51 protein-coding genes, 2 tRNA genes and 1 pseudogene (1 of these 54 cut by a window edge) are annotated in these 57671 nt (G+C 43.1%); 48 read left to right on the forward strand and 6 right to left on the reverse strand.

Annotated features, from left to right (window positions below; genetic code table 11):
- Positions 1-70: 70 nt before the first annotated feature.
- Positions 71-769, forward strand: a complete 699-nt coding sequence (locus ACYQ5K_RS03270) for a site-2 protease family protein (protein WP_243868795.1) — start codon at positions 71-73, stop codon at positions 767-769.
- Between the two features lie 182 nt (positions 770-951).
- Here ACYQ5K_RS03270 and ACYQ5K_RS03275 read toward each other — a convergent pair whose 3' ends face one another.
- Positions 952-2166: a DUF4317 domain-containing protein gene (locus tag ACYQ5K_RS03275; protein ID WP_173688418.1), complete on the reverse strand. Its 1215-nt coding sequence runs from the start codon at positions 2164-2166 to the stop codon at positions 952-954.
- A 159-nt stretch (positions 2167-2325) separates the two neighbouring features.
- Between ACYQ5K_RS03275 and ACYQ5K_RS03280 the strand changes: the two genes are divergently transcribed.
- On the forward strand, positions 2326-2568 hold the full coding sequence (locus ACYQ5K_RS03280) for an AbrB/MazE/SpoVT family DNA-binding domain-containing protein (RefSeq protein WP_173688417.1): 243 nt from the start codon (positions 2326-2328) through the stop codon (positions 2566-2568).
- A 6-nt stretch (positions 2569-2574) separates the two neighbouring features.
- Positions 2575-2871: a type II toxin-antitoxin system PemK/MazF family toxin gene (locus ACYQ5K_RS03285; protein ID WP_173688416.1), complete on the forward strand. Its 297-nt coding sequence runs from the start codon at positions 2575-2577 to the stop codon at positions 2869-2871.
- 44 nt (positions 2872-2915) lie between these two features.
- On the opposite strand, the gene ACYQ5K_RS03290 is transcribed toward ACYQ5K_RS03285, so the two are convergent.
- The gene (locus ACYQ5K_RS03290) at positions 2916-3362 is read right to left on the reverse strand and encodes a GatB/YqeY domain-containing protein (protein ID WP_173688415.1); all 447 of its coding nucleotides are present in this window, start codon (positions 3360-3362) and stop codon (positions 2916-2918) included.
- Between the two features lie 167 nt (positions 3363-3529).
- Between ACYQ5K_RS03290 and ACYQ5K_RS03295 the strand changes: the two genes are divergently transcribed.
- Positions 3530-4423 carry a radical SAM protein gene (locus ACYQ5K_RS03295; RefSeq protein ID WP_173688414.1) on the forward strand — a complete coding sequence of 298 codons (894 nt, stop codon included), beginning with the start codon at positions 3530-3532 and terminating at the stop codon, positions 4421-4423.
- A gap of 14 nt (positions 4424-4437) precedes the next feature.
- A complete protein-coding gene (locus ACYQ5K_RS03300) occupies positions 4438-5088 on the forward strand; it encodes a YkgJ family cysteine cluster protein (RefSeq protein WP_178024675.1) in 651 nt (216 codons plus the stop codon).
- Between the two features lie 127 nt (positions 5089-5215).
- Here ACYQ5K_RS03300 and ACYQ5K_RS03305 read toward each other — a convergent pair whose 3' ends face one another.
- Positions 5216-6343 (reverse strand): glycerate kinase family protein, encoded by a 1128-nt coding sequence (locus tag ACYQ5K_RS03305; RefSeq protein ID WP_173688412.1) that lies wholly within the window; start codon positions 6341-6343, stop codon positions 5216-5218.
- 187 nt (positions 6344-6530) lie between these two features.
- Here ACYQ5K_RS03305 and ACYQ5K_RS03310 point away from each other — a divergent pair, with 187 nt between their 5' ends.
- From ACYQ5K_RS03310 to ACYQ5K_RS03425, 24 genes and pseudogenes are all read left to right on the forward strand, one after another.
- Positions 6531-7073, forward strand: a complete 543-nt coding sequence (locus ACYQ5K_RS03310) for a V4R domain-containing protein (protein ID WP_178024677.1) — start codon at positions 6531-6533, stop codon at positions 7071-7073.
- Positions 7074-7089: 16 nt separating this feature from the next.
- Positions 7090-8331 carry a sensor domain-containing diguanylate cyclase gene (locus ACYQ5K_RS03315; protein WP_178024681.1) on the forward strand — a complete coding sequence of 414 codons (1242 nt, stop codon included), beginning with the start codon at positions 7090-7092 and terminating at the stop codon, positions 8329-8331.
- A 119-nt stretch (positions 8332-8450) separates the two neighbouring features.
- Positions 8451-10430 (forward strand): sodium-translocating pyrophosphatase, encoded by a 1980-nt coding sequence (locus ACYQ5K_RS03320; RefSeq protein ID WP_173688408.1) that lies wholly within the window; start codon positions 8451-8453, stop codon positions 10428-10430.
- Between the two features lie 197 nt (positions 10431-10627).
- Positions 10628-11062 (forward strand): C-GCAxxG-C-C family protein, encoded by a 435-nt coding sequence (locus tag ACYQ5K_RS03325; protein ID WP_173688407.1) that lies wholly within the window; start codon positions 10628-10630, stop codon positions 11060-11062.
- A complete protein-coding gene (locus ACYQ5K_RS03330; protein ID WP_173688406.1) occupies positions 11063-11746 on the forward strand; it encodes a TIGR04282 family arsenosugar biosynthesis glycosyltransferase in 684 nt (227 codons plus the stop codon).
- Entirely contained in the window at positions 11739-12716 is a 978-nt protein-coding gene (locus ACYQ5K_RS03335) for a heterodisulfide reductase-related iron-sulfur binding cluster (protein ID WP_173688405.1), read from the forward strand. The genes ACYQ5K_RS03330 and ACYQ5K_RS03335 overlap by 8 nt, the downstream gene beginning before the upstream one ends.
- 18 nt (positions 12717-12734) lie before the next feature.
- Positions 12735-13616 (forward strand): LysR family transcriptional regulator, encoded by an 882-nt coding sequence (locus ACYQ5K_RS03340; protein WP_055247761.1) that lies wholly within the window; start codon positions 12735-12737, stop codon positions 13614-13616.
- Positions 13617-13721: 105 nt separating this feature from the next.
- Positions 13722-14981, forward strand: coding sequence for an ABC transporter substrate-binding protein (locus ACYQ5K_RS03345; protein WP_173688404.1), 1260 nt, complete (start codon positions 13722-13724; stop codon positions 14979-14981).
- A gap of 1 nt (position 14982) precedes the next feature.
- A complete protein-coding gene (locus ACYQ5K_RS03350) occupies positions 14983-15846 on the forward strand; it encodes an ABC transporter permease (protein ID WP_173688403.1) in 864 nt (287 codons plus the stop codon).
- 13 nt (positions 15847-15859) lie between these two features.
- Positions 15860-16669, forward strand: a complete 810-nt coding sequence (locus ACYQ5K_RS03355; protein ID WP_173688402.1) for an ABC transporter permease — start codon at positions 15860-15862, stop codon at positions 16667-16669.
- A gap of 13 nt (positions 16670-16682) precedes the next feature.
- Positions 16683-17708, forward strand: coding sequence for an ABC transporter ATP-binding protein (locus ACYQ5K_RS03360; RefSeq protein WP_173688401.1), 1026 nt, complete (start codon positions 16683-16685; stop codon positions 17706-17708).
- 15 nt (positions 17709-17723) lie between these two features.
- Positions 17724-18611 (forward strand): nucleoside hydrolase, encoded by an 888-nt coding sequence (locus ACYQ5K_RS03365; protein ID WP_173688400.1) that lies wholly within the window; start codon positions 17724-17726, stop codon positions 18609-18611.
- A gap of 5 nt (positions 18612-18616) precedes the next feature.
- Positions 18617-19294 (forward strand): annotated as a pseudogene (locus ACYQ5K_RS03370) (TIGR04283 family arsenosugar biosynthesis glycosyltransferase); the annotation flags it as partial.
- Between the two features lie 139 nt (positions 19295-19433).
- Positions 19434-20210 carry an ABC transporter permease gene (locus tag ACYQ5K_RS03375; RefSeq protein WP_173688398.1) on the forward strand — a complete coding sequence of 259 codons (777 nt, stop codon included), beginning with the start codon at positions 19434-19436 and terminating at the stop codon, positions 20208-20210.
- A gap of 8 nt (positions 20211-20218) precedes the next feature.
- Entirely contained in the window at positions 20219-20956 is a 738-nt protein-coding gene (locus tag ACYQ5K_RS03380) for an ABC transporter ATP-binding protein (RefSeq protein WP_022221069.1), read from the forward strand.
- A gap of 9 nt (positions 20957-20965) precedes the next feature.
- Complete coding sequence (locus ACYQ5K_RS03385; protein ID WP_173688397.1) at positions 20966-21547, forward strand: hypothetical protein; 582 nt, start codon at positions 20966-20968, stop codon at positions 21545-21547.
- A 24-nt stretch (positions 21548-21571) separates the two neighbouring features.
- Positions 21572-24028 carry a glycosyltransferase family 2 protein gene (locus ACYQ5K_RS03390; protein ID WP_173688396.1) on the forward strand — a complete coding sequence of 819 codons (2457 nt, stop codon included), beginning with the start codon at positions 21572-21574 and terminating at the stop codon, positions 24026-24028.
- A 3-nt stretch (positions 24029-24031) separates the two neighbouring features.
- Positions 24032-25825: a glycosyltransferase family 2 protein gene (locus tag ACYQ5K_RS03395; protein ID WP_173688395.1), complete on the forward strand. Its 1794-nt coding sequence runs from the start codon at positions 24032-24034 to the stop codon at positions 25823-25825.
- 18 nt (positions 25826-25843) lie between these two features.
- Positions 25844-27193, forward strand: coding sequence for an undecaprenyl-phosphate glucose phosphotransferase (locus tag ACYQ5K_RS03400; RefSeq protein ID WP_243868793.1), 1350 nt, complete (start codon positions 25844-25846; stop codon positions 27191-27193).
- Positions 27190-28125: a glycosyltransferase family 2 protein gene (locus ACYQ5K_RS03405; RefSeq protein WP_173688394.1), complete on the forward strand. Its 936-nt coding sequence runs from the start codon at positions 27190-27192 to the stop codon at positions 28123-28125. The genes ACYQ5K_RS03400 and ACYQ5K_RS03405 overlap by 4 nt, the downstream gene beginning before the upstream one ends.
- A complete protein-coding gene (locus ACYQ5K_RS03410; protein ID WP_243868791.1) occupies positions 28118-29407 on the forward strand; it encodes an LCP family protein in 1290 nt (429 codons plus the stop codon). Before ACYQ5K_RS03405 ends, ACYQ5K_RS03410 begins: the two co-directional genes overlap by 8 nt.
- Positions 29408-29422: 15 nt before the next feature.
- Positions 29423-30352, forward strand: a complete 930-nt coding sequence (locus ACYQ5K_RS03415; protein ID WP_173688392.1) for a rhodanese-like domain-containing protein — start codon at positions 29423-29425, stop codon at positions 30350-30352.
- Positions 30352-31686 (forward strand): glycosyltransferase, encoded by a 1335-nt coding sequence (locus ACYQ5K_RS03420; RefSeq protein ID WP_173688391.1) that lies wholly within the window; start codon positions 30352-30354, stop codon positions 31684-31686. The genes ACYQ5K_RS03415 and ACYQ5K_RS03420 overlap by 1 nt, the downstream gene beginning before the upstream one ends.
- 110 nt (positions 31687-31796) lie before the next feature.
- Positions 31797-32705, forward strand: coding sequence for a rhodanese-like domain-containing protein (locus ACYQ5K_RS03425; RefSeq protein WP_173688390.1), 909 nt, complete (start codon positions 31797-31799; stop codon positions 32703-32705).
- 114 nt (positions 32706-32819) lie between these two features.
- Here the strand turns inward: ACYQ5K_RS03425 and ACYQ5K_RS03430 are convergent, their stop codons facing one another.
- On the reverse strand, positions 32820-35138 hold the full coding sequence (locus tag ACYQ5K_RS03430; RefSeq protein ID WP_173688389.1) for a rhodanese-like domain-containing protein: 2319 nt from the start codon (positions 35136-35138) through the stop codon (positions 32820-32822).
- Positions 35139-35329: 191 nt separating this feature from the next.
- Between ACYQ5K_RS03430 and rfbA the strand changes: the two genes are divergently transcribed.
- The 18 genes from rfbA (at position 35330) to ACYQ5K_RS03520 (ending at position 56056) form a co-directional block, all read left to right on the forward strand.
- Entirely contained in the window at positions 35330-36226 is an 897-nt protein-coding gene (rfbA, locus tag ACYQ5K_RS03435) for a glucose-1-phosphate thymidylyltransferase RfbA (protein WP_178025694.1), read from the forward strand.
- A gap of 16 nt (positions 36227-36242) precedes the next feature.
- Positions 36243-37241, forward strand: coding sequence for a dTDP-glucose 4,6-dehydratase (gene rfbB, locus ACYQ5K_RS03440; protein ID WP_173688388.1), 999 nt, complete (start codon positions 36243-36245; stop codon positions 37239-37241).
- Positions 37235-38158 (forward strand): dTDP-4-dehydrorhamnose reductase, encoded by a 924-nt coding sequence (rfbD, locus tag ACYQ5K_RS03445; protein ID WP_173688387.1) that lies wholly within the window; start codon positions 37235-37237, stop codon positions 38156-38158. Before rfbB ends, rfbD begins: the two co-directional genes overlap by 7 nt.
- Positions 38159-38165: 7 nt before the next feature.
- Positions 38166-38711: a dTDP-4-dehydrorhamnose 3,5-epimerase gene (gene rfbC / locus ACYQ5K_RS03450; protein WP_173688386.1), complete on the forward strand. Its 546-nt coding sequence runs from the start codon at positions 38166-38168 to the stop codon at positions 38709-38711.
- A 1-nt stretch (position 38712) separates the two neighbouring features.
- Positions 38713-39735 (forward strand): aminoglycoside phosphotransferase family protein, encoded by a 1023-nt coding sequence (locus ACYQ5K_RS03455; protein ID WP_173688385.1) that lies wholly within the window; start codon positions 38713-38715, stop codon positions 39733-39735.
- Between the two features lie 104 nt (positions 39736-39839).
- Complete coding sequence (gene spoVT, locus ACYQ5K_RS03460; protein ID WP_173688384.1) at positions 39840-40388, forward strand: stage V sporulation protein T; 549 nt, start codon at positions 39840-39842, stop codon at positions 40386-40388.
- A gap of 52 nt (positions 40389-40440) precedes the next feature.
- Positions 40441-40812, forward strand: coding sequence for a TIGR04086 family membrane protein (locus ACYQ5K_RS03465; RefSeq protein WP_173688383.1), 372 nt, complete (start codon positions 40441-40443; stop codon positions 40810-40812).
- Between the two features lie 89 nt (positions 40813-40901).
- Positions 40902-41045 carry a six-cysteine ranthipeptide SCIFF gene (gene scfA / locus ACYQ5K_RS03470; RefSeq protein WP_008369659.1) on the forward strand — a complete coding sequence of 48 codons (144 nt, stop codon included), beginning with the start codon at positions 40902-40904 and terminating at the stop codon, positions 41043-41045.
- 115 nt (positions 41046-41160) lie between these two features.
- On the forward strand, positions 41161-42558 hold the full coding sequence (scfB, locus tag ACYQ5K_RS03475; RefSeq protein WP_173688382.1) for a thioether cross-link-forming SCIFF peptide maturase: 1398 nt from the start codon (positions 41161-41163) through the stop codon (positions 42556-42558).
- A gap of 15 nt (positions 42559-42573) precedes the next feature.
- On the forward strand, positions 42574-44739 hold the full coding sequence (gene secD, locus ACYQ5K_RS03480) for a protein translocase subunit SecD (protein WP_173688381.1): 2166 nt from the start codon (positions 42574-42576) through the stop codon (positions 44737-44739).
- 79 nt (positions 44740-44818) lie between these two features.
- Entirely contained in the window at positions 44819-46579 is a 1761-nt protein-coding gene (recJ, locus tag ACYQ5K_RS03485) for a single-stranded-DNA-specific exonuclease RecJ (protein WP_459777264.1), read from the forward strand.
- A 71-nt stretch (positions 46580-46650) separates the two neighbouring features.
- Positions 46651-47175 (forward strand): adenine phosphoribosyltransferase, encoded by a 525-nt coding sequence (locus ACYQ5K_RS03490; RefSeq protein WP_173688379.1) that lies wholly within the window; start codon positions 46651-46653, stop codon positions 47173-47175.
- A gap of 19 nt (positions 47176-47194) precedes the next feature.
- Complete coding sequence (locus tag ACYQ5K_RS03495) at positions 47195-49519, forward strand: RelA/SpoT family protein (protein ID WP_173688378.1); 2325 nt, start codon at positions 47195-47197, stop codon at positions 49517-49519.
- Between the two features lie 6 nt (positions 49520-49525).
- Complete coding sequence (locus ACYQ5K_RS03500) at positions 49526-50149, forward strand: MBL fold metallo-hydrolase (protein WP_173688377.1); 624 nt, start codon at positions 49526-49528, stop codon at positions 50147-50149.
- Positions 50150-50161: 12 nt separating this feature from the next.
- Entirely contained in the window at positions 50162-51661 is a 1500-nt protein-coding gene (gene hemZ / locus ACYQ5K_RS03505; RefSeq protein WP_173688376.1) for a coproporphyrinogen dehydrogenase HemZ, read from the forward strand.
- Positions 51646-52917: a histidine--tRNA ligase gene (gene hisS / locus ACYQ5K_RS03510; RefSeq protein ID WP_173688375.1), complete on the forward strand. Its 1272-nt coding sequence runs from the start codon at positions 51646-51648 to the stop codon at positions 52915-52917. The genes hemZ and hisS overlap by 16 nt, the downstream gene beginning before the upstream one ends.
- Positions 52918-52947: 30 nt before the next feature.
- Positions 52948-54747 carry an aspartate--tRNA ligase gene (aspS, locus tag ACYQ5K_RS03515; RefSeq protein ID WP_459777265.1) on the forward strand — a complete coding sequence of 600 codons (1800 nt, stop codon included), beginning with the start codon at positions 52948-52950 and terminating at the stop codon, positions 54745-54747.
- A gap of 139 nt (positions 54748-54886) precedes the next feature.
- Positions 54887-56056, forward strand: a complete 1170-nt coding sequence (locus ACYQ5K_RS03520) for a M20 metallopeptidase family protein (protein WP_459777266.1) — start codon at positions 54887-54889, stop codon at positions 56054-56056.
- A gap of 189 nt (positions 56057-56245) precedes the next feature.
- Here the strand turns inward: ACYQ5K_RS03520 and ACYQ5K_RS03525 are convergent.
- A tRNA-Gly gene (locus ACYQ5K_RS03525) sits at positions 56246-56318 on the reverse strand.
- Positions 56319-56578: 260 nt separating this feature from the next.
- On the opposite strand from ACYQ5K_RS03525, the gene ACYQ5K_RS03530 reads away from it, so the two are divergent.
- A tRNA-Gly gene (locus ACYQ5K_RS03530) sits at positions 56579-56651 on the forward strand.
- A gap of 263 nt (positions 56652-56914) precedes the next feature.
- Here ACYQ5K_RS03530 and ACYQ5K_RS03535 read toward each other — a convergent pair.
- Positions 56915-57671, reverse strand: the 3' portion of a protein-coding gene (locus tag ACYQ5K_RS03535) for a hypothetical protein (RefSeq protein ID WP_459777267.1). The gene runs 113 nt beyond the window's last position; 757 of the gene's 870 nt are visible here — the last part of the coding sequence; its start codon lies beyond the right edge, outside the window; the stop codon is at positions 56915-56917.

The following is a 57671-nucleotide window of genomic DNA, read 5'->3' on the forward strand; positions in this document are numbered from 1 at the left end:
CATAATTTTTCTTGAATCCAATTTCGCATGGGATTATAATGGACGTTATTAAGAAAATTTGGAGGATGTTATGCTGTTTCAGAATATAGGACTTGCCAGGGCAATGTATCAGTTTTTCCAGACTCTGATCTACGTTGCGCCTGCTACATTGCTTGCAGTTTCGCTGCATGAATTTGCACATGGATATGTGTCATATAAACTTGGGGATATGACACCAAAATATGACGGAAGACTGACACTGAATCCATTTAAGCATCTGGATGTGTGGGGAACCCTTTGTCTGCTTGTATTTCATGTGGGATGGGCGAAGCCGGTAAGGATCAACACCAGGAATTATAAGAATAAAAAAAGAGATACGATTCTCGTGGCAGCAGCGGGAGTAGTCATGAATTTCCTGCTTGCGTTTGTCTGTATGATTCTGCACGGGCTTTTGTATAAGTACGGATCGAGTGGGTTAATTCTGAATTATCTTTATGTGCTTACTTATTATGGAGCAGTGCTGAATATTGGACTTGGTGTATTCAATCTGATTCCGATTCCGCCCCTTGACGGATCGAATATTCTTGCTGAGATCTTTCCGAGGGTAGCAGAGTTTTACTGGAAGATCCGGCCGTATAGTATGTGGATCCTGCTTCTGTTACTTGGAACAGGAATTCTGGATGTGCCGATCAGTCTGCTGAATTCTGCAGTAATCAATGGAATGTGGAGTTTTGTGAAGGCAATTCTGAGAATTGGAGTTGTGGCGACCGGTGGAGGAACTGTGATCTAAGAGAAAGGTGAAAAAGAGCCGGGAAACGGTGTAAGTGAAAATAGAAAATTGCGTATAGGAAAATGCAGGTAGTCGATAGGATTATCTGCATTTTTCGTATACATTGTAAAGCTGAAAAGAAATAAGAAAATATTACGAAAGACATTCAATAAAAATGTCTTTCGTAATAATATGTAAGTTATTTAGAATGGAACATTCATTTCATTTTCAGATGTATCTCTTTCGGATTCATCAGATGCATCAGGGATGGAAGACTTTGGAAGTCCGTTGGATACTGCGGTTTTTGCACTAATTCCGTTGATCTCAACGCGGTCGTCAACGACAATGACCAGGCATTTCTGACCATCGATAATACGTGTTTCTACAAGATCAGCACATTCCGGGTTTACCTGAATGGTGATATCCGGAGTTTTGATCTCGAATTTTTTAAGGCTTGCGATATTGGAAGCAAGGAGTGTACCATGCTCTCCGGCAGCGGAGTCATACTGCTCATCAAAGGTTTCCAGTTTTTCTTCTTCGACACCACTTTTTGCAAGAAGATATTTGACTTCTGCTTTGTCGAGGGCGAGTGGCTCCGGATTTTCAGAATTCTGTTCGATCATTTCATTTAAATTTTCATGGATGTTTTTGACGGTATCGTAGTCGCAGTCATCACCGAGCGTTTCTTCGATCAGTGTACGGAAAGTTTCTTTCTGATCTCCGGCGGTGAGTGGCGGAACACATCCAAGAAGCAGATCGGTCAGACCGTTTCCGAGATTCTCTGCATTTTTTGAATAATAAAGCAGATTGTGAATATCGGTGCTGCGGTCATTAAAAGCAGGGAAGAGGAAACCGGCATCCGGCATCTCTACGATCCAGTCACGGATACGCTCATGGAAGCTGTTCTCTTCTGCATGATAACTGAGTCCTGGCTTGGAAAGCTTGACCGGACAGAAGGTACACATGATGTAATCATAGACTTCATCGGATGCATCGAACATTTCACTTCCGTCCGTTGATTTTCCAGGAATATCGTAGGCAGCATGGACGAGCAGGATCAGATAGTTTTCGGCATAATCATAGGAATCGATGACACGATTATAGAATTCTTCCAGAAGAGCGTCGTCAGTAAGCCGGCTGTTTCTTAATTTGAGAAGAAATTCCTGTGTACCACCTTCTGATTCGGTTTCCAGAGGAAATTCCATATTCAGAAGATTTTTCCCAATCGTACCGGATAAGGATTTTCTGAAAATGTCAAAATATTTGAACATTTCCTCTTCCGGGAGAGAAAGGAAAGCATCCTTCATTTCCATTTTTTTCTCTTTTTCACCATCTACATAGCATCCGCAGATACGGGTGATCGCACAGTTGGATGGGGTGAACTGTTTTTTGATTTCAGTGACTTCTTTTTTATTCATATTAAGTAAATCCCCTTTTAATTGTTGTGGTTCAGTAAAAAACTGATGCTTATGAATTATAACATATTTTGAGGAAGAGTGTGGTCGGGAGAAAAAATATTTGATTATTTTTTTAGAAATGTATATACTTAGTATATACATTTCTTGGAGGTGAATTATATGAAGACACAGGTAAAAGCATGGGGGAATAGTCAGGGAATCAGGCTTTCAAAAGATATTTTACAGGCAGCGAATGTAGAAATAAATGATATGCTGGAAGTGAAAGTATCAGATGGTATGATTATGCTTGTTAAGACATTCAGACATCAGACACTGGAAGAAAGAGCTGAAAAATTTGGAGGTAAATTAAACCTTGATGGAGAGTATGACTGGGATAAACCTAAAGGAAGAGAGGTATGGTAAAAGGTAGTGATACAGCAAGGGGATATTTTAAAGATAGAAAAAATTAAAGCTCCTGTATTTGTGGCGAGTAAAAATTTTTTTAATCAGTCGGGAGAAATAATTGGGTGTCCAATGGCAAGCGAAAGTGAACAAAGCCCACTTCATATTTATGTTGAGACGGAAGATCAAAAAGGTTATATCCTATGTGAGCAGATGAAAATGTTAGATTTGAGAGTCAGGGGATATAAAAAAATAGATCGTGTAAAAATAGCAGATGTGATTAACGTGACAGACGCAATACAGAGTATATTCGACTATATATAAATGCAGGGAACCAGTCCGGAACCCTGCATTCATAATATCTGCTATTAAGCCATCAGTCCTGTGAGAATATCATTCACAAGCTTTCCGTCAGCTTTTCCTTTTACTTTCGGCATCAGTTCTTTCATGATACGTCCTTTATCCTTTGGTGTCGGAGCATCAATTCCAAGACCGGAAAGGACACCTGCGATTACTTCTTTGATCTCAGCTTCGTCCATCATCTTCGGAGCATACTGTTCAAGAACAGCGATACGTTTCTCACATTCTTCAATGATGTCTGTACGATCAGCAGGAGTCATCTCCAGAGTTTCTTTTGTCTGTTTGATCTCTTTTAAGATAACCTGAACTTCTTCTTCTTCGGTAAGATCGGCACGTTTGTCGATGGCTTTGTTCTTAAGGGCTGCAAGAAGAGCGGATAATGTCTCTTTTGTGTCCTTATCTTTTGCTTTCATGGCTGCGACCATAGCGCTTCTTACTTCATCAATTTTACTCATTGTATATTCCTCCAAACTTGAGGCAAAATGCCTGTCTGCACTTTATTGTAGCAGATGGGGAAAGAATTTTCAATCTCTGGCAGAGGAAAACTTAGGTGGCTATTTTTCAAAAAGTGCGGTATACTGATAGGAATAAGTCAGGGATAGATGAGAGGTTAAGCGATAGTATGAGTGGCTGTACATTATGTCCGCGGATGTGTATGGCGGACAGGGAGAATGGGAAGATTGGGTTTTGCGGTGAGACGAGTGAGATCCGGGCGGCGAGAGCGGCGCTTCATATGTGGGAGGAGCCTTGTATTTCAGGGGAGAAAGGATCGGGGACGGTCTTTTTTACAGGATGTACTTTAAGATGTGTGTTCTGTCAGAACCATGAGATTGCGGGAAGTAAGGTTGGCAAGGTGATCACGGAGGAGCGGCTGGCGGAGATTCTTCTGGAACTTCAGGGGAAAGGTGCAAATAATATCAATCTTGTGACGCCGACGCATTTTGTGCCGCAGATCATCCGGGCGCTTCAGAGTGCGAAGGATCAGGGGATGTATTTGCCGGTTGTATATAATACGGGCGGTTACGAGAGAGTGGAAACTTTGAAAATGCTGGATGGTCTGGTGGATATTTACCTGCCGGATTTCAAATATTTAAATATAGATCATGCGAAAAAATATTCGATGGCGGAGGATTATCCGGAGGTTGCGAAGGCGGCTCTTGCTGAGATGGTAAGACAGGCAGGGAAGCCGGCATTTGATGAGCGTGGGATGATGAAGCGTGGCGTGATCGTGCGGCATCTGCTTTTACCGGGATGCCTTGCGGATGGTAAGAGAGTGGTAAAATATTTATATGAGACTTATGGAAACCGGATTTATATGAGTCTGATGAGCCAGTACACGCCGCTTGCGAGTCTGGATTCAGAAAAATATCCGGAACTGAACCGGAAGGTGCCGGAGTATGCTTATGAGAAACTGGTGGATTATGCGATCTCGCTTGGTGTGACACAGGCATTTGTACAGGAAGGGGATACGGCAAAGGAGAGCTTTATTCCACCATTTACACTGGAAGGAGTATAGGAAAGGAGATTGATATGAAAAGACAGGTGACAATGGAAGAAATTTCAGATGGAAAATTATATACCGGCAATGATCTGGTAAAAGCGGACTGTGGCGATTGTGAGGGCTGCCACGCCTGTTGTACGGGGATGGGAAGCTCGATCGTGCTGGATCCGCTGGATATTGTCCGGATCAGCAGGGGAACAGGAGCGGCTTTTGAAACTCTGCTTGCAGGAAAGATTGAGCTGAATGTAGTGGACGGAATCATCCTGCCGAATCTGAAGATGACAGGAGAAGAAGAGGGATGCGGTTTTCTGACCAGAGAAGGAAGATGCAGTATTCATCCGTTTCGTCCGGGAATCTGCCGGCTTTTCCCGCTTGGAAGATATTATGAAGAAAATGGTTTCCGCTATTTTCTTCAGGTACATGAATGTCAGAAAGAGAACCGGACGAAAGTAAAGGTCAAAAAATGGCTGGATACGCCGAACCTGAAGAATTACGAAGCGTATATTACCGGATGGCATGGATTACTGATTCAGTTACAGGAATACATTGCAGCACATCCGGAGAGTGCGAAGGCGGTCAGCATGGATGTATTGAAGAGATTTTACCTTACTCCGTATCAGACGGAAGAATTTTACAGCGAATTTTTCCGGAGAATGGACGAGGCAAAAAATATATTATAACCGCAAGGCAAGGTACAGAAGTACCGCATCTTTGAAAGCACGAGGATTCAGACCACATTTCAGATAAATGTGATTCGGCTTGTATTGCACCGTATTCTTGTGAAGAAATTTGTTGATAATACTAAATTTATAACAGACGGAATACCTGTTCCACAGTTGCCGACATATTTGCTTTTGCATTTCTCGGATCCATTGCTTCGGCAAGTGTTGTGATTCCACGGACGATCGGGAAAAATGCATCGATTCCGACCACGTTGCAGACAGTTGCTTCCGGAGTGACGCTTCCGGCAAAAGCAACGACTTTGGAACCGTATTTTTTGGCAAGTTTTGCTACACCGACAGGGGCTTTTCCCATGGCGGTCTGGTGATCAAGACGCCCCTCGCCGGTAACAGTGATATCCGCATCTTTTAATTCTTTTTCCAGTTCAACCGCGTTAAGGATCAGATCGATTCCCGGAGTCAGTGTAGCATTTAAATAGCTTAGAAAAGCAAATCCAAGACCACCGGCAGCACCTGCACCTTCTGCGGATGCATAATCATTATGAAGAAACTTAGAAGTAACAGAAGCATAATGATTCATTGCCTGATCCAGTCCTTCAGCCATTTCCGGTGTGACTCCCTTTTGCGGACCATAAATATAGGTTGCTCCGTTCTTTCCACAAAGTGGATTGGTTACATCACAGGCAATCCGAAAACTGCATTCTTTGAGAAGCGGGTTAGCCTTGTCTGTTACAATGGAAGCTACCCGATTAAGCGCCTGTCCGCCTTCACCGGCATCCTGTCCGTTTTCATCAGAAAATTGATATCCCAGTGCTTTTAGCATCCCGATACCACCGTCGTTGGTGGCACTTCCGCCAATTCCGATAATGAAATTACGAATGCCGCGTTCCATTGCATCTGCGATCATTTCACCGACACCGTAAGTGGTTGCTGTGAGTGGATTTTTTTCAGATTCTTTTACCAGGATAATCCCGGCAGCGGCGGCCATTTCAATGATAGCAGTATTTTTCTCTGCCAGATATCCATAATGTGCATTTACCGGAGTGCCAAAAGGACCGGTAACTGTAAGGTCAATGCGCTCCCCACCAAGTCCTGCAATCAAGGCATCTGTGGTGCCTTCGCCTCCGTCTGCAAGTGGTTTTACGATTACATCTGCATCCGGGTGTGCTTTTAAGATTCCTTCCTTTGCAGCCATTCCGGCTTCGATCGAAGTGAGACTTCCTTTAAATGAATCAATTGCAACTACAACTTTCATATTTTATAATCTCCTTATCACTGAATTCGTTTGTTTTATGATGAATCCAGTGTATCATGGATCAGAGAAAAAAGGAATGTTACAAGGAATGAAAAGCCTGCCGGGATTTCCTTGAATGTAACAAGGCATAATGGTATACTAAACGCAGTATGAGTTGGTGAAAACGCAACAGAGAGGGGGAGGCAGAATGGAAGAAGAAAACATTTTCCTGGCGAATCGGCCAAAGATTACTTTAGAGGATTATCTGGGATATAATTGTTCGGGACGAGGAAATTTAGGTGAAGATGTTCCGGTATTTGTATATCGTATGTTGGAGTATTCTTTGAAAGAAATTCTGTCAGAAACTTATGGAAAAGATGTTCAGATTGAACTATTTCGAAAGGCAGGATTTAAAGCAGGAACTTTTTTTGCGAGAAAAATTCTGGATACAGGCCTTGAATTTAATGCATTTGTAGCGCAGCTGCAGCAGAAACTGCAAGAGATGAAGATTGGTGTAATGCGAATTGAAGAACTGGATCTGGAAAGAGGAAGAATTATACTTACAGTGTCGGAAGATGCAGACTGCTCCGGGCTTCCGGTGCTGGGCGAGACTGTGTGTAATTACGATGAAGGGTTTATTTCGGGGATACTGACAGAGTATACGGGCACGTTGTTTACAGCTGTTGAAGTAGACTGTTGGGCAACCGGAGACAGAGTGTGCAGATTTCGTGTAGATTCAGAAGGAAAATAAAAGGCAGAGAAATGCGATGGAAGACAAGAATTGTGAACTTTTATTTGAATACCTGCGTAGTATCCTGTACGATCCTTCACCTGAAAAATTAGACATCAGTCAGTTGGAACCACAGTTTCAGAAGCTGGGGAAGGGATTTCGGTATCTGGATAAGGCAGTCAGGGAAATGAAGGAGTATTCGGCAGCACTTTCAAAGGGGATTTTATCCGGTTTTTATCCCGGAAGAGATAATTTCCTTTGTGAGAATCTGAAAAATTTGCATGCGAATCTGAATCATTTAACATGGCAGGCAAAGCAGGTTGCAAATGGGGATTATTCGCAGACAGTCTCTTATCTTGGGGAATTTTCGGATGCATTCAATACAATGACTGAACAGCTTCGGGAACGGGAGATGCGGCTGAAAGAAGAGACTGAAAAGGAAAAAGCACGTGTAACCATGTTGGAAAGCTATAATGAATTGTTGATGGAACTGATTTGTTTTAGTGAAGAGAAGATAATGGTGCTGAGTGCAGATACACATGAGATCTTATATTGTAATCATACCGAGTACGACAGACTTCAGGAGAAGGAACTATATGAGATGTGTGCGGCGATGGAAAAAGAGCAGGAATGTCAGAAAGTGTCAGAGACTAGTGACCGTATTTGGGAAGCAAAGGATTCGCATGAGAGAGACTATCGGATTACAACCGGATGGATGCTGTGGCAGGGACAGAGAGCGTATGTCCACATTATCCGTGAGGTAACTGAAGAAAAGAAGAGAGAAGAGGAACTTGAAGACCAGGCGTATACAGACATCCTGACAGGAATAGGTAACCGTTTCTATTTCAGAGTAAAGGCTGGTGAGATGTTGAAACGCTCAGATAAAATGGTGCTTTGCTATTGTGACCTGGATCATTTGAAATATATCAATGATCAGTTTGGGCATGCGAAAGGTGATCAGTATTTGAAGCGTTTTGCAGATCTGATCAGGGGAAATATCCGTGAAGGGGATATATTTGCCAGAATCGGTGGAGATGAATTTTGTATATTATTTGGAAAATGTTCTAAAGAAGTTGCGGAAAAAAAGATGCTGGCGATACAGCAGCTTTTTGAAACAGATTGGGAGGGTGTATGTCCGTCTGGATTCAGTTATGGTTGTGTAGAGATAGCTGAAGGAACAAAGAGTATCCGGCTGGAGGGAATTTTGCAGAAAGCGGATGCTGAAATGTATCAGCAGAAAAGAATTCGCAAGGCAGAATATATGAAATTATTGAAATAGTTTTCTTTTTTATAGATAAAATAAATAAAGCTTATCGATAATTTAAAAAATTGTTTTGCATTCTTGTTCCATTTGTGCTATTGTCTTTAAAGGTACAATAATTCAGGGAGGAACAAGAAATGAATACTTATATGTATCTGGTTCCGGTTGCAGCTGTTATTGCCTTACTGTTTGCAGCATACCTTGCTGGCAAAGTAGGAAAACAGGATGCAGGTACGGACCGCATGAAGGAGATTGCAGGAGCAATCGCGGAAGGCGCAAGAGCTTTCCTTATGGCTGAATACAAGATTCTGGTCATTTTCGTAGTCGTACTTTTCGTACTGATCGGATTTGGTATCAGCTGGGTAACAGCAGTATGCTTTGTAATTGGAGCACTTTTCTCAACAGTTGCAGGATATTGTGGTATGACAGTCGCTACAAAAGCGAACGTAAGAACTGCTAACGCAGCAAAAGAAAGCGGAATGAATAAAGCATTATCAATTGCTTTTTCTGGCGGGGCCGTTATGGGAATGTGCGTAGCAGGTCTTGGAGCACTTGGCGTAAGCCTTGTGTACATCGTTACAAAGAACGTAGATGTGCTTTCAGGATTCAGTCTTGGTGCATCTTCAATCGCACTTTTCGCCCGCGTTGGTGGTGGTATCTACACCAAAGCAGCAGACGTTGGTGCAGACCTTGTTGGTAAAGTAGAAGCAGGTATCCCGGAAGATGATCCGCGTAACCCGGCAGTTATCGCTGACAATGTAGGTGATAACGTAGGTGACGTTGCAGGTATGGGAGCTGACCTTTTTGAATCTTATGTTGGTTCACTTGTATCAGCACTGACTCTTGGAGCAGCAGCAGGAGCTGTATCCGGAGTTCTTTATCCGCTTGCGATCGCAGGATGTGGTCTGATCGCTTCTATCATCGGAACCTTCTTTGTAAAAGGTGATGAGAATTCGAATCCGCAGAAAGCTCTTACAAAGGGAAGCTATGCAGCTTCTATCGTAGTTATTGTTGTAGCACTTGTACTGAGTAACGTACTCTTCGGAAAGATGAGTGCAGCAATTGCCGTTATCGCAGGTCTGGTTGTTGGTGTCATCATCGGTAACATCACAGAGTACTACACATCAGCAGACTACAAACCGGTTCAGGGAATCGGAGAACAGTCAGAGACTGGCGCAGCTACTACAATCATCAGTGGTCTTGCAGTAGGAATGAAATCTACAGCAATCCCGCTTCTCCTGATCTGTGTAGGTATCTTTGTATCTTACTCAGTTGCAGGACTTTACGGAATCGCACTTGCAGCAGTAGGTATGCTTTCTACAACAGGTATCACAGTTGCCGTTGATGCATACGGACCGATCGCAGACAATGCAGGTGGTATCGCAGAAATGTCAGGACTGGATGAATCTGTTCGTGAAATCACAGATAAGCTTGATTCAGTAGGAAACACAACTGCAGCTATGGGTAAAGGATTCGCGATCGGATCAGCAGCCCTTACTGCACTTGCACTTTTCGTATCTTATGCACAGGCAGTTGGTCTTGAAGCGATCAACCTTCTTGACTACAGAGTAATCATCGGTATCTTTATCGGTGGTATGCTTACATTCCTCTTCTCCGCATTTACTATGGAGTCTGTATCAAAGGCTGCATACAAGATGATCGAAGAAGTAAGACGCCAGTTCCGTGAAAAACCGGGCATCATGAAAGGTGAAGAAAAACCGGATTATACATCATGCGTTGCGATCTCTACCACAGCAGCTCTTCACGAAATGCTGCTTCCGGGTGTGATGGCAGTCGTAGTACCGCTGATCGTTGGTATCGTTCTTGGCGTGGAATCCCTCGGTGGATTGCTTTCCGGAGCACTTGTTACAGGTGTACTTATGGCAATCTTCATGTCAAACGCAGGTGGAGCATGGGATAATGCTAAGAAATACATCGAAACAGGACATCATGGCGGAAAAGGAAGCGAAGCTCACAAAGCAGCAGTTGTTGGTGATACAGTAGGTGATCCGTTCAAGGATACATCAGGACCGTCTATCAACATCCTGATCAAACTTATGACAATCGTTTCACTTGTATTTGCACCGTTATTCTTATCAATCGGTGGATTACTGTAAGAATTGAATAAAGTAAAAGAAATCCTTCATTTGCGGGAAACTGCAGATGAGGGGTTTTTTTGTAAAAGGCACGAATTATTTGACTTATAAATAAGACAAGCAAATTATAGTAAAATACGATAAGACAATCTATAGAAATAGGACTGGTTTGATGTTAGAATGAAAAAGTGATGTAAGATGACAAAGGAGAGAGAAAAATGATAGAAGAAAGTATGATTCGGGAAAAATTTATAAAAGGATATGATTGTTCTCAGGTCGTTCTGTCTTATTTCGCAGAGAGACTTGGGATTACGGAAGAGATGGCGAATAAAGCCTCGGCTTGTTTTGGAGGTGGAATGATGCATGGGGATACATGCGGTGCATTTACCGGAGCAATCATGGCTGTTGGATTAAAATATGGACACTGGGATGTGAATACTCTGCTTCGGCAAAAAGAAGAAATGATGAACAAATATGCAGAATTTAGAGCATTGTTTCTGGAAAAGTTTGCAACAAACAGTTGCAAAGAGTTATTAGGCTATGATGTATCGCTTCCGGAACAGCTTGAAGAAGCACTTTCGAGTGGCAGAATGCTGGATTTTTGTCCTAAAGTAGTGGAGAGTGTGATTGAAATGTTGGAGGAAATATTATAGATGAAGGATGCACTTATTTTATTTACGAGGGTGCCGATACCAGGACAGACAAAGACCAGGCTGATGCCTTTTCTAACTGGGGAAGAGTGTGCGCGTCTACATGCCTGCTTTGTAAAGGATATATATGAAAAAGCAAAGCAGGTGGATGCGGATATTTTCGTGTTTTTTACACCAAAGGATGAAAAGAAGCTGCTACAGCAAATTCTTGATGATGAGACAGTATGTCTTCCACAATTTGGTGATGATCTTGGTGAAAGGATGAAGAATGCGATTGGAATCGTACTGAGAATGGGGTATGAGAAAGTAATTCTGATCGGGACAGATATTCCGCAGATTCATCCGGAAACACTGAAAAATGCATTTGATAATCTTGGGGGAAAAGATATTGTGATTCATCCTACATTTGATGGAGGGTACTATCTGATCGGAATGAAAAAAGAATATGATTCTATATGGAAAATTGAACGATACGGAACGAATACAGTTATTTATGATACCTTACAGCACATGAGAAATGAGAAGCTCTCTACGGCGGTAGGTCAGATGTATTATGATGTGGATGATAAGGGAGATTTGTTCCACCTGTATGAGGATATTGAAAAGGGAGCAATTTGTAACTGTCCAATTACGATTGATTATCTGGAACTGGGACTGAAAGGAAAGCTGGATAAAAATTATGAATAAGTGGGATTTGGATGCATGTATCCATTGTGGAAAATGTACCAGAAGTTGTCTGTTTCTGGAAAAATATGGAATTGATCTGCCGGTATTAAAAGAAAAACCGGAGCTGGCATATCATTGTTTCCTGTGTGGAACCTGCGGGTGTGTCTGTCCAAAAGGAATTGATGGAAAAGAGATTGCACTTGCCAGTCGGAGAAAATTGGTTGAAGACGGAGGTGGGAAGCTTCTTGATAATTCATATGACGGACTGCTCTTAGAAAAGAATCCGTACAAATTTGCAAATTACCGCCATTCAAAAAAGAAAGCAGTTTTTTTTACGGGATGTAATTTTCCGTCTTTTTTTCCGAAAACGACAGATAAGTTGGTGGAAGAATTCGCAAAATATGATGTGGGAGTTGTATATGACTGTTGTGGGAAACCGATTGAAGAACTGGGACTTGTTTCAGAGGCAGCGGGGATCATTGAGCGAATCAACTGGAAATTAAAAGAGTCAGGAGTAGAACAGGTGATCATGGCATGTCCGAACTGCTATTATTTTTTAAAAGGACGACTGGATGCGGAGATTATCAGTGTTTACGAAAAAATGGCAGAGCTTAAAATTGGAAATATTTATCAAAAAGAAAGGATTCCAATGTATTATCCATGTCCGGACCGAAAAGACAGAAAGTTTGAATATGATATGAAGCCATTCCTTGTCGGAAAGGTAGAAGATGCATTCAGAGATGTGCAGTGTTGCGGGCTTGGTGGATGCGCAGCTGGAAAAGAAGCGGATGTGGCACAGGCACTGACAGACCGTGTAAAGGCATCGAGGGAGCCGGAACTTTATACATATTGCGCTTCGTGCATCTGTAGTTTCAGAAGGAGAGGATATGAAGATGCAAAGCATTTGCTACCGCTTATTATGGGAATCGATGAAAAGGTACCTCTTGGGAAGACACCTATTTTGAATCGGGCAAAATGTAAATTTAAATAGGGGAGTCGTGGGAAAAGAATGACGATTAAAGAATTAGAGGAATTTCGGATGATTTGTCAAAGAGGAAGTCTTGCGAGGGCTTCAAAAGAGCTTTTTATGTCACCACAGGGACTCAGCCGTGTACTGAAAAATCTGGAAAATGAACTGGAATGTACGTTGCTTGACAGGGTTGCCTCCGGGATAGAACTGACAGAGAGCGGACAGAGGCTGTATGATTATGCGAATACGGTTCTTAGCGAATATGACAAATTGAAAAAAGAAATTGATATGATACGTGCGAGTGAGGAAGGAACAGTAGAACTTCTGGTTGCCTATGATATCCTGCGTTACCTGACGCCAGACTGTATTCTGGAATTTCAGAAGAAATATCCGAATGTGACATTTTCTTATATGGAATATCCGGATCGGATCGTAGAGAAAATGCTGCTTGACAAAGAAGGGAATGTGGCATTGTCGATCGGACCATTTGCAGGAGATTGTTTTGATATGAAAAGTTTAAAAAAATGCAGTCTGGGGCTTCTGGTCTATGAAGAACATTCTCTGGCGAAAAAAAGAGAAGCAACTATTCTGGATCTGGAAGGCGAGCCTCTTTATCTTGAAAACAGCAGTTTTAAACTCAATGAGTTTATTCAGAGCAGATGCTGGAACCGGGGATTTGAACCGGATATTGTATTTGAGACAAATGGATTTGATCTCTGCTATAAAATGTGCCGGCTGAAGAGAGGGATTTCTGTGACGATTGACTTTGTCCATGAAGATATGAATACAGAGGGGCTGGTCATGATTCCTTTTGCAGAAGATGATATGATCTGGGAAATCGGTCTTCTTACGCTGAAGGACAGAGCAATGGAATCATCGGTAGAAAAATTCTATAAGTATATAGAAAATTACAATAACTAAACGAAGTGTTGAGGGGTAACAACAAAGCAGGAATGAAAAACAGCGTGCTTTTTGTTAATAATTTGTTATAATGAAAGACGGAGAAAATGAAGGAGGAAAATTTTAATGAAAAAGAGAATTGCAGCTCTGCTTTTAAGTACTGTGATGGCGTTTTCCTTAACGGCATGTGGAAACAGCGCAAAGACAGAAAAAGCAGACAACAAAGAAACCAAGCAGACAACCGAAACCGTAGAAGATATGAGCTTCGATGAAATGGTGGATGCAGCCAAGGGTACAACCGTTACATTCTACGGATGGGGCGGAGATGACAGTTTAAATGACTGGCTTGACAACTACTATGCACCACGTCTGAAAGAAAAATATGACATCACACTGGAACGTGTACCGATGGACATTGACGCAATTTTAAGTCAGCTTTCCGGTGAAATTTCAGCAGATAAAAAAGATGGCGATATCGATATGATCTGGATCAACGGAGAAAACTTCAAGACCTGTAAAGAAAACAATATGCTTTACGGACCGTTCGCAGAAGAACTTCCGAACTTCCAGTCTTATATTGATACAGATGATGAAGAGACAAATGCAGATTTCTGCTTCCCGATTGAAGGCTATGAAGCTCCGTACGGAAAAGCACAGCTTGTTATGATCGCAGATACAGCAGTGACACCGGATCTTCCGACAAACACAGATGAATTCATGGAATTCTGCAAAGCAAACAAAGGAAAAGTAACTTATCCGGAATTACCTGATTTTACAGGAAGTGCATTTGTTCGTAATGTGATTTATGATATTTGCGGATACGAACAGTTTATGGATATGGAAGCTGACAAAGAAACTGTAAAAGCAGCAATTGAGCCGGCTCTTGAATATCTTCGTGAACTGAATCCATACCTGTGGAACGAAGGAAAGACTTTCCCGAAGGATTCTACAGCACTGACCAATATGTACTCTGATGGAGAAGTTGTGATGGATATCTCTTATGGTGCATACTCAACAGCTACCAACATTGAAAATGGTACTTACACAGAGACATCTCAGTCTTTCCAGTTCGATAAAGGAACAATTGGAAATACAAACTACATTGCAATTGCAGCAAACTCAGGAAATGTAGCAGGAGCACAGGTAGCAATCAATGAGATGCTTGATCCGGAAGTACAGGCAGACCGTTTTGCTGAGATCCGTACTATTCCGGTTGTAGATTACAACAAATTAAACGATACACAGAAAGAAGCATTTGATAAGGTTGAGATTGGTAAGGGTGTAATCCCTCAGGATGAACTTTTATCAAAACGTCTTCCGGAAATGCCTTCCGCACTTGTACCGATCATCGAAGAGATCTGGGCAGAGGAAGTAGTAGGAAAATAAAATGAAGAAAAAAATGACACCTTATATACTGTTGGTGCCGCAACTTATATTAGGCGTAGTTTTTATTATTGGTCTGGGAACTGGAATCATCCAAAGTTTAGGGGTGATTCCAGCTTTTGGGTTAACGGAACCGACGCTGAAATATTATAAGGAGGTACTGACAAGACCGGATCTTTTGCAGTCATTAAAATATAGTCTGTACATTGCATTTATGTCGGCTTTTCTTGCCACAGTAACAGGAACATTTCTGTGTGCAGTTCTGGTGAGTGCCGGAAAAGTGCGCGGAATTATTATGCGGATCGTTCAGATTCCGATCATTGTTCCCCATGTTGTTGTGGCACTCTTTATTGTAAACATTCTTTCGCAAAATGGAATCCTTGCGAGAATCCTTGCAAATGCAGGATTGATTACGGATCAGCAGCAGTTTCCGATGCTGATCTATGACAGATATGGACTTGGCGTAATTCTTGCCTATCTGTGGAAGGAAATTCCATTCATAATCTATTTTGTGATTGCTCTGATGGCGAATATCAATGGCAGTCTTGGAGAAGCAGCGACCAATCTTGGAGCGAATAAACTTCAGGCTTTCATGAAAGTAACGCTTCCTTTATGTATGAATACAGTGCTCAGTGGTTTCCTGATCATCTTTGTATTTGCACTTGGAGCATATGAGCTGCCGTTCATACTTGGAGCAACGACACCAAAGGCGCTGCCGGTTCTGGCTTATCTGGAATATACCAAGCCTGATCTGCGGGCGCGACCGTATGCGATGGCGATCAATGGAATCCTGATCGTGATCTCTCTGATTGCAGCAGTTTTATATTACATATTACTTCGCCGGAGCACGAAGAAGCTGGCAGGTTAGGAGGAACAGGAAGATGAAAAGAAAAAAGAACATCTGGGAAGGCCTGATCATAGGCATTTTTATTTTCCTGGTGATTGTACCAATTCTTACGATCCTTGTCTGGGTAGGGACAGAGAGATGGGCATGGCCGTCACTTATCCCGCAGAAATTTTCGATGAGAGCGGTGAATGGAATACTGAGAAACAGGCAGCAGCTTGTGCGACTTTGTATGTCCAGTCTTTTCATATCGGCTTCGGTCGCGTTCCTGTCGGTTGTGATCGGAACAATGACGGCGAGGGCGCTGGAATGCTATGACTTTTTTGGAAAGCGGCTGTTTTCATTTATGTCGATGCTTCCGTTTCTTGTTCCGGGAACCGTGTTTGCGATGGGGGTTCAGATTACCTTTATCAAATGTGGATTAAGCGGAACCGTTCAGGGAGTCATTATTGTCCATCTGATCTGTTCTCTTCCGTATGCAGTTACGCTGATGCAGGATGGAACAAGAGCAATGGGGGTAAAGCTGGAGGAGCAGGCAAGAGTTCTGGGGGCTGGTGCGCTTCAGGCGTTTTTTAAAGTGACACTTCCGAATCTGTTTCCGGTCATGCTTTCTGCGTTTTCGATGGCATTTGTTGTTTCGTTCAGTCAGTATTTCTTGACGTTGATGATCGGCGGGGGAAATGTCAAAACATTTGCGATCGTCATGGTTCCATATCTCGGAAGCGGAGAACGTAATTTTGCCAGCATTTACAGTGTGATATTCCTGGTGATCATGCTTCTGGTGTTTGGAATACTAGAATGGATCGTGGGATGTTTTACAAAGGCACAGGAAGTAGAATATTATTAGGCAGGAGGAGCACATGAGTCTTACAATTAAAGAACTTTGTGTAGATTTACAAAAGACAAGAATACTGAAGAATATAAATCTGGAGATTAGAACGGGAGAATTTGTTTCGCTTCTTGGCGCCTCAGGCTGCGGAAAGACAACACTGTTAAAAAGCATTGCAGGTCTTCTTGAAACGCAGGAAGGGGATATCCGGATCGATGACACATCGATTACAAATCTTGCACCGGAAAAAAGAGGAACCGTGATTGTTTTTCAGGATCTCAGACTGTTTCCGCATATGACGGTAGAACAGAATATCAGCTTTTCGATGGATCTGAAAAAAATCCCGAAAAAAGATAAGCAGGCGCGGGTAGGAGAACTGTTAAAAGCTGTTCAGCTGGAAGGATTTGAGAAGCGTAAGATCCGGGAAATGTCCGGTGGACAGCGTCAGAGGGTCGCGCTGGCAAGAGCGCTTGCGGCAGATCCGAAAATTCTTCTTCTTGATGAACCATTTTCAAGCCTGGATGAGAATCTGCGGTGCGAGATGGCAGATCTGGTAAGAAAGCTGCATCATGAGATGGGGCTTACGGTCGTTATGGTCACGCATGATAAAGAAGAAGCGATGAAGGTGTCTGACCGGATCGCTCTGATGAAAGCTGGAGAAGTGCTTCAGTATGATAAGCCGGAGAGGATGTTCTACCATCCAGAGTCCAGAGCGGTGGCAGATTATATGGGACAGACAAATTATATTTTTGGAAAAGTGGAGAATGGCAGATTCGTAAGCCGGGCAGTTTCATTTGAGACGCAGAAAGCGGAAGGAGAGTATGAACTGATGGTCAGACCATCGGCGATCACGCTGACCGTAGATGAGACGGAAAGAATGTATCAGATTGAAGAAGTTATGTTTGAGGGGGAAACAGCAGAAATCCTGTTGAAGTATGCAGATGGAAAGCTGACAGTATGGATGCTTCACCGTGACTGGATGAAACTGGGGGTAAAAACAGGAGAACTGGTTGGCATCAAAATTGATGAAAGACAGGGGATTTTGTTTCAGAAGTGATAAAAGGAGAATGGTATGCGAAAAATAATTCATGATTGTGACTGTACGTTTGGAATTAACGGGTGTGATGTAGATGATGGACTGGCACTTCTGTATCTTCTGGGGGATCCGGAAGCAGAGGTCCTGGGAGTGACGACAACTTATGGGAACAATACACTGGAGAAGGTTTACGAAAATACAAAGAAGTTTGTAAAGAAAATCGGGCATGACGAGTTGCGCGTTTACAAAGGTGGAGCAACATCTGGAGAAACCGAAAGTGAAGCGGCACATTATCTTGCCGAGATGGCAGAAAAATATGCCGGGGAGCTGGAAATTCTGGTGACGGGTTCCGTGACAAATCTTTATGGAGCCTGGAAACACAATTCTGAGTTTTTTCATCAGGTGAAGAGTATCGTATTGATGGGAGGAACAACAGAACCGCTGATCTTTGCAAAGCGGGAAATGGATGAACTTAATTTCTCCTGTGATCCGCTGGCAACTTATACGACACTTACCAGTGGAACGGATGTTGCGGTTATTACGGGTAATAATTGCCTGAAGGTACTTTTTACAAGAGAAGAGTATGAAAGAGAACTTTCGGATCTGAGTAAGGGAGTTGTAAGGCTGATCAAGAATGAGACGGATTACTGGTTTGACAATAACTGGGATGAATATGGAATTCCCGGATATTATAACTGGGATGCGATCGCTGCGGCTTACATGATGCATCCGGAACTTTTTGAGACACAGATAGTAGACATGCAGCTGTCAACAGAAAAGCTTACAAAGGGAAGAATGATTCTGGCAGAGGATGAAGCGAAAAAGAACTGCACCCTCAAGATCCCGGTGATCAGAGATGAGGACGAGTTCCGGAGAAATCTGTATGATACCTGGATGAACGTAGAAATTGAAACCGTGAAGTAGAGATGAAAATATCAATTATTATACCAACATACAATGAAGAATCGACAATTGAAAGGCTGATGGAGACACTGGAGCCGCTGAATGAAAGATGTGAGATTCTGTTTGTAGACGGGGGAAGCACGGATGGAACACTGGCACTTTTGAAGGACCGGTATCCGGTGATTCAGTCCCCGAAAGGAAGGGCAAAGCAGATGAACATGGGAGCGGAAGAAAGCAGTGGAGATGTACTTTTTTTCCTGCACTGCGACAGTGAAGTTCCACCTACAGCATTAGAAGAGATTGAGACTGTAATGAAAAAATACCGGGCAGGGTGTTTTGGAATTGCATTTCATTCATATAACTTTTTTATGTTCACCTGCAGGGTGATCTCCAATCACAGGATTAAAGACAGAAAAGTAATGTTTGGAGACCAGGGGATTTTCATTGACCGGAAGTTGTTTTTTGAAGTGGGAAAATTTCCGGAGATGCCGATTCTGGAGGATTATCAGTTTTCACTGACCCTCAAAGAAAAAGGGATTCCGCTTGGGATGGCAAGACACAGGATTTATACTTCAGACAGAAGATTCGGCGGAAATACAATCGAAAAGCTGAAAGTAATGTGGCTTATGAACCGGCTGAGAGCCATGTACCGGGATGGTGTTCCGGCAGAAGAGATTGCAAAATTATATAAGGATGTCCGTTAGGGAGTCTGCTTTATGCAGACTCTTTTACTTATTCGTAAAATCAATAAAAGAAATAGAGAAAATCAATGATAAGTGTAAGCGATTTGATTGAATAAAGACTGAAAAAATAATATAATTATAATTTAAAGGGGAAGAAAATATGTCAGTTTATATTCAAAATTTTGTCAAATTTAAGCCGTTTTTAAAAGAACTGGTTTCAAGAGACGTGAAGGTGAAATACCGGCGTTCCATACTGGGGGTTTTATGGACACTGCTGAATCCACTTCTTATGATGACGGTTTTATCCATCGTTTTCTCAAATCTGTTTAAATTTGATATAGAGAATTTTCCGTTGTATTTGTTATGTGGGCAGGTTATTTTTAACTTTTTCAATGACGCTACGACAAATGCAATGTCAGCAATTATCGGGAGTGCATCTCTGATAAAGAAGGTGTATGTACCGAAATATGTATTCGTGATGTCAAGGGTGTGTTCCAGTCTGATCAATCTGATGGCATCCTGTGCAGCGTTATTTCTGATTATGATCGGTATGCGTGCGGAGCTTCACTGGACAATGCTTCTTTCAGTTGTGCCACTTTTTTTGCTGGTGGTTCTGGCTCTGGGGATTGGACTGATTCTGGCGACGATTGCGGTGAAATACAGGGATGTTCTGCACTTGTATTCGGTGCTGATGGCAGTGCTGATGTATCTGACACCGGTTATCTATCCAATGTCGATTCTGCCGGAATGGTTATACCATCTGGTAATGATAAACCCTCTGACCAGTATTCTGATCATGTTCCGGAATGTTGTGATCTATGGCAGACTTCCAGGTCTGGTGATGCTTCTGGTGACAGCAGCAGAAGCTGTACTGTGTCTTGGAGTGGGATGCTGGGTTTTTTATAAGCATCAGGATGGTTTTATCTTTGATTTGTAGGAGTAAGGATGGAGAAAAAAGTAATTGTAAAAGTAGAAGATGTTTCCATCAAATTCAGTCTGGCATCAGAGAAATTTGATGGATTTAAGGAATATTTTATACAGAGAGTAAAGAAAAAGATTACCTATCAGGATTTCTGGGCACTGCAGGATGTGTCGTTTGAAGTCTATAAAGGAGAAACACTGGGACTGATCGGTGTAAACGGAAGTGGAAAAAGTACGATGTTGAAAATCATTGCCGGTGTCATGAAACCAACCTGTGGCAGCGTTAAGACTTCCGGTGTGATCGCGCCGCTGATCGAACTGGGAGCAGGATTTGATTTTGACCTGACTGCGAAGGAGAACGTATTTCTGAACGGGACGCTGCTTGGATATACCAGGGAATATCTGGAGGAGCACTATGAAGAGATTGTAGAGTTTTCAGAACTGGACCAGTTTATGGATGTACCGGTGAAAAATTTTTCATCGGGAATGTTTTCGCGTCTCGCGTTTGCGGTAGCAACAATCGGACAGCCGGATATTCTGATCGTGGATGAAGTATTATCGGTAGGCGATTTCCATTTTCAGCAGAAATGTGAAGCAAGAATTAACCGGATGAAGGAGAATGGAGCTACGATTTTGTTTGTTTCGCATAATATGGAGCAGGTGAGAAATCTGTGCAGCCGGATTGTATGGCTGGAACATGGAAGAGTTCGTAGTATCGGGGATGCAGATGAGTTGTGCAGAGAATATCAGGAAGCAGAATAAGAGGGAAAAATGAGAAAAGTAAAAAAGTTGGCAGCAGTTATTGTGCTGATTCTGCTTGCATTTGTTTATGGACATGTTCATAAGACGCATGCGATTTATGACCGGATGATAGAAAATGACCAGTATGTCATGATGGATGTGTCGCAGGATCAGATATCGCAGGAATTTGTCTGTGAGGAGGAGACACTGGATGGAATCCAGGTGAAATGCCAGAATTTGCAGGAAGATCCAGAAACAGAGATCCGAATTTATCTTCAGGATTGTGAAAATGGAGAAACGGTTGCGGAATCTGTGAAGAAGGTGAGAGATATAAAAACGGGCAAATTCAATGAATTTTCGTTTGATACGGTAAGCAGATGCAGAGGGAAGGCGTATAAAGTAGTATTTGAAAAAGATTCTATTGCACTTTATACGGAAAAGACATCAGAGGAAGGAACAAATTTGAAAATAAATAGTGAAGAAAGTGAAGGAACTTTAATTTTAAAGACGGTTACATATCGGTTTGATATAGAAACATTTTGCGTATTTCTGCTGTTAGTATTGTATATCTGTGTTTTCTTTCAGTTTTTGAACTGGTTATTTTCCAGATAGTGTGGAAGTGAGAGGACTTGAAAAATGGAAAATGCTTTTTATATCGCAACATGTCGGTTTCATGTAAAAGAAAAAGACAGATTACTTATTACGGGATATTTTCTGGATAACAGACCAGATGGAAACCGGATTGAAATCCGGCTGGATGGAAAGAAACTATTTTATACAACGGATGGAATCCGTCTTCATCCGTTGAAGTTCCGTAAGATAAGAAAAAGACTTATAACCAAACAGTTTTTTCTTTGGATACATCTTCCGAAAGACTGGAGAGAAGCGTCCAGACTGGAAGTATTGCAGTCGTATTGTGGAAAAGAAGAATTGATGAAGACCTTTGCAGTCAGTGAATTGAAGAACCTGGAGAAATGGCTGGCAAACAGCATAGATAAGGTGAATACTGAAGAAAAAGGATTTTCAGTCGAGGGATGGTATTATAGCAGGAAAAATGCATCGATTCGGTTTCTGGATGAGAATCAGAATGAACTGGAGATGAAAGAAGAAAAAATCCGGCGTCTGGATGTGCTGCGAGAGTATCCGGAATGTAAAAAGGAAGAGATTGCCGGGTTTAAGGCATTTTATGAGGAAGGTATTCCGCGAAAACTGGAAGTATGCTTTGAAGAAGAAGAGAAAAATGCGGAAGAGATCATGAATCTCAAAAGAAAACTGCGACGTCAGAAAATGCTGGATGATTTTCGCAAAGTCAGAATCTATTATCGTCAGTTTGGAATCCGTGCAGCGTTTATCAGGGCGGGTGACAAATTGAGTGGGAAAAACGGTACAGAGTATGAAGAATGGCTGCGAAGACATGAGCCGTCCAGGATCAGACTGTACCGGCAGAAGAGAAAGCAATTTACCCGGATGCCGAAGATTTCGATTGTTGTTCCTCTTTACCGGACACCGGAAAGATATCTGCGGGAAATGCTGGATTCTGTAAGAAGACAATCCTATCAGAACTGGGAACTCTGCCTCTCAGATGGAAGTGGGGAAGATTCACCTATTGCAGAAATTCTGAAAGAGTATACAAAGAAGGATAGCCGGATCCAAGTGAAGAATAATAAAAAACAGCTGCATATTTCAGACAATACAAATGTGGCACTGGATATGGCAACGGGGGATTACATTGCATTTATGGATCATGATGACCTGCTGACACCGGATGCATTGTATGAGTGTGTGGCTGAAGTGAATGAATATCCGGATACAGAGCTTATTTATACGGATGAAGATAAGATTACGATGGATGGAGAAGAGTATTTCTTCCCTCATTTCAAATCGGATTTTAATTTGGATATGCTTTGTACAACAAATTATTTCTGTCACCTGGTAGTCGTAAAAAAGGAGTTATATCAGGCGGCAGGAAAGCTTGATGGTGAGTACGATGGTGCACAAGACTATGATTTTGTGCTCCGGTGTGTTGAAAATACCGATAAGATCCGGCATATACCGAGAGTACTTTATCACTGGAGGGCATGCGAGGGATCTACAGCTGACAGTGCAGAGAATAAATCCTATATTGTGGATGCAGGTGCAAAAGCGGTAAGAGCGCATTACAGAAGAATGGGAATTGAAGCAGAAGTCATTCCAACGAAGTATCCGGGAATGTACCGGACAAAATATCCGGTGAAGCAAACACCTAAGGTATCGGTCATTATTCCGAATAAAGATCACACGGATGATCTGATCAAATGTCTGCGATCGATCCGGGAAAGAAATACTTATGAGAATATAGAAATTCTTGTTGTAGAAAATAACAGCCAGAAAAAGAAAACGTTTAAAGATTACAGAAGAATCATGCATGAGTATCCCAAAGTTAAGGTTCTGTACTGGAAAGGAGAAGGATTCAATTATCCGGAGATCAATCAGTATGGAATTGATCATGCGGCCGGAGAATATCTGCTGTTCCTGAACAACGATACAGAAATGATCGGCAGTGACTGTATTAAAGAAATGCTGAGCTATTGTATGCGGGAAGATGTAGGTGCTGTCGGGGCGAGAATGTATTATGAAGATGGAACGCTTCAGCATGGAGGGGTGATCATTGGGCTTGGAGGAGTGGCAGGACATGCATTCCTTGGAATGGACGGAGATTCGCCGGGATATTTTGCGAGGGCGCAGGTGATCCATGATCTGAGTGCAGTGACCGCAGCCTGTATGATGATAAAAAAACGGGTGTATGAAGAAGTCGGAGGATTTGATCCGAAGTTTGCGGTGGCATTTAATGATGTAGATCTGTGCCTGAAAATACGGAAAGCGGGATATCTGATCGTATATGATCCATATGCAGAACTGATCCATTATGAGTCAAAGTCAAGAGGATATGAAGACACAGAAGAGAAAATAGAACGTTTTAACAGAGAAATTAAATTGTTTCAAACTAGGTGGAAAGAACTTCTGGAAAAAGGAGATCCGTATTACAGTCCGAATCTGACACTGGATCATAATGACTTTGGACTGAATCATCTGGCAAAAGTGGAGAGGAGATAGGAGATGTTCAATAAAATGTCTCTGTATCGGGTAAAAAAAGGACTGGTATATCTTCGGTATTTTGGACCAAAAGAGTTTCTGATACGTTTAAAAGAAAGGATCCGTTTTCATAAGATTGATTATGAAAAATGGTATCAGAATCACAGGCGGACAAAAGAAGAACTGGAAAGACAAAGACAGGAAGCGTTTTCGTATGCACCTCTGATCAGTATTGTCGTTCCGGTATATCAGGCACCGGAAGAGTTTTTGAGACAGATGCTTTTGTCGGTATGCCGGCAGACTTATAAAAACTGGGAACTCTGTATGGCTGTTCCGGATGAAGAGAGACGTAGAATAGAAGAAATTCTCGAAGAGGATGTGTTTAAAGGAAAAACTGTCCGTCTGATCGGAATGCGTGAAAACAGAGGAATTTCTGAAAATACAAATGCAGCGATAAAGGAAGTTGCCGGAACCTATATTGGTTTTCTGGATCAGGATGATCTGCTTGCGCCAGATGCATTGTATGAGATGGTAAAGAAACTGAATGAATATCCGGAGACCGGACTTCTTTATTCCGATGAGGACAAAGTGACAGCAGATCTGAAAAAACATTTTCAGCCGCATTTTAAACCGGATTTCAATCTGGATCTGTTGCGGGCAAATAATTATATCTGTCATTTTTGTGTGATAAGAAAAAGTTTGATCGAAGAAGTTGGTGGACTAAGAAGTGAATTTGACGGAGCGCAGGATTACGATCTGGTTTTCAGGTGTGTGGAAAAAACGATAACGGCGCATGTGCCGCGGATTCTTTATCATTGGAGGGTACATCAGGTTTCTACTGCGGACAATCCGATCAGTAAAGCTTATGCATTTGAGGCTGGACAGCGTGCCATAGAAGCCCATCTTACGAGATGCGGTGAACAGGCAGAAGTTTTGCCGGAACTGGACAGAGGGTTTTATCGTGTCCAGTATAAGGTGCAGGGAAATCCGATGATTTCCATTCTGATTCCAAATAAAGATCATGTAAAAGATTTGGAGAAATGCCTGCAGTCCATTTCCGGATCGACTTATAAGAATTATGAGATTACGATTATTGAAAATAACAGTGAAAAGACAGAAACATTTGCTTACTATGATAAAATAAAATCGGACCATATTCGAATCCTGAGATGGGAGGGCCCATTTAATTATTCGGCAATCAATAATTTCGCAGTAAGACAGACCAGTGGAGAATATCTGGTACTTCTGAATAATGATACGGAAGTGATCGGAAAGGACTGGCTGGAAGAAATGCTTGCGAACTGCCAGAGAAAGGAAGTCGGGATTGTCGGAGCAAAGCTTTATTATCCGGGTGGTCAGGTACAGCATGCAGGAGTCGTTGTTGGGATTAGGGGAATTGCCGGTAATATGTTCCGGGGACTTCCAAAAGGTTATTCCGGGTATCTGCACAAAGCAAGTACCCAGCAGGATCTGTCAGCGGTGACAGCAGCATGTATGATGGTAAAACGTTCCGTATATGAAGAAGTGGGTGGATTTGAGGAGCGGCTTGCAGTGGCGTTCAATGATATTGATTTCTGTCTGAAGGTACGCAGATGTGGATATCTTGTAGTATATGACCCTTATGTAGAACTGTATCATTATGAATCCAGATCGAGAGGTGCAGAGGATAATGAGGAAAAGATCAGAAGATATCAGTGTGAGATTAATTATGTACGCCGGACCTGGTCTGAAATCATGGAAAAAGGAGATCCGATGTACAATCCCAATCTTACGCTGGTGAAGTGTGATTATTCTTTGCGTGAAAAAGAAGATGGATAGAGAAAAGATGGTGGTATTTTGATAAAGAACAATCAGCGAATGTTAAATAAAGCGCAGGTATGTGTGGATGCAGGAATTATTGCTGCCGCATATCTTTTCTCATGGTATCTGAGATTCAGGAGCGTGATTTTTGTGCAGGATGCAGGAATCCTGCCGGCGAAAACGTATTTTTCAGCTCTGTTTTTTATAATTCCTGGATATCTGCTTTTGTATAGTATTTTTCAGCTTTATATGCCGAGGAGGGTAAAAAGTTACCGTAAGGAGCTGTGGGATATCATCCGTGCCAATGGAATTGGATTTATGATCTTTATCGTGGTACTTTATTTTATAAAGCAGGAGCATTTTTCAAGACAGATGCTGTGTATTTTCTTTTTTATAAACATCTCGCTGGAATTTGCTTCTAGATATCTGATTCGCACAATCTTGTGGAAAATGCGAAAGCAGGGACGGAATCAGAAACATATTCTTATGATCGGAGAGAGTCAGGCGGCAGAAAAGTATATGGACAAACTAAGACAGAATCCAAAGTGGGGATATCATGTGTTTGCCCATCTGAAAGATGAAGAGAAACTGGAAAGAATACTGGAGGAGAATGAACTGGATGAGGTTGTGATCGCGCTTCGTGCAGAGGATTATGGGAAACTGGAGCGGATTGTGGATGTCTGTGAGAAGGCAGGGGTGCACACGAAAATGATTCCTGATTTTGGAAAGGTGATTTCTACCAGACCTTATATTGAGGATGTGCAGGGGATTCCGGTGATCCATGTCCGCAGAGTTCCGCTGAATATCATGCGAAACAGAGCGGCAAAGAGGGCAGTCGATCTGATTGGAGCAATGGTTGCAATCATCCTTTTTTCACCGGTCATGCTGCTTACTGCGATGGTGGTTGCCTTTACAGAGGAAGGAAGTGTGATCTACCGGCAGGAAAGAGTTGGACTGCATAATCAGGTGTTTTATATGTACAAATTTCGGTCTATGATCATGCAGGATGAAGAAGAGGAAAAAACAGAATGGTCTACCAGGAATGATCCGAGGGTTACACCGGTTGGAAAGCTGATCCGCAGGACGAGTATTGATGAACTGCCGCAGCTTTTTAATGTGCTGAAAGGAGAGATGAGTCTGGTAGGGCCAAGACCGGAAAGGCCACAGTTTGTGCAAAAGTTCCGGGATGAAATTCCACGTTATATGGTAAAACATCAGGTGCGTCCGGGAATGACTGGCTGGGCGCAGATTAATGGATACCGTGGAGACACTTCCATTGAGAAGCGGATCGAATATGATCTTTACTATATTGAAAACTGGACAATGGGACTTGATTTGAAAATATTGGTTCTGACATTTTTTAAAGGGTTTTTTAACGGAAGATGAAGATAGATGTGATCATACCGGTCTACAGACCGACAGAAAAACTACATAAAGTATTATATGGACTTAGCAGACAGACATATCTTCCAGAACAAATTATTCTGCTGCATACCAGAGATGGGATAAAGCTGGATGTTTCGGTTTGTAAAGACAGGGTTTCCGTTACAGAGATTCCGATTCTGGAAAAAGAATTTGATCATGGAAGAACCAGAGATCTGGGGATTCGGATGTCGGATGCAGATATTGTGGTTATGATGACCCAGGATGCAGTTCCGGCAGATCTGTTTCTTTTGGAAAAGCTTTCAGAAGCATTAAAGGAACATCCGGATGCTGTGGCAGCTTATGCCAGACAGATACCGGAGAAGAAAAGCCCTCTGCTGGAACGATATACAAGAACATTTAATTATCCGAACAGAAGCCGGATGAAATCGCAGAAGGATCTGCCAGAGCTTGGAATAAAAACTTATTTTTGCTCCAATGTGTGCGCTGCTTACCGGAAAGAAACCTATCTGGAGCTGGGAGGATTTCCATATCCGGTCATCTTCAATGAAGATCTGATCTTTGCGGCAGGAGCAGTCCGAAGTGGATGGAAGATTATTTATAAAGCAGATGCACGGGTGATACATTCTCATGAGTATACTTACAGAGAGCTGATAAGGAGAAATTTTGATCAGGGGGTATCGCAGGCATGTCATCCGGAAATATTTGGAAAAGTAAAGTCAGAAAAAGAAGGCATGCACCTGATTTGCACACTTGTGAAAAAGCTATTAAAAGAAAGAAAATATTTGCAGATTATGCAGCTGTTTGTGGAAAGCGGGTGCAAATATCTGGGCTACCAGATGGGAAAACATTACGGACGATTACCGGAAAGTCTCATCATGAAACTGACATTGAATCGCAATTACTGGATAGAAAGGAGTGATGAGGATGCTTAAAAAAATAGCAGGATGGTCGTGGAAGAAAAAGATTATTGGGATCATTTGCATGATGCTGATTCTTGTTCTGGGGATGGCAGGTGCCGTATTTGGTTATGCTGCCAGCAAAGTGAACAAAATCCAGAAAATCGAAGTAAAAAAAGAAACACTGAAGGAATCGATTACAGAAGAGGTGGAACATAAGAGTGGATACCTGAATGTGGCAGTATTCGGACTGGATTCTAGGGACGGTTCACTGGATAAAGGAAACCGCAGTGATACGATCATGATTGTAAGTCTGAATCAGGAAACTTATGAGGTGAAGATGGTATCGGTGTATCGTGATACTTTTATGCGGCTGAAAGATGGAAGCTATAATAAGGCGAATGCTGCCTATTCCTATTTCGGGCCGGACGGGGGTGTTGCACTTCTGAATGAGAATATGGATATGAATATTGAGAAATATGTATCTGTGAATTTTAATGCTTTAGTCGATGTGATTGATGCGGTGGGAGGAATGGATTTGGAACTGACTGATGCAGAAGTAGTCCATATGAACAACTATTGTGTAGAGACTTCTGAAGTAACCGGAAAAAGTTATAAGAAGATTGAACCGGAGGTCGGAGGAACCTATCATCTGGATGGAGTACAGGCGGTTTCGTATGCGAGAATTCGTTATACAGATGGCGGAGATGCGCAGCGTACAGTGCGTCAGAGAATCGTCCTTCTGAATATTATGCAGAAGCTGCAGCAGATGGATCTGACGACGATCAATAAGATTGCTGACAGTGTTTTTCCACAGATTGCAACCAATTTTTCTTTTACTGAAATTCTGAATTATGCGAAAGATTTTCAAAAATATAAAGTAGGTGAAACACTTGGATTTCCAAATGTAAGATATTCCAAAATGCTTTCTGGAGTGGGAAGTACAGAAATTGCAGATACACTGGCATCCAATGTTGCCGAGGTACATCAGTTCCTGTTTGGAGATACAGATTATCAGGTATCCGGGACGGTAAAAGGAATTGATGATGAAATAAACGATGCGCTTTCCAGTGGAAAATATGAGGAAGCAGACGAAACTGAAAAAGAGGATGAAAAATCGGAAGATAAGACATCTGAGGAAACAAATCATACAGAAACAAATATAAAAGTAACGGAAGATGGAAATACAGGAACGGATTCTGGTGGTACATCCGAAGACAGTAGCACTGGTTCACTGACGGTGACAGAACCGCAGCAGCCGGATACAGAAGCACCACCGGATTACTATGAGGAAGATTACTATTACGGTGATGATTAAAGGAGGAAAAAGGAAATGAGAAAAAGAGCAAAGTGGTTATGCAGTGTATTACTTGTTGCAGCGATTGGTCTGACAGGATGTGGACAGAAACAGAAGACAGAAAGTACGGCAGAGAAAGCTGATGAAAATCATTTTGTGGGAGAGTGGATCATTGAGCCGGAGTATGCAATCAGCAAGGTTGGAGATGAAAATACGTTGTTTGTAGATGGAAGAGGAGAAAAAAAGGCAATCCTTGGAACTGTAAAAGGTGCAATTGCGACGGTATGGCAGGACTGGAGTATTACAGAAGGAAAACAGGGAGATGAGAAATGGGGGTGCATACAGGAGCCTGCACAGCTGGAAGAGACTCTTGGCAATCTTGGAATTACAAAGGATAAAGAAATTATTCTGATCGGTGAGACCTTAGACGGATGGGGAGATGATGCGAGACTTCTCTGGGAACTCCGAGCGGTCGGATATGAAGATGTGAAGATGGTAGATGGCGGATGGAAGGCGTTGAAAGATAGTGGAATTAAGACACAGTTTCTTGCATCCAAGCCGGAACCGGCAGAAGTAAAAATCGATGAAATTGATTATTCCCATGTGATGACAACCGAAGAATTACAGAAGAATTATGACGAGTACAAAATTGTGGATGTGCGTACCGATGAAGAATATGATGGAGCAATTCTGTATGATGAAGCAAAGGGAGGACACCTTCCGGGAGCAATTCATATCCGGTACACAGATCTGTTCGATGATGCAGGATATCTGAAATCCAATGAAGAACTGACAAAAATGTTTGAGGATGCCGGACTGTCTAAAGATGATGAGATCGTCACTTATTGTACAGGAGGAATCCGTTCGGCATATACACAGCTGGTAATGGAAATGTGTGGATTTGAACATACATACAATTATGATCAGTCATTCTGGAGATGGGCTGTTGTTGGAGATGTAGAATAATGGTTAGTGTTTTGATGTGTACTTATAACCGGAGGTTTTGCCTGAAACAGGCGGTTGACAGCGTCCTTTGTCAGACGTACCCTGATTTCGAATTTGTCATCGTAGATGACGGATCGACCGATGGAACAGAAGAACTGATAAAAAGCTATCAGGATCCACGGATCAGATATTTTAAACTGGATCGGAATTCATTTTACTGTTATGCGGCAAATAAGGGGCTTGATTACTGCCATGGAGATTACGTGGCATTTATGAATAGCGATGATGCATGGCTGCCGGACAAGCTGGAAAAGCAGGTGGCGGTTATGGAAGAGAATCGGATGCTCGGTGCGTGTTTTACGAGAGTATATCTGGTTGATGAAAGTGGCAATGATCTGTCGGAAGAATGCAGGGATATGGCAGAGCTTTTTGACAGGAAGTGTTCGACACGGAAAGAATATCTGCATATGCTTCTGCAATCTGGAAATTTTCTTTGTCATCCCTCTGCTCTGGTCAGAAAATCTGTATTGGATAAGATCGGATATTTCAATCTTTTGTATCGTCAGCTGGCAGATTATGATCTGTGGCTTCGGATTGTAAGTGAAGCAGAGATCACGGTTCTGGAAGAAAGACTGATCCGTTTTCAATGGGATATAAAAGGAAAGAAACAGATCAGTATGTCAACAAGAGAAAATTCAGTCCGCGCATTTAATGAATCTGTCATGATCCGGAAAAATTGTGTTGAATCGATGACGGATGAAAAATTTTGTCAGTTTTTCCGGGAAGATTTCCGAAATCCGGATTCTGTATCACATTTACAGCTGGAATTTGAAAAAGCATTCTGGTTGATGAAATGTATAGAGGAAGTACCGGGACTGAAAGCAGCAGGGATGGAAATGCTGGGGCAGACTATGAGAGAAGCAAATGCAATGGAGACTTTAAGAGAGCATTTTCATCTGGATATTTTTGATCTGTATCAGTGGAACGGGGAACATATGTATAAGACACCATGGCTGATAAGCGAAATTGAAGAAGGAAGCCAGCAACTGGCGTATTATAAAGATATTCTCAGACAGAAAGATGAGTATATTGGGCAGCAGAAAGAACAGCTTGAAAAACAAAATGCAGCGATTGAACAGCAGCAGGAATATATAGAAGGACAGCGAAGGCAGGCCGCGCATTATGAAGAACAGCTGGATGAACTTGGCAGACGGATGGAACAGAAAACAGGGCAGCTTAAGAAATATGAGGATAAGATCAGGGAGCAGGATGAAATGATCCAGACATATGCAAATTCAACCAGCTGGAAAATAACAGAACCGATGAGAAAAATCATGCGTCTGCTGAAAAAGTGATTTATAGAAAAGATAAATATACTTAATCCGGGATAAGGACAATCAATTAGTGAATAGATTGCAGATATGTTATAGTTAGAAGAAAGAAGATTAGACGAGGAGAAAAGATTATGAAAAGAACAGCATTATTTCTTGCAGGAATTCTTGTGATTTCATCACTTTCAGGATGTGGTGCAAAGAATTCGGCATCAGACAGCAGTGAACCATTTGAAGGAAAGTATGTAGTAACCGCCGACTATGTGAAAGAAAATCTGGACGATATCATCGTAGTGGATGCAAGAGGTGAAGATGAGGCGAAAAAAGGTACTGTAAAAGGTGCAGTGGCAACGACATGGCAGTATCTGGCAACCTGTGAAGACGGGGAAGCGGGAGATGCAAACTGGGGATGTATCCTTGATACAAAGCGCTTGAGCGAAAGATTAGGAGAGCTTGGGCTGGCAAAAGATAAGGAAATCGTGCTTTTTTCAAATGCGGAGAAAGGCTGGGGAGAAGATGGCAGGATTGCATGGGAGCTGATTGCGGCAGGCTATGAGGATGTAAAAATCGTAGATGGCGGGATCAAAGCACTGAAAGCAGCAGGAGTTGAGACTGTCAAAGGAGCAGCAGAGCCAAAACCGGTATCGGTAGAAATTGATTCTATTGATGAAACCCATGTGATCAATACGGATGAGTTGAAGGAAATTTATGACGACTGTAAAATCGTAGATACCCGTACAGATAAAGAATACAATGGAAAGACAATGTATGGGGAGGCAAATGGGGGACATCTTCCGGGGGCAATCCAGATCCGTTATACGGATTTGTTTAACAGTGACAGTACATTAAAGAGTAATGAAGATCTGACAAAGATGTTTGAAGATGCAGGACTTTCAAAAGAGGATCATATTATTACTTACTGTACCGGAGGAATCCGTTCAGCTTATATGCAACTTGTAATGGAAATGTGTGGCTTTGAAAATTCAGAGAACTATGACGAATCTTTCTACAGATGGTGTGTGGAAGGAGATCTGGAGAAATAAAGAGAAGCAGATCAACGAGATCTGAACATCGTATGAATATGAATGAATTTGAAAAATCGGGACGTTGGCAATTTAGTCAGCGTCCCGATTTTGTAACCTTTTTGGGAATAATTATTATTTTACAATTTTTTTCTTACCGAATGCAACGATTGCGCCAAGAGCAGCGAGCATTGCAACTGCAAGTGCAGCGATAGGAGCGGTATCTCCTGTCTTTGTTGTAGCAGCAGTAGCGGTCTTATTTGTATTCTGGCTATTACCGTTACCTTTGCTATTGTTGTCTTTCTTTGTATCAGGATCAACAACAGGATCTGTTACAAAATGTTTCTTGATCACTTCACTCTTTGCACCATTTTCGATGGTGAATACATTTGTGATTCCGGCTTCTTTGAGAAGCTGAGTTGCTTTTGCAGCACCTCTTGCACCACTGTTGCAAAGAACATAAATTGTTTTTCCTTCAAAATCTGCTTTGTGAGCAGCTACATATTCTGTAAATGCTTTTGCAAGATCATCCGGAAGGTTGTTGTCTTTGTCGAAAAGTGGAAGGGAAAGGGATCCCTTTAAGTGTCCTTTGGTGTAAGATTCTGTAGAACGTACATCAAGGATCAGGTAATTCTTTGTATCAGACATTTTGTTGATCACATGAGTATCAGATACATAAATGGAAGCAGCTTTTACATCTTCATTTTTTGCACCACCAGTGATGGTATGAACTTTTGCAAGATCATATCCGGCAGCTTTTAATAAAGCAGTAGCAGCTCTTGCACCACTTGCACCACTGTTACAGAGAAGATAGAGATCTTTTTTCTCAAGAGTGGCTTTGTTGTCTGTTACGTATTTTGTGAAATCTTTGGAAAGCTGGTCATCTGTAGTTTTTGCAACACCATCAGCATTAAATACTGGTGTTGAGATAGAACCTTTCAAATGTCCGGCACCATAGTTGCCTGTTGCACGAACATCAAGGATTGCTACATCGTCTTTTCCAACAGCAGCAACAGCTGTTTTTCCGTCTACAGCATTTCCATCTGTTCCTGACATTGCGTACAGGAGTTCCAGGCCTTTTGCACCGTTTGTGATAGTGTATACTTTTCCATCTTCCTTAGTGCTTGTGTTATAGCCAAGTTCTCCAAGAAGTTTGGTTGCTTTCTGAGCCCCTCTTGCACCACTGTTGCAGATGATGTAGATTGGTTTGTCTTCTGTTATTTTGGAAGGAATTTCTTCTTTGAAAGCTTTTTCAAGTGCTTCAGCCTCAGCTGTGTCAAGTTTGTTGTCGGCGTCAAACAGAGACTGTGAAATGGATCCTTTCAGAGTGCCTGTTTTAGCCTGTGCTTTTGTAGAACGCACATCAATGACATATGCAGTTCCTTCTTTTGCAGCTGTAATAGCATCGTTTCCGGATACAAATTTGTAACCATCTACAGTTACGAAAGCATTTTTTACAGTTTCATCTTTCGCACCACCGGTGATGGTATAGATCGTGTTTTTGTCAACACCGTTGTCTGCAAGTAAAGCAGTAGCGGCTCTTGCACCTCTTGAACCACTGTTGCAGAGAACGTATACTTTTTTGCCTGTGAAAGTGGAAATGTTGGCTTTTACATAGTCAGCGAAAGAAACGGCATAAGAATCCTTATTAGTTTCTGCAATTGCCGGCTCACCTTTTTCATCAATATAGAACAAAGGAAGAGAAATAGAATTCTTCAGATGTCCCTTTGCATAGTTTTCTGTTGTACGAACATCGATGATTACTACATCAGATGAATCAACAGCAGCTACGGCTTCAGCACCGGTTACAGCGTTGTTTGTTCCAAGGAAAGCGTAGCGTACTTCAAGGCCTGTTGCTCCGTAAGTAATAGTGTGAATGTTGTCAAGAGAATATCCTGCAGCGTTTAATAAAACGGTAGCAGCTTTTGCACCTGCGTTTCCACTGTTGCAGAGAACATAGATTTCTTTTCCTTCAAGAACGGAATTTCCGGTTACAGTTTCTGTGAAAGCTACAGCGGTAGGTTCATCGGAACGCTTAACAACACCATCTGAAGTAAATACTGGTGCAGAAATAGAACCTTCAATATGTCCCTTGTTGTAGTTTTCAGGTGTGCGTACATCTACGATAACACCAGAGCCGGCTTTTGCATTTTCGATGGCTTTTGATCCGTCTATAGGATTACCATCTGTGCCAAGTTCTGTGTAGCGACCAGCGATATCAGTAATAACATCCGAAGTTTCTTTAGAATCATCAGCTTCATCCGAAGCTTCTTCTTCAGAAGTTTCCCCTTCAGGAACTGTTACTTCTTCCTGGTTTTCTTGATTTTCTGAAACAGTAGTCTGCACATCACTTTCTGTAACGGCATCAGCAACCGGATCAGCGGCAAAAGCTGTCAGAGAGCCGTTCGCAAGTAATGCGAAAGACAGAAATACTGGTAATAATTTTCTTTTCATTTTTCCTCCTTACTCTCAAAATTAGGTTACGATTACATTGTAACAGTTTTCACAAAAATTTCATAATTGTTTTAATCTATATATAAAAACGGAATAGATAAAATCTATAGGTATAATTGAGAGATTTTATTAAACTAACTGCTGTTTCGTGGTAGAATAAAAGGATAAAAATGAAAAATGGGGATATGAAAATGAAGGGAATTATTTTGGCAGGCGGATCAGGAACCCGTCTCTATCCACTTACGATGGTGACATCCAAGCAGCTTTTACCTGTGTATGATAAGCCGATGATCTACTATCCGTTGTCGGTTCTTATGAGTGCGGGGATCCGGGAGATCCTGATCATCAGTACACCACAGGATACACCGAGATTTGAAGAACTTTTCGGGGACGGGCATCAGTTCGGCATCGAATTAACCTATGCGGTGCAGGAAAGACCGGAAGGTCTTGCGCAGGCGTTCATAATAGGAAAAAAATTTATTGGCAATGATGCGGCGGCAATGATCCTGGGGGATAATCTGTTTGCCGGGCATGGGCTTAAGAAACGCCTTTTAGAAGCGGTAAAAGCAGCGGAGAGAGGAGACGGTGCAACCATATTTGGATATTATGTGGATGATCCGGAACGGTTTGGTATCGTGGAATTTGATGAAAAGGGCAAGGCGGTTTCCATTGAGGAAAAACCCGAACATCCGAAAAGTAATTACTGTGTGACAGGTCTGTATTTTTATGATAACCGGGTGAGCGATTATGCAGGACAGTTAAAGCCAAGCAGACGTGGGGAGCTGGAGATCACGGATCTTAACCGGATCTATCTGGAGCAGGGAAGACTTCGGGTAGAGCTTCTGGGTCAGGGCTTTACCTGGCTGGATGCGGGCACCCATGAGAGTCTGACAGATGCGACTAATTTTGTGAAGACGGTAGAGACTCATCAGCACCGGAAAATTGGATGTCTGGAAGAAATTGCCTATCTGAATGGCTGGATTTCCAGAAACGCACTGCTGGAAGTCTGTGAAAAATACAGACAGAATCAGTATGGACAATATTTGCATGACGTAGCAGAAGGAAAGTTCAGAGAGAATCTGTTTTAGACAGGGGAGAGAGTTTATGAAAATCATTGTTACCGGCGGCGCCGGATTTATTGGCAGCAACTTTATTTATTATATGATGGAAAAGTATCCCGGGGATCGGATCATCTGTCTGGATGCACTGACTTATGCAGGACATTTGTCAACACTGGAACAGGCGATGAAAAATCCACTCTTTCGGTTTGTGAAAGCATCGGTGACAGACCGGGTGGCAGTGTACCGGTTATTTGAGGAAGAGCAGCCGGATATCGTGGTTAACTTTGCAGCAGAAAGTCATGTAGACCGGTCGATCGAAGATCCGGAAGTCTTTCTGGATACCAATATAAAAGGAACAGCAGTTCTGATGGATGCGTGCCGGAAATATGGAATCCGGCGTTATCATCAGGTTTCTACGGATGAGGTGTATGGGGATCTTCCGCTTGAACGGCCGGATCTGTTTTTTACAGAAGAGACACCGATCCATACGAGCAGTCCGTACAGTGCATCCAAGGCAGCGGCAGATCTTCTGGTACAGTCCTATCACAGAACGTATGGACTTCCGGTGACGATCAGTCGCTGTTCTAACAATTATGGACCCTATCATCTGCCGGAAAAGCTGATTCCGCTCATGATCGTTGAAGCACTTCATGACCAGCCGCTTCCGGTTTATGGTGATGGAAAAAATGTGCGCGACTGGCTTTATGTAAAGGATCACTGCCGGGCAATCGATCTGATCCTACGTCAGGGGAAAGAAGGGGAAATTTACAATGTCGGCGGTCACAACGAAATGAAAAACATCGATATTGTGAAGCTGATATGTAAAGAACTTGGAAAATCGGAAGATCTGATCACTTATGTAGAGGACCGGAAAGGGCATGATAGGAGATATGCAATCGATCCTACAAAGATTCATAGAGAACTTGGCTGGATCCCGGAGACTTCTTTTGCAGATGGCATTAAGAGAACTATCGAATGGTATCTGAAGCACCGGGAATGGTGGGAACCTATTGTAGAAAAGGAAATGAAAATAAAATGCTAAAGTTTTTGGTAACAGGTGCCGCCGGACAGTTGGGGAAGGATGTTATGCGTGAATTGGACAGCCGGGGTTATGAAGTGATTGGAAGCGGTACGAAAAAAAGAGAAGTTTCAGAGCGCTATGTGCAGATGGATATCACGGATGCGGGGGGTGTTATGGCAGTTCTGGAAAGGCTCAAACCGGATATTGTGATCCACTGTGCGGCGTGGACGGCGGTGGATGCGGCAGAAGAGCCGGAAAACTATGAAAAAGTATGGGAAGTTAATGGAAAGGGCACAGCAAATCTTGCATCCGCCTGCCAGAAAATTCATGCTAAAATGGTTTATATCAGTACAGACTATGTGTTTGGTGGACAGGGGAGCAGACCGTGGGAACCGGATTGTGAGGAGTTTTCGCCGCTGAACCGATACGGTGAAACGAAATTACAGGGTGAACAGGCAGTGAAAGCAGAACTGAAAGAGTATTTTATTGTGCGGATTGCCTGGGTATTCGGGAAAAACGGGAATAATTTTGTGAAGACCATGCTGGAGCTGGGGAAAAGACGGAAGGAACTTCGAGTGGTATGTGATCAGATTGGAACGCCGACTTACACAGCAGATCTTGCAAAATTTCTTGCAGATCTGTCGGTGACAAAGCGATATGGGATCTATCATGTGACTAATGAAGGAAAATATGTCAGTTGGTATGATTTTGCAAAAGAAATCTTCGCACAGGCTGTGAAGCTTGGTGAAAAAGAATATGCAGATGTAAAAGTGATTCCGGTTACGACAGCAGAATACGGAATTTCAAAAGCGGCAAGACCGTTTAACAGCAGACTTGACAGAAAAAGGATTTGTGAAGAAGGATTTCAGCCACTGCCGGTCTGGAAGAATGCGCTGGAGAGATATTTGCAGGAAGTTCTTGCAGAGAGAAAAGGATAAAAGGAAAATGGGACAGATAAAAGTAGAAAAAAATGTAGGTGGAATAGAAGGACTCTGTGTGATTGAGCCGGCAGTGCATGGCGATCTGCGGGGATACTTTATGGAAACTTATAATCAGAAGGACATGGAAGAAGCCGGATTTACGATGAACTTTGTACAGGATAACCAGTCCTCTTCCGGAAAAGCAGTACTGAGGGGTCTTCATTATCAGAAGAAATATCCGCAGGGAAAGCTGATACGCGTAATACGGGGAACTGTGTTTGACGTGGCAGTGGATATCAGAACGGGAAGTGCTACTTATGGAAAATGGTATGGGATCGTGCTGTCGGAAGAAAATAAAAAGCAGTTTTACATTCCGGAGGGATTTGCACATGGATTCCTGGTTTTGAGTGAGCAGGCAGACTTCTGTTATAAATGTACGGATTTTTATCATCCAGATGATGAAGGAGGGATTGCCTGGGATGATCCGACAATCCATATTGCATGGCCAGAGCTTGATGTGCCATACAGAATGAGCGAAAAAGATAAACAGTGGGGAAGGCTGGGAGAATAAGATGGAAAGAATTCAGGGATTAAAAGAATATGTACAGACAGCGCAGTATCTGGAAGGAATCGGGATCGGAAAAGAGCAGCAGAAGAAAGTGCAGATCGCCTATCAGCCACTTGCGCAGGGAGAATATAACATCAATTACTGGTTTGTGCATCCGCTGACTGGGAAGAAACTGGTACTTCGTGTTAATACGGGAAGTCAGATGCATCTGGAAAAGCAGATTGAATACGAATATCATGCATTGGAGCTTCTGAAGGATTCCGGGCGGACACCGGTGCCGGTTTTTGTAGATGGAAGTAAGAAGGAATTGCCATATGGAGTAATGGTTATGGAATTTCTGGAAGGAAGTGCACTGGATTACAGGAAGAATCTGATGGAAGCGGCAGAATGTCTTGCGGATATCCACAGTGTTCCGGTGAATGATACGGATGGACTGATATCGCCGGCGAATCCGCTGCAGGCGATTCTGGATGAATGCAATCAGATGGTGCAGACATACTACAACTCTGATCTGGGAGAAGAAAAGAAAAAGGTACAGATTCGGCGTCTTCTGGAACTGGGACAGGAGAAGATCAATGCGATACGGGATTATGATGGATACAGATGCTGTATTAACACAGAACTGAATTCCGGAAATTTTCTGATGAATGGTGCAGGAAAAGAAAATTATCTGATTGACTGGGAAAAGCCGCTTTATGGGGATCCGGTTCAGGATCTGGGGCATTTTCTTGCACCGACGACAACCTTCTGGAAAACAGATGTGATTCTGACAGAAGAAGAGATGACTGATTTTACAAGAAAATATATCCAGGCGGTAAATGGAAGATTTGATGTGAGTGGAATCGAAGAACGTCTGAACATTTTTATTCCGATCACGTGTCTCAGGGGAATTACATGGTGTGCAATGGCGTGGGTAGAATATCAGGAGCCGGGAAGACTGATTCGCAACGAAGAAACATTTAAAAAGATGGAAGACTATTTAAACCAGGATTTTCTGGATATGATCGAAGAAAGATATTATAAATAAAGATTTCAGGGATACGGAGTAATAAAATTCTGCGTTTTTCCACATACTACCCATATCGAATAAAATATGGAAAACATGTGGAACACAGGAGGAATAGAATCAATATGAAAGCTACAGGAATTGTCCGCCGGATCGATGATCTTGGCAGAATTGTCGTTCCGAAGGAAATCAGGCGCACGCTCCGTATCCGTGAGGGTGATGCACTTGAAATTTTCACCGACCGGGAAGGAGAAATCATTCTAAAAAAATACTCACCGCTTGGGGAAATGGGAAATTTTGCAGACCAATATGCAGAAAGTCTGGCGCAGACGCTTGGATATCTGGTGTGTATCACGGATACAGATCAGGTGATCGCAGCAGCAGGACCGGGGAAGAAAGAATTTCAGGAGCAGCTGATCACAAGACAACTTGCGGAAGTGATCGCAAGAAGGGAGCAGTTTCTGGCATCCTCTATGGAGCGGAAGTTCACGGTCATCGTGTCGGGACAGAATGCAGAACTGAAATGGCAGGTGGTAAGTCCGATCATCTGCGCCGGAGATGCGATCGGTTCTGTCGTGATTCTGGCAAAGGACGGCAGGAAAAAACCCGGTGAGCTGGAACAGAAGATGGCACTTTGCGCAGCAGGATTTCTGGGACGACAGATGGAACAGTAAAGGAATATTTCATAAGAATCTCTCATAGTATAAAAGGACGGGAGGGGTTCTTATGGAAAAAAAGCTGTTTGAAAATATCCATTTTACAAGACTTGTGAAAGCACTGATACTTTCTTACTTTCTTACGATGCTGATGCTGCTCGGACTGTCCTTTGGGCTGTATAAGTTTGACTTAAGCGAGAAAACCGTCCGGATCGGGATCCTTGCGGTTTACATAATTTCCACATTTGCCGGTGGATTTGTCATGGGAAAAATGGGGAAGACAAGGAAATTCCTGCGAGGATTTATGCTTGGAATGCTCTATTTTCTGCTACTGTTTGCAATTTCAGCAGGGATCTACCGGAGCGTGCAGGGTGGAATGCAGATGATGATCGCCTGGATCCTCTGTGGGGCAGGCGGAATGCTCGGTGGTATGGTGTCCTGAAGGGGCGGAGATGTAATTTTTGCGTTGACGGTATCAAGGGACATGTGCTATACTGTATCACATAATGAGCAAAGAAGGAGGATCTTACAATGAAACACATTAAAACATTGAATACACAGACTCTGAACAATACAGTAAAGAAGGGCGGATGCGGAGAATGCCAGACATCCTGTCAGTCAGCATGCAAGACTTCTTGTACAGTAGGAAATCAGACTTGCGAACACAGCAAATAAGAGATATTTGTAAGTGCAGTGAATAAGTATGACAAGCAGGCAGCGGCTTTAAAGCCGCTGTCATTTGACGTATGAGGAAAAATTTGAAAAATAAGGATAGAAAGGGGTACCGGTTGTGATTCATCAGTACCAGAACAATGGATATAATATTGTACTTGATGTCAACAGCGGATGCGTTCATGTAGTGGACGAGCCGGGGTACGAGGTTATTGCATGTCTGAACCGTATGAACGAGAATCAGACAGTGCAGACACTGAAAGAAGAAAGTACATGGAACCAGCTGAAAGATGAGCTGGAAGGGAAATATTCCGAAGAAGAACTCAGAGATATATTGGATGATGTGACAGAGCTGACAGAGAATGGACAGCTTTTTGTTGTTGATACATATGAACCTTTTATCGGGGAGGTTATCAAGCGTAAGACAGTTGTGAAGGCACTCTGCCTGCATATCGCACACGACTGCAATCTTGCCTGCAAATACTGTTTCGCAGAAGAAGGAGAGTATCACGGAAGAAGGGCGCTTATGACTTATGAAGTTGGTAAGAAAGCCCTGGATTTTCTGATCGCCAATTCCGGAACAAGAAGGAATCTGGAAGTTGATTTCTTTGGCGGGGAGCCGCTTATGAACTGGCAGGTTGTAAAAGACCTGGTGGCATACGGAAGAGAGCAGGAGAAGCTTCATGACAAGCACTTCCGCTTTACAGTAACTACGAACGGAGTGCTTCTGAATGATGAGATTCAGGAGTTTATCAATAAAGAGATGGATAACGTGGTCATCAGTCTTGACGGACGTAAGGAAGTAAATGACAGAATGCGTCCTTTCAGAAATGGAAAAGGAAGCTATGATCTGATCGTTCCGAAGTTCCAGAAGCTTGCAGATTCACGTAATCAGGAGCGCTACTATATCCGTGGAACATTTACCAGAAACAATCTGGATTTTTCAGAGGATGTAAAGCATTTTGCAGAGCTTGGCTTCAAGCAGATGTCGATCGAACCGGTTGTCGGGGATGAATCTGATCCGTATGCAATCCGGGAAGAAGATCTTCCGCAGATCTTTGATGAGTATGACAAGCTTGCAAGATATATTATCGAGAAAGATAAAAAGGGAGAAGGATTCAATTTCTTCCACTTTATGATCGACCTGGAAGGAGGACCTTGTCTGTACAAACGTCTGTCCGGATGTGGCTCGGGAACCGAATACCTTGCTGTTACACCATGGGGAGATTTCTATCCGTGTCATCAGTTTGTAGGTGATGAAGATTTCCTGATGGGAAATGTAAACGAAGGGATTACAAGACCGGAGATCGCAGATGAGTTCCGTTGCTGTAACGTATATACCAAAGAAAAATGCAAGAAATGTTTTGCAAGATTCTACTGCAGTGGTGGATGTATGGCAAACGCATACAAGTATGCAGACGGATTAAATGATTCTTATGATCTGGGCTGTGAGATGGAACGTAAGCGCGTGGAATGCGCGATTATGATAAAGGCTGCAATGGCAGACGAAAACTAAGAAAGGGACTTGGACATGAAGAAGAGTAAAGGAATAGTAAGCCTTGTTCTGATTGCTGCACTTTTAGGACTTCTTGGATTTACCTGCTGGCAGGGATTTGGTTCCTCCCACACAGGTTCCGCAAGAAATATCAATCTTGGTCTTGACCTTGCCGGTGGTGTCAGCATTACCTATCAGACGAAAGACAAGAATCCTTCAGCAGAAGATATGAAGGATACGATCTACAAGCTGCAGAAGCGTGTAGAGCAGTACAGTACAGAAGCAAGTGTATATCAGGAAGGGGATGACCGGATCAACATCGAGATCCCGGGTGTATCTGATGCCAATAAAGTTCTGGAAGAACTTGGCAAACCAGGATCACTGGTATTTCAGGATGCAGATGGCAATACCGTTCTTGAAGGAACAGATGTTAAAAATGCAGAGGCTCAGACACAGGAGAACTCTACGACTAAGAACAAAGAATATGTTGTAGCTCTGCAACTTACAAAAGAAGGAACAACCAAATTTGCAGAAGCAACAGCAGCAAATGTAGGAAAACAGATTTCCATTATTTATGATGGACAGACAATCAGTTCACCAAGAGTTAATCAGGCGATCGAAGGCGGAGAAGCCGTTATTACCGGTATGGAGAGCTATGAAGCGGCAGACAATCTTGCTTCTACCATCCGAATAGGTGGTCTTTCGCTGGAACTGGAAGAACTCCGTTCCAATGTTGTAGCGGCACAGCTTGGTGAAGATGCTATCAGAACAAGTTTAATGGCCGGTGCGATCGGACTTGCGATCATCTTTGTATTTATGTGTATTGTTTACCTGATTCCGGGTCTTGCGGCAGGGCTTGCACTTCTGATTTATACAGGGCTGGTTCTTATCCTTTTAAATGCATTCAATATCACGCTTACCCTCCCGGGTATTGCAGGTATTATTCTTGGAATCGGTATGGCGGTGGATGCCAATGTTATCATTTTTGCACGTGTGCGTGAGGAAGTGACAGCCGGTATCAGCGTCAAGACTTCCCTGAAGAATGGTTTCCACAAAGCGATGTCTGCGATCGTTGACGGTAACGTGACAACTCTGATCGCCGCAGCTGTATTGTGGTTCAAGGGATCCGGTTCTGTAAAAGGATTTGCACAGACACTGGCGCTTGGTATCGTAGTATCTATGTTTACTGCTCTTGTCATCACAAGAGTGATCATTTTCTCTCTGTACGCAATCGGGCTTCGTGATGTAAAGTTCTACGCAAAGAAGTTCAAAAAAGAGAGAAAGGTGATCGATTTCCTTGGAAAGAAAGCAATCTTCTTTGTGATTTCCATTGCTGTGATCGCAGCTGGTCTGATCACGATGGGAGTTCAGTCTTCCAAAGGAAACGGTGCGTTAAATTACAGCCTGGAATTCAAAGGTGGTACTTCAACAACTGTAACATTTGACAAAGATTATTCGATCAAAGAGATTGATTCCAAGATTGTTCCGGTTGTAGAAGAGACAACCGGCGATCACAATGTACAGGCACAGAAAGTAAAAGACAGCAACCAGATCATCATCAAGACACAGACACTGAGTCTGGATGAAAGAGAGGCGCTGAACAATGCACTTGCAGAGAACTTCGGCGTAGATGCATCTACGATCACGGCTGAGAATATCAGTTCTACTGTAAGTTCTGAAATGAGGCAGGATGCGATCGTTGCAGTTATTATTTCTGCAATCTGTATGCTGATCTATATCTGGTTCCGGTTCAAAGATGTACGTTTTGGATCCAGTGCGGTTCTTGCACTTTTGCATGACCTTTTATTTGTCCTTACATTCTATGCGGTTGCAAGAACTTCTGTAGGTAATACATTTATCGCATGTATGCTGACAATCCTCGGATATTCTATCAACGCAACGATCGTTATTTTTGACCGTATCCGTGAAGAACTTCGCACGATGAAGAGAAATGATGATCTGAAGGATGTTGTCAACAGAAGTATCACTTACACACTGACAAGAAGTATTTATACTACATTTACCACATTTGTTATGGTAGCTGTTCTGTATATTCTGGGCGTAAGTTCGATCAAAGAATTTGCTGCACCGCTTATGGTTGGTATTGCAGGTGGTGGATATTCATCTGTATGTATCACAGGTGCATTATGGTATGTAATGAAAACAAAAATCAGCGGCAAAAAAGCAGCGAAAAAGAAATAACTGACAGAAAATGAGGTGTCGGGGGAGAATCCTCCGGCATCTTTGTATTATCTGACTACCAAAGAAAGGAAAAGAGAAGATGGAGAACTGGGTACTTCTGAGAAAAGGAGCGGATTTTCAGCATATCAGTGAAAAATTCCATATCAGTCCGCGAGTGGCTTCTTTGATAAGAAACCGGGATGTGATCGGGGATGATGCGATCGAGAAATATTTAAACGGTACGATCGCCGATCTGTACGATGGAATGCTGATGAAGGATATGGACAAGGCAGTAGCGGTTCTTGGAGAAAAGATAAAAGAAAATGTAAAAATCAGGATCATCGGAGACTATGATATTGATGGAATCCAGTCGACCTATATTCTTCTGGAGGGATTCCGGATGCTCGGAGCTGATGTGGACAGTGACATTCCGGATCGTATGAAGGACGGGTATGGCCTGAACCGGAATCTGATCGACCGGGCGCTGGAGGCCGACGTGGATACGATCATTACCTGTGATAACGGGATTGCGGCAGCAGAGGAGATCGCCTATGCAAAAAGTATGGGAATGACAGTTGTGGTGACGGATCATCATGAGGTCCCATATACGGAAATTGGTGGGGAACGAAGATATATTCTGCCGGAGGCAGATGCGGTTGTGGATCCGAAGCAGGAGGACTGTACTTATCCGTTCAAAGGTCTGTGCGGGGCTGCGGTTGCTTACAAGCTGGTGGAGGCTCTGATGGAAGCTATGGGAAAGGATGCGGAAGATGCAGATTATCTGATGGAAAATGTGGCGATCGCAACGATCGGTGATGTTATGGATCTGGTGGACGAAAACCGTATTTTCGTAAAACAGGGACTGGATATGCTGAAACGGACGGAGAATCTGGGCCTGAAGGCGTTGATGGGATGTACTGGTGTGAATGTAGATAAGTTGTCTCCGTATCACATTGGATTTGTGATCGGTCCGTGTATGAATGCCAGTGGAAGACTGGATACGGCAAAGCGTGCCCTGGAGCTTCTGGAGGCAAAGAAAGTGGCGGAGGCGGATCTGCTGGCAGGTGATCTGAAAGCACTCAATGACAGCCGGAAGGATATGACGGCGCAGGCGGTAGAAGAGGCGTTTATCCAGGTGGAGAACAGTGAACTTAAGGATGCAGACGTGCTGGTGGTCTACCTGCCGGAATGTCATGAAAGCCTTGCCGGGATCGTGGCAGGAAGGATCCGGGAAAAATATTACCGTCCGGTCTTTGTGCTGACGAAGGGTGCGGAAGGTTTAAAGGGCTCAGGAAGATCGATCGAGACATGGCACATGTATGAAGGACTGAACCGTGTAAAGCATCTGTTGTCAAAATTCGGCGGGCATAAGATGGCGGCAGGTCTTTCCATGCCAGAGGAGAATCTGGAACAGTTCCGTAAGGAGATCAACGAAAAATCCGGGATCACACCAGAGGATCTGAATGAAAAGATTGCCATAGATATGCAGCTCCCGTTTGAATGTGTCAATGAAAAATTTATCGGAGAGCTTGCGGTTCTGGAACCGTTTGGCAAAGGAAATGCACGTCCGGTCTTTGCGGAAAGACAGGTACAGGTGGAAAGTGCGAGAATCCTTGGTAAGAATAAAAATGTGCTGAAGCTGCAGGTGAAGGATCTTCACGGTACAAGGATGGATGCCATATATTTTGGAGATGTGAATACCTTTGTGGAATATGTGCGTGAAAAATTTGGAGATATTGCCTGTGAGTGTCTGCTGCGCGGACACGGGCATGGAATTGTTATGGCATTTACCTATTATCCGGATATCAATGAGTATCAGGGAGTCCGTACACCACAGATTGTGATCCAAAATTATAAATAATTTGAAAAACAGCAATTTTATGCTATACTAATAGATATTGTATATATTTGTAGGTAAGGTGGAGAAGAAAGATGAAAAAACTTGAAGAATATGTTGTCAGCATTCCGGATTATCCGGAAAAAGGAATTATTTTCAGAGATGTAACCAGCATTCTCGAAGATCCGGAGGGACTTCAGCTTTCCATTCAGGAACTGCAGGATAAGCTTGACGGTGTGGATTTCAATATCGTGATCGGGCCGGAGTCCAGAGGATTTATTTTCGGAATGCCGATTGCATATAATCTGCATAAGGCATTTGTGCCGATCCGTAAAAAAGGAAAGCTTCCTTGCGAGACAGCATCGATCAAGTATGATCTGGAATATGGAAGTGCAGAGATCGAGATCCACAAGCGTTCGATCAAACCGGGAGACAAGGTTGTGATCGTAGACGACCTGATGGCAACAGGCGGTACGGCAGAAGCGATGATCAAACTGATCGAAGGACTTGGCGGTGAGGTTGTAGAAGTTCTCTGCCTGATCGAACTGATGGGCTTAAAAGGACGGGAAAGACTGAAAGGATACAAAGTAGACTCGGTGATCCAGTATCCGGGAAACTAATGAGAAGGAAGGGAAGGCTATGGCAGATGATATCGGAATCCAGCAGGAGATGCTGATCGAACCAACACATAAAAAACTGGAGATCGTAGATGGTCATGCGGTAAAGGATGTGGAAGATTATCAGAATCCGGAACTGCTCTATAAAAGTCTGATCGAGCGAGTCAGAAAGTACCATCCTTCGGCGGACGTCTCTATGATCGAAAAAGCATATCACATTGCAAGAGATGCACACAAAGGGCAGACACGGAAATCCGGAGAGCAGTATATTATCCATCCTCTGTGGGTTGGAATCATTCTGGCACAGCTGGAGATGGACAAAGAGACGATCGTTGCCGGCATCCTTCATGATGTGGTTGAAGACACGGTGATGACGGACGAAGAGATCCGTCAGGAATTCGGAGATGAGGTGGCGCTTCTGGTAGACGGTGTCACAAAGCTGGGACAGCTTTCCTATTCAGCAGATAAGCTGGAGGTGCAGGCTGAGAATCTTCGTAAGATGTTCCTTGCGATGGCAAAGGACATCCGTGTTATCATCATCAAGCTTGCCGACCGTCTGCACAATATGCGTACCCTGCAGTATATGCGACCGGAGAAGCAGCTGGAAAAAGCAAAAGAAACCATGGATATCTATGCTCCGATCGCACAGCGGCTTGGTATTTCCAAGATCAAGACAGAGCTGGATGATCTGGCACTCAAATATTCCCAGCCGGAGGTCTTTAACGATCTGGTAAGGCAGATCAATGCAAGGAAGACGGAAAGGGAAGAATTTGTCCAGCAGATTGTGGATGAGGTTTCCACACATATGAAGAATGCGAACATTGATGCAGAAGTGAACGGACGCGTGAAGCATTTTTTCAGTATTTACAAAAAGATGGTGAACCAGGATAAGACGGTGGATCAGATCTATGATCTGTTTGCAGTCCGTATTATCGTAGATTCTGTAAAAGACTGTTATGCGGCGCTTGGAGTTATCCATGAGATGTATACACCGGTACCGGGACGCTTTAAAGACTATATCGCAATGCCGAAGGCAAATATGTACCAGTCTCTGCATACAACTCTGATGAGCTCGATCGGTCAGCCGTTTGAGATCCAGATCCGTACAAAAGAGATGCATAAAACTGCTGAATACGGTATTGCGGCACATTGGAAATATAAAGAGTCCGAGGATGGAAAGAAGAGCGTTGAAGCGAAGGAAGAAGAGAAACTGAGCTGGCTTCGTCAGATCCTGGAATGGCAGCGAGACATGTCAGACAACCGGGAATTTCTGAATCTTCTGAAAGGAGATCTGGATCTTTTTGCAGAGGATGTATACTGTTTTACACCGAACGGAGATGTCAAGAATTTGCCGAACGGTTCTACGCCGGTTGACTTTGCCTATGCGATCCATACTGCAGTCGGCAACAAGATGGTAGGTGCCAGAGTCAATGGCAAGCTGGTCAATATCGATTACAAGATCCAGAACGGGGATCGAATCGAGATCCTGACTTCGCAGAACTCCAAAGGACCGAGCCGTGACTGGCTGAGTATCGTCAAGAGTACCCAGGCGAAGAACAAGATCAACCAGTGGTTTAAGAAAGAATTCAAAGAAGAAAATATTGTACGTGGTAAGGAAATGCTCGCCATTTACTGTAAGGCAAAAGGATTTGTACTCTCGGATCTGATGAAACCGAAATATATGCAGATCGTGCAGGAAAAGTACGGCTTTAAGGACTGGGATTCGATCCTTGCAGCACTTGGGCATGGTGGATTGAAGGAAGGGCAGATTGTCAACCGTCTTGCGGAAGAATACAGTAAGGATCACCGAAAAGAACTGACCGACGAAAGTGTTCTGGAAAAGGTTGCGGAAGCGGCAAAGAACAAGGTGCATATCACCAGATCCAAGAGTGGTATTGTGGTCAAGGGAATCGACGATATGGCAGTGCGTTTTTCCAGATGCTGCAATCCGGTGCCGGGAGATGAGATCGTTGGCTTTATCACCCGTGGACGCGGAATGTCGATCCACCGGACGGACTGTGTCAATATCATTCATCTGTCAGAAGCGGAAAGAGCGCGTCTGATCCCGGCAGAATGGGAAAAACCGGAGGAAGGTACAGATACCGGAAGCTATCTGGCTGAGATCAAGATGTATGCAAATGACAGGCAGGGACTTCTGATGGATATGTCCAAGGTGTTCACGGAGATGAATATTGATGTGAAGTCTATGAATGTAAGAACCAGCAAACAGGGAACAGCAACAATCGAAGCCGGATTTATTGTCCGGGGAAGAGAGGAGCTTGGAAAAGTGATCGGAAAGCTCCGGCAGATCGTCGGCGTGCTGGATATAGAACGAGCAGTGGGGTAAAAAGAAATGAAAATCGAAAAATTTGTAACAGGAATTATCAGTACCAATTGTTACATTGTTACCAATGAAGAAACAAAAGAGACCGTGATCGTTGATCCGGCAAACCTGTCAAAAGCGATGATCGGTTATATCGAAGAGGAAGAGCTTGTAATTAAGGCAATTCTTCTGACTCATGCGCATTTTGATCATATCATGGGAATCGATAAAGTGATCGACCGGTATGGGAAAATGCCGGTTTATGTAGAAGAATCCGATCTGGAGCTTCTTCACACACCGTCTATGAATGAGTCAACGGTATATACAAATGGCTACAGCTACCCGGGTGGAGAAGTGATCCATGATGGAGATGTGCTTCATCTGATCGGAGAAGATTTCCGGGTGATCCATACACCGGGACATACCCAGGGCGGCGTATGCTACTATGTAGAAAAAGAGGGAGTACTTTTCAGTGGAGATACATTGTTCTGTTGTTCAGTCGGAAGAAGTGATTTTGCAACCAGCAGCACTTCTGCACTGATTCGTTCGATCAAGGAAAAGCTGTTCCTGCTTCCGGATGAAACAAAGGTATTCCCGGGACATATGGGCGCAACAACGATTGGCAACGAAAAAGTGAACAACCCGTATGTGTAGAGGAGCAGAAAAATGATTCGGATCAGCTGTAAAAATGAACGTTTCACCTACGACATGTATCATATCGTAAAGTCATTTCTTCCTGATGCCGAGATCAGCCAGAAGGTAGATCCAGAGCAGGAACTTCTGATCGAGATGACCGCAGAAGAGGAACCGGATCTGGAAGAGCAGGCATGTGATAAAAAGGTCCGGTGGACCTTTTTTCGTTGCAGGGAGGCTGAAATCGCAGACATCAGCGAAAAAAGAGAACAAAAGCGTTATATCAATAAAAAATTATATCAGACCCTGGTCAAAAAGACCGGAGAAGAACATGCATGGGGGAATATGACAGGTGTCCGCCCCACAAAGATGATCATGGAAAGACTGGAGGAAGGTTCTTCTGAGGAAGAAATCATACGGTATATGCATGATACCTATGTGGTAAGCATGAAGAAAGCAAGGCTTGGTATTGAGATCGCAAAGCGGGAAAAAGCCCAGCTTGACAAGCTGGATTATGAAAATGGATATAGCCTTTATATCGGAATTCCGTTCTGCCCGACAACCTGCAGTTACTGCTCCTTTACTTCTTATCCGGTTGCAAAATGGCAGGACCGGATGGATGAATATGTAGATGCACTTTTAAAAGAGCTTGCATTTATTGCGGAGGTTTCAAAAGAAAAGCATCTTAATGCGATTTATATGGGAGGCGGTACGCCGACAACCCTGGGTGCACAGCAGATGGACCGGGTTTTGAGTTTTCTGGAAGAACATTTTTCTTTTGAACATCTGAAAGAATATACGATTGAAGCCGGAAGACCGGACAGCATTACTGAGGACAAGCTGCGAGTGATCCGAAAGCATGGAGTTGGCAGAATTTCTATCAATCCGCAGACCATGCAGCAGAAGACACTGGATGTGATCGGAAGACGTCACACAGTGGAGGATGTAGTCCGCATTTTCCATCTGGCAAGAGAACTGGGATTTGACAATATCAATATGGATCTGATCGCAGGGCTTCCGGGAGAACATCCGGAGGAGATGGAAGATACTCTTCGCCAGATCAAAGAGCTTGCACCGGACAGTTTGACGGTCCATGCACTTGCAATGAAACATGGTTCGAGACTGACACGCGAACGGGCTGCAAGCGCAGAAAAACAGAATTACAAACAGATGGCAAGAGAGCTGGAAGAGATGATCGATATGGCACGTAAGGCGGCCGGTGAGATGGGGCTTTATCCGTATTATCTCTACAGACAGAAGAATATTGCAGGAAATTTTGAAAATGTAGGTTACGCAAAGGTTGACAAAGCGGGAATTTACAATATACTGATTATGGAGGAAAAGCAGTCCATCGTTGCTGCCGGTGCAGGCGCATCGACTAAGGTGGTGCTTCCGTATGAGATTCCGGCGCCTGGAAGTAAAAACGGGCGGATGACGAATCTGATAAGAATAGAAAATGTCAGGGATGTGGGAGAATATATTTCCCGTATCGATGAGATGATAGAGCGAAAAGGAGAATGGTTATGGCATTAAAGAAAAAACCGGTTACCGGCATGAAAGACATGCTCCCGAAAGAAATGGAAATCAGAGATTATGTGATCCAGATGATCAAGGATACCTATAAGACATTTGGATTTACTTCCATAGAGACACCGTGTGTGGAACACATTGAGAACCTGTGCAGCAAACAGGGCGGTGACAATGAAAAACTGATCTTCAAGATTCTGAAGAGAGGGGAAAAACTGAAAATTGCTGAGGCAAAAGAAGAGATCGATCTGGTAGACGGAGGACTTCGTTATGACCTGACAGTTCCGCTTGCAAGATACTATGCAAATCATGCAAATGAACTGCCGTCACCGTTTAAGGCACTTCAGATTGGCAATGTATGGAGAGCAGACCGTCCACAGAGAGGACGTTTCCGTCAGTTCATGCAGTGCGATATCGATATTTTAGGTGAGCCGGGTAATCTTGCAGAGATCGAACTGATCCTTGCAACCACGACCATGCTTGGAAAGATGGACTTCCACAATTTTACGGTATGTATCAATGACCGTAATATCTTAAAGGCGATGGCTGCATTCAGTGGATTTAAGGAAGAAGATTTCGACGAAGTATTTATCATCCTTGATAAGATGGATAAGATCGGCAAAGAAGGTGTAGGCGAAGAACTGGTTGAGATGGGTTATACAAAAGAAAATGTAGATACTTATCTTGGACTCTTTGATGAGATCAGCCCGGATGTTGACGGAATCCGTTTCTGCAAAGAAAAGCTGGCAGGATTCCTTGATGAGAAGACAGCTGACAGCATGGAAATGATCATTTCCAGCGTAGAAAGTGCAAAAGAGGCAGATTTCAAAGTAAAATTTGATCCGACGCTGGTACGTGGACAATCTTACTATACAGGAACCATTTTTGAAGTAACGATGGATGAATTCGGCGGCTCTGTTGCAGGTGGCGGACGTTACGATAAGATGATCGGTAAATTCACAGGGCAGGACACACCGGCATGTGGATTCTCAATCGGATTTGAGCGTATTGTCATGCTGCTTCTGGAAAATGGATATGAGATTCCTTCCAAGCGCCAGAAAAAAGCATATCTTCTTGAAAAGAATATGCACAAGGAAGGCATCCTCAAAGTACTTGAGATGGCAAAAGCTGACCGCGCAGCCGGGAAACAGGTTCTGGTGGTCAATATGAAGAAGAACAAGAAATTCCAGAAGGATCAGCTGATCGCAGAAGGATATGAAGATATCACAGACTGCTACAAAGATTCCGTTATGGATTTATAAGGAAAGAGAAACGCAGGAGGATAAATTAGAATGGCAGAGTCAATGACAGGATTGAAAAGAACACACCGGTGTGCAGAGCTTTCAGAGGCAAACATCGGTGAAAAAGTAACCATCATGGGATGGGTACAGAAGAACAGAAATAAAGGTGGACTGGTTTTTGTAGATGTACGTGACCGTTCCGGACTGATCCAGGTTGTTTTTGAAGAGGGAAGTACAGATAAAGCGCTTCTTGAGAAGGCAGCAAAGCTGAGAAGTGAGTTTGTTGTAGCAATCGTGGGAACTGTTGAAAAACGTTCCGGTGCAGTTAATGAAAATCTTGCAACAGGTGCGATTGAGATCAAACCGGAAGAACTCAGAATTTTATCTGAATCTGAGACACCTCCGTTCCCGATCGAAGAGAATTCAAAGACAAAAGAGGAAGTACGTCTGAAATACCGTTTCCTCGATCTTAGAAGACCGGACATCCAGAGAAACCTGATGATGAGAAGTCGTGTGGCTACCCTCGCACGTCAGTTCATGGCAAAAGAAGGATTCCTTGAGATCGAGACACCGTTCCTGATCAAGAGTACACCGGAAGGTGCAAGAGATTACCTGGTACCGAGCCGTATCCATCCGGGAAGCTTCTATGCACTTCCGCAGTCACCGCAGATCTTCAAACAGCTGCTGATGTGCTCCGGATATGACCGTTATTTCCAGATTGTAAAATGTTTCCGTGATGAAGACCTTCGCGCAGACCGTCAGCCGGAATTTACACAGATGGATATGGAACTTTCTTTTGTAGATGTTGATGATGTCATTGATATCAATGAGAGACTGCTTGCACATCTGTTCAAAGAAGTACTGGATATCGATGTGCAGCTCCCGATCCAGAGGATGACCTGGCAGGAAGCAATGGACAGATTCGGTTCTGACAAACCGGATATCCGTTTCGGTATGGAGCTGGTTAATGTGACAGAGACTGTAAAAGACAGTGAATTTGTTGTATTTAAGAATGCGATCGAAGCAGGTGGAACTGTCCGTGGTATCAACGCAAAAGGACAGGGCGGCATGGCCAGAAAGAAGATCGACAAGCTGGTTGATTTTGCAAAAGGTTATGGAGCAAAGGGACTTGCTTATATTGCAATCCATGAAGACGGAACGGTCAAATCTTCTTTCTCAAAATTTATGACAGAAGAAGAGAATGCAGCACTTATTAAGGCGATGGACGGAGAGAACGGAGACCTTCTTCTCTTTGCGTCAGATAAGAATAAAGTTGTATGGGATGTTCTTGGTGCACTCAGACTGGAGCTGGCCCGTCAGATGGAACTCCTTGATAAGAATGAATACAAATTCCTGTGGATCACAGAATTCCCGCTTCTTGAGTGGAGTGATGAACAGAACCGTTTCACAGCAATGCATCATCCGTTTACCATGCCGATGGAAGAAGACCTTCAGTACATCGACAGTGATCCGGGAAGAGTCCGTGCAAAAGCATATGACATCGTTCTGAATGGTAACGAGATCGGAGGCGGAAGTGTCCGTATCTTCAACCAGGAGATCCAGAGCAAGATGTTTGAAGTCCTTGGATTTACACCAGAACAGGCACAGGAACAGTTCGGATTCCTTCTGAATGCATTCAAATATGGTGTGCCGCCACACGCAGGACTTGCTTACGGTCTTGACCGTCTGGTTATGCTGATGGCAAAACAGGACAGCATCCGTGACGTGATCGCATTCCCGAAGGTAAAAGATGCATCTGACCTGATGACAGAAGCACCGGAGAGAGTTGATCCGAAGCAGCTGGAAGAGCTTGGACTGGAGCTGGAAGAGCAGACAGAGGACGTTGAATAAATTTTATAATTCAATTTTTTAAAATGAACATTTTTTCACATAAGACAGAATTGCCTGTTAAAGTGAAGAAATGTTCATTTCTTTTTTTATAACGAAATTCTATAATAAAGGTAGTTGAAATAAAAGGAGGATGGGATATATGGCACATAAAATTTTAGAAGAATCGAATGAGATCAATGATCTGCTTGTGAAATGGAGAAGGGATCTTCATCAGATTCCGGAGACGGATCTGGAACTTCCGAAGACTGTGGAATATATCAGTAAACGTCTGGATGAGATGAATGTAGAATACAAGGTATTTCCTGAGGTCTCAGTGATTATCGCACAGATCGGAAAAGGGGATAAATGTTTTCTTCTTAGAAGTGATATGGACGCGCTTCCGGTAGAAGAGGAAACGGGACTTGAATTTGCATCAAAGAACGGATGCATGCATGGATGTGGACACGATCTGCACGCTACGATCCTTCTTGGAGCGGCAAAAATTTTAAAGGCACATGAAGAAGAACTGCCGGGCGTAGTCAAATTATTGTTCCAGCCAGGTGAGGAGACCTTCCGCGGAGCGAAAGCAGCAGTGGAAGCAGGAGTCCTGGAGAATCCGCATGTAGATGCTGCCTTTGCAGCGCATGTATTTGCGGCAATTCCATATGGAACGATTGGATATGGTGTGGAAGCCATGGCGTCTGTATATGGCTTTAAAATCACCCTTACAGGACGTGGCGGACACGGTTCTGCACCGGAGGGCTGTATTGACCCGATCAACGCTGGTGTAGAAGTTTATCATGCTCTTCAGGCACTGATCGCCAGGGAATGTCCACCATCAGCAGAGGCAGCACTTACGATTGGACAGTTTACAGCTGGCAATGCAGCAAATGTAATTCCGGAGCGCTGCGTGCTTCAGGGAACACTAAGGACATTTAATGAAGAAGTAAGGACGATGCTGATTCGGAGGATCAATGAAATTGTTCCGGCTGTTGCAGCAGCTTATCGTACTACTTGTGAAATTGAAGAACTCAGCAATGTTCCGAGTGTAACTTGCAATGAAGAACTGAATGCAGAGTATATTAAAAGTGTTGAGTCTCTTGAGAATCCGGGAACAACGATTAACGGTGGATTCCATGTCATGGGATCCGAAGACTTTGCAGTGATTTCAGCAAAAGTACCGGCAAGTTATTTTGTTATCGGAGCCGGAGTGGAAGATCAGAGTAAATGGAAAGGACAGCATAATCCGAAGATTCTGTTTAATGAAAAAGCATTACCGCTTGGCGCAGCCATGTATGCGAAGATTGCAATGGACTGGCTGGCAAAATAGAAGAGAAGATCTATAAGGTTAGAATAAATGAAAAGAAGGGATCAGGCTTTTGCAAAAAGTGAAAGATGATCCCTTTTCGTGTATCTGGCACAACTCTGACAAATGGAGTCTTTTGGTTTAAATAAAAGTTTAATCAGAAATTTACATGAATGAAAAAAGAGACTTATGAAAATCATAAGTCTCACAAAGAGCGACAGACGGGACTCGAACCCGCGACCTCCACCTTGGCAAGGTGGCGTACTACCAACTGTACTACTATCGCATTTGTTAAGTTGTGTTCATCAGAACAATATTTACTATACCGTACAAAGAAGGAATTGTCAACGAAAAAATGAAGAAATTTTGTTCTACTTTTTACGAAGATTCAATAAGTTTTCTGTTAATCAGACAAAAAATAATTTTAACAGAATAATATATGAAGATGAATGAAAAAGTCCGACACATAAAAATGAAAATATACTTGACCAATTGATAGATATATTGTATAGTATTTATTGTTCTGATGAACAACAAATACTGAATGCGATAGTAGTACAGTTGGTAGTACGCCACCTTGCCAAGGTGGAGGTCGCGGGTTCGAGTCCCGTCTGTCGCTCTTGAATTAAGAACTACATGTTGCGTGTGGTTCTTTTTTGTGCATACAATGAGCCAAATACAGATTTTCACACCTATGCAGATTTGTGCTTGCACAAGGATCTGCATAGGTGTGAAAATCTGTATTTGGCGAATGTACATCATCGAGCTGCTAAGCGAGATGGTGTACGTTCGCCAGGGGTTCGTGCTCACACGAAACCCTGGCTCATTACTAACGTAAAAAAGACTGGCATCGAGCCAGTCTTTCATCATAACTATTCTTTTTTATTTCAGGAAGAACCAGTATCCTGCAAATGCAGCAGCTGCGATGATCAGGAAGATAAGGATTACAACAAGGACAACAGGAAAATGTCTTTCATCATCATCTTCTTCGTCTAACATATTCTGATAGTTCTCACGCATCTCCTGTTCACGTTTTTCACGGACATGCTTTGGTGGAATATTAGAATAGGTCTGTTCTTTTTCCTCCTCTGGAGTGGAAAGATCAGGTGCTGTAATTTTAAGTTCATCCTTTTCATCAGAAATGATACGTGTGCTGGAATTGTCAATTGCATGTACCGGTTTGGCCTCTTCCGGACGTTTCTTTTTCGGACGTGGACGAACTTCTTCCCGGCTTTCTTCCTGACCTTCTGCATATTTGAGAAGTGGACGGTCTGAAGTAACAGGACGTTTCTTTGGATGCGGTCTGGATGGCTGTCCTTCGGAAGAACCTTCTGTCTTCGGACGAGGTTTTCTTGCCGGTCTTTCTCCTTCAGCAGCCGGGTTCGGACGTTTTTTCTTCGGATGAGCCGGTACTTCCGGATTAGCAGAAGAAGCGGTCCGCGTTTCGGCGTTTTCCGGAGATACCCGACGTTTTTTCTTTGGCTGGGCTGGACGTTCGGCAGAAGTTCTTTCTCCTTCGGCAGCCGGGCGCTTTTTGTGTGGCTTTTCGGCAGCCTTACCGGATTCAACTGTTTTTTCAGCCAATGCTTCTTTTGCAAGCTTTTTCTTCTTTTCACGCTGTTTATCTAAATTCCACTGC

It is taken from the genome of Allocoprococcus similis, from assembly GCF_054660775.1.

Excerpts from the sequence above, each read along its gene's own strand:
- ACYQ5K_RS03270 (WP_243868795.1), top strand. The coding sequence starts at position 71 with ATGCTGTTTCAGAATATAGGACTTGCCAGGGCAATGTATCAGTTTTTC.
- ACYQ5K_RS03275 (WP_173688418.1), bottom strand. The coding sequence starts at position 2,166 with ATGAATAAAAAAGAAGTCACTGAAATCAAAAAACAGTTCACCCCATCC.
- ACYQ5K_RS03280 (WP_173688417.1), top strand. The coding sequence starts at position 2,326 with ATGAAGACACAGGTAAAAGCATGGGGGAATAGTCAGGGAATCAGGCTT.
- ACYQ5K_RS03290 (WP_173688415.1), bottom strand. The coding sequence starts at position 3,362 with ATGAGTAAAATTGATGAAGTAAGAAGCGCTATGGTCGCAGCCATGAAA.
- ACYQ5K_RS03295 (WP_173688414.1), top strand. The coding sequence starts at position 3,530 with ATGAGTGGCTGTACATTATGTCCGCGGATGTGTATGGCGGACAGGGAG.
- ACYQ5K_RS03300 (WP_178024675.1), top strand. The coding sequence starts at position 4,438 with ATGAAAAGACAGGTGACAATGGAAGAAATTTCAGATGGAAAATTATAT.
- ACYQ5K_RS03305 (WP_173688412.1), bottom strand. The coding sequence starts at position 6,343 with ATGAAAGTTGTAGTTGCAATTGATTCATTTAAAGGAAGTCTCACTTCG.
- ACYQ5K_RS03310 (WP_178024677.1), top strand. The coding sequence starts at position 6,531 with ATGGAAGAAGAAAACATTTTCCTGGCGAATCGGCCAAAGATTACTTTA.
- ACYQ5K_RS03315 (WP_178024681.1), top strand. The coding sequence starts at position 7,090 with ATGGAAGACAAGAATTGTGAACTTTTATTTGAATACCTGCGTAGTATC.
- ACYQ5K_RS03320 (WP_173688408.1), top strand. The coding sequence starts at position 8,451 with ATGAATACTTATATGTATCTGGTTCCGGTTGCAGCTGTTATTGCCTTA.
- ACYQ5K_RS03325 (WP_173688407.1), top strand. The coding sequence starts at position 10,628 with ATGATAGAAGAAAGTATGATTCGGGAAAAATTTATAAAAGGATATGAT.
- ACYQ5K_RS03330 (WP_173688406.1), top strand. The coding sequence starts at position 11,063 with ATGAAGGATGCACTTATTTTATTTACGAGGGTGCCGATACCAGGACAG.
- ACYQ5K_RS03335 (WP_173688405.1), top strand. The coding sequence starts at position 11,739 with ATGAATAAGTGGGATTTGGATGCATGTATCCATTGTGGAAAATGTACC.
- ACYQ5K_RS03340 (WP_055247761.1), top strand. The coding sequence starts at position 12,735 with ATGACGATTAAAGAATTAGAGGAATTTCGGATGATTTGTCAAAGAGGA.
- ACYQ5K_RS03345 (WP_173688404.1), top strand. The coding sequence starts at position 13,722 with ATGAAAAAGAGAATTGCAGCTCTGCTTTTAAGTACTGTGATGGCGTTT.
- ACYQ5K_RS03350 (WP_173688403.1), top strand. The coding sequence starts at position 14,983 with ATGAAGAAAAAAATGACACCTTATATACTGTTGGTGCCGCAACTTATA.
- ACYQ5K_RS03355 (WP_173688402.1), top strand. The coding sequence starts at position 15,860 with ATGAAAAGAAAAAAGAACATCTGGGAAGGCCTGATCATAGGCATTTTT.
- ACYQ5K_RS03360 (WP_173688401.1), top strand. The coding sequence starts at position 16,683 with ATGAGTCTTACAATTAAAGAACTTTGTGTAGATTTACAAAAGACAAGA.
- ACYQ5K_RS03365 (WP_173688400.1), top strand. The coding sequence starts at position 17,724 with ATGCGAAAAATAATTCATGATTGTGACTGTACGTTTGGAATTAACGGG.
- ACYQ5K_RS03375 (WP_173688398.1), top strand. The coding sequence starts at position 19,434 with ATGTCAGTTTATATTCAAAATTTTGTCAAATTTAAGCCGTTTTTAAAA.
- ACYQ5K_RS03380 (WP_022221069.1), top strand. The coding sequence starts at position 20,219 with ATGGAGAAAAAAGTAATTGTAAAAGTAGAAGATGTTTCCATCAAATTC.
- ACYQ5K_RS03385 (WP_173688397.1), top strand. The coding sequence starts at position 20,966 with ATGAGAAAAGTAAAAAAGTTGGCAGCAGTTATTGTGCTGATTCTGCTT.
- ACYQ5K_RS03390 (WP_173688396.1), top strand. The coding sequence starts at position 21,572 with ATGGAAAATGCTTTTTATATCGCAACATGTCGGTTTCATGTAAAAGAA.
- ACYQ5K_RS03395 (WP_173688395.1), top strand. The coding sequence starts at position 24,032 with ATGTTCAATAAAATGTCTCTGTATCGGGTAAAAAAAGGACTGGTATAT.
- ACYQ5K_RS03405 (WP_173688394.1), top strand. The coding sequence starts at position 27,190 with ATGAAGATAGATGTGATCATACCGGTCTACAGACCGACAGAAAAACTA.
- ACYQ5K_RS03410 (WP_243868791.1), top strand. The coding sequence starts at position 28,118 with ATGCTTAAAAAAATAGCAGGATGGTCGTGGAAGAAAAAGATTATTGGG.
- ACYQ5K_RS03415 (WP_173688392.1), top strand. The coding sequence starts at position 29,423 with ATGAGAAAAAGAGCAAAGTGGTTATGCAGTGTATTACTTGTTGCAGCG.
- ACYQ5K_RS03420 (WP_173688391.1), top strand. The coding sequence starts at position 30,352 with ATGGTTAGTGTTTTGATGTGTACTTATAACCGGAGGTTTTGCCTGAAA.
- ACYQ5K_RS03425 (WP_173688390.1), top strand. The coding sequence starts at position 31,797 with ATGAAAAGAACAGCATTATTTCTTGCAGGAATTCTTGTGATTTCATCA.
- ACYQ5K_RS03430 (WP_173688389.1), bottom strand. The coding sequence starts at position 35,138 with ATGAAAAGAAAATTATTACCAGTATTTCTGTCTTTCGCATTACTTGCG.
- rfbA (WP_178025694.1), top strand. The coding sequence starts at position 35,330 with ATGAAGGGAATTATTTTGGCAGGCGGATCAGGAACCCGTCTCTATCCA.
- rfbB (WP_173688388.1), top strand. The coding sequence starts at position 36,243 with ATGAAAATCATTGTTACCGGCGGCGCCGGATTTATTGGCAGCAACTTT.
- rfbD (WP_173688387.1), top strand. The coding sequence starts at position 37,235 with ATGCTAAAGTTTTTGGTAACAGGTGCCGCCGGACAGTTGGGGAAGGAT.
- rfbC (WP_173688386.1), top strand. The coding sequence starts at position 38,166 with ATGGGACAGATAAAAGTAGAAAAAAATGTAGGTGGAATAGAAGGACTC.
- ACYQ5K_RS03455 (WP_173688385.1), top strand. The coding sequence starts at position 38,713 with ATGGAAAGAATTCAGGGATTAAAAGAATATGTACAGACAGCGCAGTAT.
- spoVT (WP_173688384.1), top strand. The coding sequence starts at position 39,840 with ATGAAAGCTACAGGAATTGTCCGCCGGATCGATGATCTTGGCAGAATT.
- ACYQ5K_RS03465 (WP_173688383.1), top strand. The coding sequence starts at position 40,441 with ATGGAAAAAAAGCTGTTTGAAAATATCCATTTTACAAGACTTGTGAAA.
- scfA (WP_008369659.1), top strand. The coding sequence starts at position 40,902 with ATGAAACACATTAAAACATTGAATACACAGACTCTGAACAATACAGTA.
- secD (WP_173688381.1), top strand. The coding sequence starts at position 42,574 with ATGAAGAAGAGTAAAGGAATAGTAAGCCTTGTTCTGATTGCTGCACTT.
- recJ (WP_459777264.1), top strand. The coding sequence starts at position 44,819 with ATGGAGAACTGGGTACTTCTGAGAAAAGGAGCGGATTTTCAGCATATC.
- ACYQ5K_RS03490 (WP_173688379.1), top strand. The coding sequence starts at position 46,651 with ATGAAAAAACTTGAAGAATATGTTGTCAGCATTCCGGATTATCCGGAA.
- ACYQ5K_RS03495 (WP_173688378.1), top strand. The coding sequence starts at position 47,195 with ATGGCAGATGATATCGGAATCCAGCAGGAGATGCTGATCGAACCAACA.
- ACYQ5K_RS03500 (WP_173688377.1), top strand. The coding sequence starts at position 49,526 with ATGAAAATCGAAAAATTTGTAACAGGAATTATCAGTACCAATTGTTAC.
- hemZ (WP_173688376.1), top strand. The coding sequence starts at position 50,162 with ATGATTCGGATCAGCTGTAAAAATGAACGTTTCACCTACGACATGTAT.
- hisS (WP_173688375.1), top strand. The coding sequence starts at position 51,646 with ATGGTTATGGCATTAAAGAAAAAACCGGTTACCGGCATGAAAGACATG.
- aspS (WP_459777265.1), top strand. The coding sequence starts at position 52,948 with ATGGCAGAGTCAATGACAGGATTGAAAAGAACACACCGGTGTGCAGAG.
- ACYQ5K_RS03520 (WP_459777266.1), top strand. The coding sequence starts at position 54,887 with ATGGCACATAAAATTTTAGAAGAATCGAATGAGATCAATGATCTGCTT.